This is a genomic window from Dactylosporangium sp. NPDC050588, from assembly GCF_040654975.1.
GTDB classification, from domain to species: Bacteria; Actinomycetota; Actinomycetes; order Mycobacteriales; family Micromonosporaceae; genus Dactylosporangium; species Dactylosporangium maewongense.
Window position 1 is genome coordinate 152,342 of record NZ_JBFAJA010000001.1, and the last position, 56,881, is coordinate 209,222.

Here is a 56,881-nt window from a genome sequence, read left to right on the forward strand (position 1 = left end):
CGACGCCGCAGCGAAGCGGAGGTGGCGGGATGACCGCCCTCGCGAACCATCCCTCGTCGCAGGCGGCGGCACCGGCGACCGGCCTGCTGAAACGGGCGCACCGGCTGCCCGCCTGGCCCGTGACCGGCCTGCTCCTGCTGTACCCGCTGTGGTGGGCGCTGGGCCTCGGCACCCTGATCTTCTTCCTGGTCGCCGTGCCGATGCTGGTGTCGCTGCTGCGGCACCGCGCGTCGGGGCAGCTCGTCAAGCTGCCGCCCGGCTTCCTGCTGTGGCTGCTGTTCCTCGCCGTGGTCGCGCTGGGGCTGTTCAGCCTCGGCGCCGACCCGGCCGGCACCGTGCCGGGCACCGCCGCCAGCCGGCTGGTCTCCTACACGTACCGCCTCGGCGGCTACGCGGCGCTGACCGTGATCCTGGTCTACGCCGGCAACGTCGGCCGCCGGGAGCTGCCGCAGCAGCGGTTCGTCCGGCTGCTCGCGTGGCTCTTCGTCATCACCGTCGCCGGCGGGCTGCTCGGCATGGCCGCGCCCACGTTCGAGTTCACCGCGCCGCTGGAGCTGCTGCTGCCGCACCACCTGCGCGAGAACAGCTTCATCCAGTCGCTGGTCCACCCGACCGCGGCGCAGATCATGAACCTGCTCGGCGGGGAGACCCCGCGCCCCGGCGCGCCCTGGGGGTACACCAACACCTGGGGCAACAACGTCTGCCTCCTCATCGGCTGGATGCTCGTCGCCGGCTGGTCGCTGACCAGGAGCAGGAAGGTCAAGACGGGCACCGCCGTCGTCCTCCTCGCGGCGATGGCGCCGATCGTCTACTCGCTCAACCGCGGGCTGTGGATCGGCCTGGGCGTCATGGCGCTGTACGTGTCGGTGCGCCTGGCGCTGCGCGGCCGCCTCGCCGCCCTCGGCCTGGTCGGCGTCGCCGGCATCGCCGTCGTGGTCGCCGTCGCCACCACGCCGCTGGGCGACGTCGTCAGCGCCCGGCTCGAGGACGGCAAGTCCAACGGGGTCCGCATGTACACCACGGAGAAGGCCGTCGGCGGGGTGGCCGAGTCGCCGCTGATCGGCTTCGGATCCACCCGCAACACCATCGGCGGCCGCAACTCCATCGCCGTCGGGGAGAGCGACGGCTGCGAGCGCTGCGGCAACTTCACCATCGGCGGCAACGGCCAGCTGTGGCAGCTCCTCTTCGCGCACGGGCTGCTCGGCACCGGCACCTACCTGGGGTTCTTCGTGGTCGGGCTGTGGCGCTTCCGGCGCGACGCGACCCCCGCCGGCCTCGCCGCGTCCGCCGCGATCGTGTCCAGCTTCGCCGCGATGTTCTGGTACAACGCGCTCGTCACCCCGCTGGCGCTGACCTTCCTCGCGTATGCCGTCCTGTGGCGCAACCGTTTGGAGAGCCGATGAGCCCAGTGAAGACCGCCCCGGCCGCGCTGCAGGTCGACGACGAGCAGCTGCGCGCGCAGTACATCGAGGAGGTCCTCGCCCTGCTGTACCCGGGGCAGGGATCCGGAGTCGTCGAATACCTGGTCGTGCCGAACGCCCGCAAGCCGCGGCTGCTCGTGCCCGCCGACGACCGCCGCCTCGCCGCCGCCGCCGTGCGCCGCTACGCCGAGCCGCAGTCCCGGATGGCGAAGCTCAAGCGCGACGCGGTCGTCGCCGCCCTGCGCACCGGCGCCTCGTCGGTGCTGCTGCGCGACCGGCTGCGGATCACGCCCGGCGCCGACACCATCGACACGTACCTGCGCCGGGCCCTCGGCACCGACGTGCGGCTCAGCGTCCACATCGGACCGGCGCGGGCCAACCGCAAGCCGGTGCTGCAACTGCTCACCGAGTCCGGCGCCACCATGGCGTTCGCGAAGCTCGGCACGTCGGCGCTGACCCGCACCCTGGTCAAGGCCGAGGGCAACGCCCTGGCCGCCGTGTCGACCGCCGGGCTCAAGGCGCTGCGGGTGCCCGACGCGATCCACATCGGACAGTGGGGCGAGCACGAGGTCCTCGTGCAGTCGGCGCTGCCGGTGTGGCGGCCCAGGGTCCCGCTGACCGCGCCCCGGCTCGCCAAGGCGATGGGCGAGGTCGCCGCCTGCTGCGGCACCCGCCGCGGCCGCCTCGACGACAGCGGGTACTGGACCCGGCTGCGGGCCCGGCTCGACGCGATCAGCGGCCACGCCGAGGGCGGCGCGCTGCGGGCCGCGGCCGAGCGGATCGCCCGCGCCGCCGGCGGCGTCCAGCTCACCTACGGCTCCTGGCACGGCGACTGGTCCCCGTGGAACATGGCCTCCCTCGCCGACACGATTCTGGTCTGGGACTGGGAACGCTTCACCCCCGGCGTCCCGATCGGCTACGACGCGCTGCACCACGCGCTGCAGATCGGCATCGGCCGGGCACCGTCGGCGGCCCAGGCCGTCAACGACCTCATCGACGCCGCGCCCGAGCTGCTGCTGCCGTTCGGCGTGGTGCACCGCCAGGCGGTCGAGGTGACCACCCTGCTCTACCTCATCGACCTGGCCACCCGGTACGTCACCGACCGGCAGGCGGAGGCCGGCGCCCGGCTGGGCGTGCTCGGCAGCTGGCTGCTGCCCGTTCTCGTCGCGCGAGTGGAGGCTCTGTAACCATGCCCGTGCAGGTTCCCGACACGATGAAGCGGATCATCCACTTCGGATCCCGCAACTACGGGCAGCTCACCGCCAACCGGCGGATGCTGCCGCAGTTCCTGATCTGCGGCGGGCAGCGCTGCGGCACCACGTCGCTCTACCGCGCGCTCGCCGCGCACCCGGCCGTCATCAAGGCCGTGCTGCACAAGGGCGTGCACTACTTCGACGTCGGCTACCACCACGGGCTGCGCTGGTACCGCGGGCACTTCCCGCTGCAGCGGCGGTCCGAGCGGATCCGCGACGAGCTCGGCGTGCCGGCGCAGACGTTCGAGTCCAGCCCGTACTACATGTACCACCCGCACGCCCTGGCCCGGATCGCCAAGGACCTGCCGGGCGTGAAGCTCGTCGTGCTGGTCCGCGACCCGGTCGAGCGCGCCTACTCCCAGCACGCGCACGAGGTCGCCCGCGGCTTCGAGCCCGAGGTCGACTTCGGCAAGGCGCTCGCGCTGGAGCCGGCCCGGCTCGCCGGTCAGCGGGAGCTGCTCGTCAGCGACCCGTCCGCCTACAGCTTCGCCCACCAGCACCACGCGTACCGGGCCCGCGGCGAATACATCGAGTACATCGAGCCGATGGCCGCGCTGCTCGGCCGCGACCGGGTGCACGTCGTGGACAGCACCGAGTTCTTCCTGCGCCCGGAGCCCGTGTACGACGCCGTCCTGGACTTCCTCGGCCTGCCGCGGGTCGGCCAGTACCCGGCGTTCGAGCGGCACAACGCCCGCCCCCGTAACCGCCTCGACGACTCGATCGCCCAGGAGCTCGCCGCGCACTACGCGCCCTACGACGAGCGGCTCGCCGCCTGGCTCGGCCGCCGTCCCTCGTGGCTGTCCACGGCGGACAGTCCGGCGTGACGGCGACCCTCGACAAGCCCACCGCCGGAGCCGGTCTGGAGTCGCCCGGCGGCATGCTGCGCGGCGCCGCCCGGGGCGGCCTTGCCAACCTCGCCGGCACCGTCTGCACCGGCGTCGCCGGGCTCGGCGTCACGTGGCTGGCCGCCCGTGCCCTCGACCCGCGCGGCGCGGGCGCGTTCTTCGCCGCGACCGCCGTCTTCGGCCTCGGCGTCACGGTCGCCAAGCTCGGCGTGCAGACGTCGCTGGTGTACTGGCCGGCGCGGATGCGCGCGGTCGGCGACCTGTCGCGGCTGCGGGAGTGCCTGCGCGCGGCGCTGGTCCCGGTCGTCGTGGCGGCGCTGGTCATCGCCGGCGGCCTGTGGTTCGCCGCGGACCTGCTGCCGGGCCGGCCCGACCTGGTCCGCACGCTCGCCGTGTTCCTGCCGCTCGCCACGGTCAGCGACGCGCTGCTCGCGGCGACCCGCGGGCTGCGCTCGATGCGCCCGACCGTGCTGCTCGACCGGGTCATGCGGCCCGGCGCGCAGCTGGTCCTCCTGGCGCTGGTGTGGGCCACAGGCTGGGGCCCGGACGTGTTCGCCGCGCTGTGGGCGCTGCCCTACCTGCCGGCCGCGCTGTTCGCCGGCGTGGCCCTGACCCGGCTCCGCACCCGGATCACGGGCCCTGCGGCGGAAGCGGCAAAGCGCTCCGACTTCACCCCGCGGCGGTTCTGGGCGTTCACCGCGCCCCGCGCCGTCGCCAGCTTCGCGCAGATGGCGCTGCAGCGCGTCGACGTGCTGCTCGTCGCGGCGCTCGCCGGCTTGGCACCCGCCGCCATGTACGCCGTCGCCGGCCGCTTCGTCATCCTCGGGCAGTTCGTCAACCAGGGGGTCACCCAGTCCGTCCAGCCGCGCCTCGCCGAGCGCCTCGCCGTGCGGGACAAGGCCGGCGCGAACCTGCTCTACCGCCAGGCGACCGCCTGGGTGGTGCTCGCCTGCTGGCCGTTGTACCTGCTGATGTTCACCTACGCCCACCTGTACCTCGACCTCTTCGGCGAGCACTACGAGGGCGGCGCGCGCATCGTGCGGCTCCTCGCCGCCACGATGATGGTCGCGACCGCGTGCGGCATGGTCGACGTCGTCCTCGCCATGGCCGGCCGCACGTGGTGGAACCTCGCCAACGTCGGCCTCGCCCTGGTCACGATGCTCGGCGTCGACGCGCTGCTGATCCCCCGGCTCGGCGCGTTCGGCGCCGCCGTCGGCCTGTGCGCCGCGGTGCTCGTCAACAACCTGGTCCCGCTCGTGCAGGTCGTGCGGGGCCTCGGCCTGCACCCGTTCGGGCGTGCCACGCTGCTCGCCTGCGGGTTGGCCACATCGTGTTTCGCCGTGCCGCAGCTGGCCGTGCTGCCGGTCCACGGGCTGATGGTGAAGTTCGCCGCCACGGGGGCGGGTGCGGCCGTGTACTGCTACGCGGCCGTGCGTTTGAGGCACGTTCTGATGCAGGGGGAGCGATGAGAACCGACTACGCGGAGGTCTTCCAGTCGGATGCGGCGGTCGACAAGTACGAGCGGGTGGTCTACGCGCCGGAGACCTACTCGACGGCGGTGAGCGGCCGGCAGCGCGCGTTCCTGCGCCGCCTGGTCCGCCGGGAGTTCACCGCCCGCCGGCCCGTCCAGCACGACTTCGCGTGCGGCACCGGCCGGGCGATCAAGCTGCTGCACGGTGTCGTACGGGCGGCGCACGGCTACGACGTGTCCGCCCAGATGCTCGCCAAGGCCCAGGAGGCGGGCGTCTACGCGAAGCTGCACCAGGTCGCCGGCGACGGGCCCATCCCGGAGCCGGCCACGGTCGACGGCCCGGCGCTGGTGACCGTGTTCCGGCTGCTGCTCAACGCGCCCAAGGACGTCCGGGACCGGGCGATCGCCTTCGCCGCGAAGATCCTGCCGGAGGCGGACTCGGGCCTGCTCGTCGTGGAGAACCACGGCAACCGCTCGTCGCTGCGGCACCTGCGGTACCGCTCCAACCGCACCAACAGCTGGTTCGCGGAGCTGCACCACGCCGAGGTGGAGCAGCTCCTCGCCCGGCACGGCTTCGAGGTCGTCGAGCGGCGCGGTTTCGCGCTGTGCCCGGCCGGGGCGTACCGGCGCGAATGGCTGCGCCCGGTCGCCCGCCGCACCGACGACATCGCCGCGCGCAGCCGCCGCCTCTCGGGGGTGGCCACCGACGTGCTCTACGTGGCACGGCGGATACCCAAGTAGCTCTAGCGGAGGACCTTCTCGCAGTGAAGCGGATCGGGATCGTCGCCGCCGTCGTGGTCGCCGTCGTGGCGGGTGCGACGGCGGTGACCCTCAGCGTGATGTCCACGAAGGACACCCCGGCCCCGCGGCCGTCGCCGACCGGCACCCAGGCACCCCCGGGCGCGCCCGGGGCACCGCCGGCCATCGCCACCTCGACCGGCCCGTTCGCGGCCGGGCCCATCGCGCCGCCGACGCACGGCTCGTACCTCGGCGCGTGGGTCCGGCCGGAGCACCTCACCGAGTCGGGCCGGCTGTCGGCGATGACGGCGTGGGAGAAGACCGTCGGCCGCAAGATGGCGATCGTCAACACGTACCGCCGCTTCGACGAGAACTTCTTCAACGCCTCCGACGAGCAGTTCGCCGCCCGGGGCACGACCCTCATGCTGTCGTGGGCGAGCGGCGACACCAGGCTCATCACCCTGGGTCGTTACGACACGCTCATCCGCGACCGGGCCCGCGAGCTCAAGGCGTTCGGCAAGCCGGTGCTGATGCGCTTCCGGTGGGAGATGGACCGCCCCAACCTGCGGGCCCAGATGTGGTCGGGGGAGGACTACATCGCCGCCTGGCGGCACGTGCGCGCCATCTTCACCGAGGAGGGCGCCACCAACGCGTCCTGGGTCTGGTGCCCGACCGTGGAAGGCTTCCAGGGCGGCTACGCGGCCGAGTTCTACCCCGGCGACGACGCCGTCGACTGGAACTGCGTCGACGTCTACGCCGGCTCCAGGTACGGCACGATCGGCGAGCTGATGCGGCAGTTCCTGGAGTTCTGCGCGGCCCACCCGACGAAGCCGGTGATGATCGGCGAGTTCGGGGTGGCTCGCGCGTGGGGCACCGAGCAGCGCGCCGCATGGCTGCGTGACGCGTCCGCGACGTTCAAGGCCAACCCGCAGATCCGGGCCGTGATGTACTTCGAGTCCGACCCGACGGACAACAAGGGCCCCACGCAGCAGTTCCAGGTGTCGGACGACCCCACGGTCCTCGGCGCCTTCCGCCAGTCCCTTGCCCAGGACCCGCACTACACGCCGATGACCACCGCCGTCGCCGGCAAGACGAGGAAGAAGTGACGATGCCCCGGTTCCGTGTGTTCGCGCTGGTCGCGGCGCTGGCGTGCGCGTCCCTCGCCGGCTGCCGGTCCGACCCGGGGGTCGCCGCCTACCTGGGCGACGGCGCCGTCACCATCGACCAGGTCACCGCCGTCGCCGACGACCTGACCTACGCCCCCGCCCAACGCGGCAACGTCACCGGATACGTCCTCGGCTCCATGATCATCCGGGACGTCGGCGGCCGGCTCGCCGCCTCGCGCGGCCTCGCGCTGCGCCACGACACCGACCCCGGCCTGGTCGCGCAGTACTACGGCGTCGCCCCGGACGCGCCGATCGTGCCGCTGGTCACCGAGGCCCAGGACATCCTGGTCACCCTCGCCGCCGCCGTCACGCCCGTCGAGCCGGATCTCGCGCAGCAGCGGGCCGCCTTCGACGCGCTGTTGTTCGCCAGTGGCCGCCCGGTCTCCGACTTCTACGCGTTCGAGCAGGTCCAGTACCTGCTGACCCGCGACGCGATCGGCCGGATGATCGCGCTGCGCCGGCAGCTCGACGACGCCGTCGCCGGCTCGGGCATCACCGTCAACCCGCGGTTCCAGGGCCTCACGTACGGGCTGCCGGTCACCGTCGACATCGGCCGGGGCGGCGTCGCCCGGGCCAGTATCCTGGTCCATCTGACCTTCGACGGAGGTCTCGCCGAGGAGGTCTGAGGAACTGTGCCGGGCAGCGTGATCCTGCTGGTGACCTCGCCCCGCCTCCCGGCCGGCGTGCTCACCGCCGAGGCGTGGGACGTGGTCCGCGCCCATCCGGTGTACACCGGATCCGACTCCCCGCAGGTCGACGCGCTGCGGGCCGCCGGCGCCACCGTGACCGTCGTGGACCCCGCCGTCGAGGTCCTGCTCGACGCCCTCGCCGAGCACGGCACCATCGTCTGGCTCGCCGCCCCCGACGGCGACGAGGAGCTCGCCCGCTCGCTGGGCCTGCGGCTGGCCCGCGAGCCCGGCCTCGCCGCCCTGGAGCTGCTCTACGGCTCCTGGGACCCGCCCGGCGCCCGCGTCCTGGACGCCGTCACGGTCATGGACCGGCTCATGCACCCCGAGACCGGCGACGCGTGGAAGCGGGCACAGACGCACGAGAGCCTGGCGCCGTTCCTGCTCGAGGAGGCGTACGAGCTCTACGACGCCATCCGCGACGCCGACCCCGAAGCGGTCCGCGAGGAGCTCGGCGACGTCCTGCTCCAGGTCGTGCTGCACGCCCGCCTCGCCGAAGAGGCGGCGGACACCTCCGACAGGTTCACCCTCGACGACGTCGCCGGCGACCTCGTCGCCAAGCTCATCCGCCGCAACCCCCACGTCTTCGCCGACACCCAGGTCGGCGGCATCGACGACATCATCGCCAACTGGGAGCAGATCAAGCAGGCCGAGAAGTCCCGCGGCTCCGCCGTCGACGGGGTCGCCCTCTCCCAGCCCGCGCTCGCCCTGACCGCGAAGCTCTTGCACCGCGTCGCCCGCGCCGGCCTCACCGTCGACTTCACCCCCGCCGACCCGCTCGGCGCCGCCCTCTTCGCCCTGGTGGTCGAGGCCGACCGGACCGGCCGGGACGCCGAGGCCGCCCTGCGCGCCGCCGCCCTGGCCTACATGGACGCCGTCCGCCGCGCCGAATAAGGGTCCCGCAACGCCGCCGGCCGGTAGCCCTCCGCCAGCTCCCGGACCACCCCGGCCGCGACGTAGAACCGCCCCCTGGTCTGCCCGCGCTGCTCCAGCAGCCCGCGCTCCACCAGCATCCGCAGGTCCCGGGTCGCCTGGTCCGTCGTCAGGCCTTCGTCGCGTTGGTACGAGGTGCGCCGTACTCTGCCGCCCTCGGCCGCTTCGTACAGCGCCGATGTGGTGCGGCTCGGCAGCCCCAGCGCCTCGAGCCGCTCCCACAGCGCCACCGCGCGGTCCAGCCGCTGCCGGACCCGCTGCATCTGCATGTGGTGCGCCCGCAGGCAGAACCGCACCCACGGCAGCGCCTCCCCATGCGGTTGCCACCGTCCCCCCTGGACTTCGTGGAGCGCGTCGTAATAGTCGAACGTATTGCGCCCGGTGCCGAGCCACTCCTCGATGGACGAGAACTCCGGCGCGAGCACCGCGTCGCGTGCGAGGACCAGCGTGTGCAGGCACCGCGACATCCGGCCGTTGCCGTCCCGCCAGGGGTGGATGCTGACCAGGTTGAGGTGCGCCATCGCCGCCCGCACGAAGAGCGGGGCGTCCAGGTCGCCGTCCTGGAGCCAGTCCGCGAGCTCCTGCATCAGCCCCTGCACCACGTCGGCGTCGGGCCCGGTGTAGACCACCTCGCCCGTCGAGTGGTCGGTGATCCAGATCCCGCCGGGGCGGAACCTGCCCGGCCACCGGTCAGGATGGTGCTTGAGCAGCATGTAGTGCAGGCCGTTGAGCAGCATGTAGTGGTAGCGGAACTCGGCGGAGTGCGCGAGCTGCTGCACGTACGTCAACGCGTCCCGGTAGCCGGTGATCTCATCCCAAACCGCGGCGTCCGCGTCGAGCGGCTCATCGCCGGAGGCCGCCGCCGCGGCGTCGTCGACGGAGACCTCGTAGCCCTCGATCGAGTTGGATCCCTTGATCCCACGGGCAACCAGTTGTCGCCGGAGCTGCCCGGTCCACCGATGTGGCGTGGCGACCTGGAACCGCAAGGCCTCGCGCATCCGGTCCAGCTCGTCCAGGACCCGACGATCCTCGTCGACCAGGCGAGGGGTCTCGTACAACATGCGGAAATTATATCGGCAAAACCATGAGAACACCGCGGCATTGCGGCCCGCTCACCAGGGGAGGGGGTGGGTGGCGCCCTGGTGGGTGGCGGCCTCGACGACGGCGGGCCAGCGGGACGGGTCGAAGACGTTGCCGCCGATGGCGGACTGGGAGGCGGGGTCAGGCTCGATCAGCGTGCCCGTGGCGGGGGTGTCGCGCTGGAGCATCGGGATGCGCGGCGCGAGGACGACGACGCGGTCGTAGCCGGCGGCCAGGTCGGCGTTGGTGCGGGAGCGGACGCCGCCGTCCATGTACCTCCCGCCGTTGACGGGCATCGGCGGGAACAGGCACGGCACCGCGCAGCTCGCGGCGACGGCCGGCACCAGCGGGACGCCGGACGCCGCGGTCCAGAAGGCCGGCTCGCCGGTGGCGGTGTCGACGGCGGTGACGAGCAGGCGGTCGGGGAAGCGGTCGATCGGCAGGCGGCGGGCGAAGGACGCCAGCCACGGCTCGGGCGGCCCGACCTCGGCTTCGAGGGCGATCGCGCCGATCCGGCGGCGCAGCTCCGCGGGTGGCAGTGATGGGTCCTGCAGCAGCTGGAACGCGACGGCGCCGCGGGTCCAGTCGGCGCGGATGCGCGGGTCGCCGGGGCCGAGCGGGGCCTCCATCGCGGCCGCCGCGGCCGGGTCGTGGCCGGCGGCGACGAGGGCGCCGGTGATCGCGCCGGCGGAGGTGCCGACGATCAGGTCCGCGCGGGTGAGGTCGAGGCCTTGCCGGGCGAGGCCGATGAGGAGACCGAGCTGCCAGGCGACGCCGGTGATGCCGCCGGCGCCGAGGACGAGTGCGGTGCGTTCCATGCATCCTGGTTATCACGGCCGGCGCCGGTGTCCGGGGATCGCGGACCGCCGCGCAGGCCGAGGACCAGGCCGGCGGAGACGGCCGCGACGCCGAGCAGCTGGCGCGGGTCGGGCGTGACCCGGTCCACCACGGCGACCGTGAGCAGGGCGAAGACCGGGACCAGGCCGACGAACACGCCGGCGCGTTCGATGCCGAGGTGGGCGACGCCGCTGTACCAGCAGACGAACGCGACCACGGTCAGCACCAGACCCAGGAAGGCCAGGGCGGCGGCCTCGCCGGCGGACGGCAGGCGTGGCACCTCGCCGGTGAAGGGGAGGGCGACGAGAAGGAGCGGGACGGCGAGGGCGGTGCTCCACGCCGACACCCGCACCGGCCCCAGCCGGGGCAGCAGCGGCGCGGCCAGCAGCGAGAACGCCGCCTCGCAGACGAGGACGCCGGTCGCGGCGGCGAGGCCGGGCCCGTCGATGCGGCCGCCGCCCTGCACGAGGACCGCGCCGAGGACCACGACCGCGGCGGCGAGGAGCAGGCGCGGGGCGGGCCGGCGGCGCTCCTGTAGCGGGCCGAGCAGGGCGAGCAGCAGCGGGCTGGCGCCGACGATCGTGCCGATGGCCGCGGGGTCGGCGTGGCGCAGGGCGTACATGAGCAGCACGTTGAAACCGACCAGCCCGGTCGCCGCGACGCCCACCAGGCGCAGCAGCTCGCGGCCCGTGGGCCGCAGCCAGCTGGTGAGGAGGGCGAGCGCGGCCGCGGCGAGGGTGTACCGCAGCGCCTGGCCGGTCAGGACCGGGAAGTCGGCCAACGATCGGCTGACGGTGAACGAGGAGCCCAGGATCGCGCAGGTCAGCACGCAGTAAAAGGTGTGCAGCCGGTTCATGACAGCGAACTTACGATCGCCAGTGGTCCACGCTACAGTGCCACCGAGCCCCGCGTTTGGAGGTCCACTTTGTCGGTCTGGGAGGCGTTGGTCGAGCTTGACCGCACTCGGCCGCGGGTCGGCGACCAGCTCGTCGGTGCGCTCCGCGAGGCGATCACCGGGGGGCGGCTGGCGCCCGGGACGCGGCTGCCGTCGACCAGGGACCTCGCCGCCGACCTCGGTGTCTCGCGGGGCCTTGTCGTCGGGGCATACGAGCAGCTCACGGCCGAGGGGCGCCTGCTGACGCGGCGGGGGTCCGGGACGGTCGTCGCCGCCGTCTCCGCACCGGTGCAGCGCCGTCGCAGCGACCCGCCGGACCGGCCCGTCGCGGTCGCGCCACTGCGCCCGGGCGTGCCCGACCTGGGGATGTTTCCGCGCACGGCGTGGCGGCGGGCATACGAGACGGCCCTGACCAGCGCCCTGGACGCCGACTTCGACTACGGCGACGCGACCGGCGCGCCCCGGCTGCGCCAGGAGCTGTCGGGCTACCTCGGGCGGGTCAGGGCCGCGCTGGTGCCGCCGGAAGGGCTGATCGTCACCGCCGGCGTCACCCAGGGCCTGGCCCTGCTGGCGAAGGCGCTGCTGGCGCAGGACGTGCGGCGGATCGCGCTGGAGGATCCGGGCCCCTCGGCGCTGCGGGAGCACCTGCAGCGGCTCGGGCTCGACGTGGTGCCGGTGCCGGTCGACGACGACGGCCTCGACGTGCGGGCGCTCGCACGCAGCAGGTGCACGGCGGTCGTCGTCACCCCCGCGCACCAGTTCCCGACCGGCGTGGTGCTCGCCCCGCAGCGGCGCACCGACCTGATCGCCTGGGCCCGCCGGGTCGGCGGGCTGATCGTCGAGGACGACTACGACGCCGAGCACCGCTACGACCGCGAGCCCGTCGCCTGCCTGCAGGGGCTCGCGCCGGACCGGGTCGCGCTCGTCGGCTCGGTGAGCAAGGTCCTCGCGCCGGGGCTGCGGCTGGGCTGGCTCGCGCCGCCGCCGGGGCTCCACCAGACGCTGCGCGCGGCGAAGGCGGACGCCGACAACGGCGGGCCGGCGCTGCAGCAGCTCGCGTTCGCCGAGTTCCTCGCCGCCGGCGGCTACGACCGGCACCTGCGCCGGGCCCGGCGGCTGCACCGGGAGCGCCGCGACGCGGTGGTCGCCGCGCTGCGCCGGCACCTGCCGCGGGCCCGCATCGGCGGGATCGCCGCCGGGCTGCACCTGGTCGTGGAGCTGCCGCCGGGCACCGACGACCGGGCCGTGGCGCAGCGCGCGCTCGCGAGCGGGCTCGGGCCCCTCGCCCTGTCGTCGCTGCGGGTCCGCAAGGGACCGCCGGGGCTCGTCCTCGGGTACGCCGCGCACACCCCGCACGAGCTCGCCAGGGCGGTCAGGACCCTCGCCGGTCTCGTCTAGGTTCGTCGTTCGGTTTCTCGGCCAGGCTCGTCGTTTGGTTTCTCGGCCAGGTTCCTCGTTTTGGTTTCTCGGCTAGGTTCGAAGCCATGCCGCATGACTTCGTGCCACTGGCCGAGCACATCGCCGACGCGCTCCTGGAGTCCGACCCCCGGCTCGCGGCGTCGGCCGGCGACCACCGCTTCGACGACCGGCTGCCGGACCTGTCCGCGGAGGCGGTCGCCGGCGACGTCGACATGCTCCGCGACGCCTCCGCCGCGCTGACCCAGGTCGACCTCGACCTGCTGGACCCGCAGGAGCAGGTCGACCACGCGGTGCTCCTGGCGCGGGTCGAGCGGATGCTGTTCGAGCGGACCGAGATCCGCGAGCACGAGTGGAACCCGCTCGCCCACAACCCGGCGACGCTGCTGAACGCGCTGATCGCCCGGCCGTTCGCACCGGCGGAGGAGCGGCTGGTCTCGATCGCGGCGCGGCTGTCGGCGATCCCCGACGCGCTCGCGACCGCCCGGGACACGCTCACCGACATGCCACGGGTCCACGTGGAGACCGCGGCGGGGCAGTTCCAGGGCACCGCGGCACTGGTACGGGACGAGCTCGGCGACCTGCTGAAGGAGGCGCCCGGGCTGGCCGACGTGGTCCGCCCGTTGCAGGAGCGCGCCGCGGCCGAGCTCGACGGGTTCGCCGCCTGGCTGCGCGAGCGGATCGACACCGCCGACCGGGACCCGCGGCTCGGCCGGCGGCTGTGGGAGGCCCGGCTGTGGCACACCCTGGACACCGAGCTCGGCGCCGCGACGGTCCTGCGGCGCGCCGAGGACAACCTCGCGGAGGTGACCGCCCAGCTGCGGGCGGCGGCCGCCGAGCTGACCGGCGGGCCGGAGTCCGACGAGACGGTCCGCGCCGCGTTCGCGCAGGCCGCCGCCGACGTGCCGGACAACGACACGATCGTGGACCTGGCGAAGGTCGCCCTCGCGGAGGCCACCGCGTTCGTCCGGGAGCACGACCTCGTCACCCTCATCGACGACCCGCTGGTCATCATGGAGATGCCGGAGTTCGCCCGGGGGTTCGCCGTCGCGTACTGCGATCCGCCCGGCCTGCTGGAGTCCGCCGAGCTGCCGACGTTCTACTGCATCTCACCCACCCCGTCGGACTGGAGCGCGGAGCGGGTCGCGTCGTTCTACCGCGAGTACAACAGCCACATGCTGCGCGACCTCACGGTCCACGAGGCGACCCCCGGCCACTTCCTGCAGCTCGCGCACGCCCGACGCTTCCGGGGCCGCACGCGGGCCCGGGTGATCGGCTGGAGCGGGCCGTTCGTCGAGGGTTGGGCGGTGTACGCGGAGCAGCTGCTGGCCGAGCGCGGGTTCGGTGGCCTGCCGGTGCGGCTGCAGCAGCTCAAGATGCAGCTGCGGATGAGCATCAACGCCATCATCGACCAGCGGATCCACTGCGACGGGATGACCGAGCAGGAGGCGATGGAGCTCATGATGGGCCCCGGCTTCCAGGAGGAGGGCGAGGCGGCCGGGAAGTGGCGCCGGGCGCTGCTGTCCTCGACGCAGCTGTCGACGTACTTCGTGGGCTACACCGAGGTCCGCGAGATCGCCGATGAACGACCGGTGAACGTCACGCTGCGCGACTGGCACGACCAGATGCTCGCGCACGGCTCACCCCCGCCCCGTCACCTGCGAACGCTGCTCAACATCTAGGTCCAGGTCGGCAAGATCGGTGCAACCGATAGGCTCAGGGTGCCGCACCGTGGCGGCCGACCAATCTTTGTCTGCAAGGAGTGACAGTGGCCACGATTGAAGCAATCGGCGCGCGGGAGATCCTCGACTCGCGGGGCAACCCGACCGTCGAGGTCGAGGTCGTCCTCGACGACGGCACCCTGGCCCGCGCGGCTGTCCCGTCCGGCGCTTCGACCGGCGCCTTCGAGGCCAACGAGTTGCGCGACGGCGACTCGAAGCGTTACCTCGGCAAGGGCGTCGAGAAGGCCGTCGAGAACGTGAACGAGCGCATCGCCGAGGCCGTCCGCGGCTTCGACGCCACCGAGCAGCGCCTCGTCGACCAGGCCATGCTCGACCTCGACGGCACGCCGGAGAAGTCCAACCTCGGCGCCAACGCGATCCTGGGCGTGTCCCTCGCGGTCGCCAAGGCCGCCGCCGACTCGGCCGGTCTCAGCCTGTTCAAGTACCTCGGCGGCCCCAACGCGCACCTGCTGCCGGTGCCGATGCTCAACATCCTCAACGGTGGCTCCCACGCCGACTCCAACGTCGACGTCCAGGAGTTCATGATCGCCCCGATCGGCGCGCCGACCTTCCGCGAGGCGCTGCGCACCGGTGCCGAGGTCTACCACTCGCTCAAGTCGGTCCTGAAGAAGAAGGGCCTGTCGACCGGCCTCGGCGACGAGGGCGGCTTCGCGCCCAACCTGCCGACCAACGCCGCCGCGCTCGACCTGATCGCCGAGGCCGTGGAGAAGGCCGGCTTCTCGCTGGGCAGCGACATCGTCCTCGCCCTCGACGTGGCCGCCACCGAGTTCTACAAGGAGGGCGCGTACACCTTCGAGGGTGGCGGCAAGTCCTCCGACGAGATGATCGCCTACTACACCCAGCTCGTCGACGCCTACCCGATCGTGTCCATCGAGGACCCGCTGTCGGAGGAGGACTGGGACGGCTGGAAGGCGATGACCGACGCGCTCGGCGGCCGCATCCAGATCGTCGGCGACGACCTCTTCGTCACCAACCCGCAGCGCATCGCCCGCGGCATCGCCACCGACACCGCCAACGCGGTGCTCGTCAAGGTCAACCAGATCGGCTCGCTCACCGAGACGCTCGACGCCGTCGACCTGGCGCACCGCGCCGGCTTCCGCACGATGATGAGCCACCGCTCCGGCGAGACCGAGGACACCACGATCGCCGACCTCGCGGTCGCGGTCGGCAGCGGCCAGATCAAGACCGGCGCCCCGGCCCGGTCCGAGCGGGTCGCCAAGTACAACCAGCTCCTGCGCATCGAGGACGAGCTCGACGACGCGGCGCGCTACGCCGGTCGGGGCGCGTTCCCGCGGTACCGTTAGTCCGGTTTCACGCCCGCGGCTCTCTCCTGGGGAGCCGCGGGCGCTTCTCCGGGGGTGGTGGCACAGCCCCCGGCGGCGAACCTAGGGGGAGGGCATGCAGCAGCGCACCAGGCCGGGCGGGCGCGGCACGCCCACCAGGGCCTCGGGTCCTCGGGGCGCTGCCGGGCGGGCCGGAGCGGGCCGGGCACCGGCCAGGCCGACCGTGGCCCGCAGGTCCGTGTCGTCCGGCGGCGCCGCGATGCGCACCCGGGCGCCGCAGCCCAAGCGCTTCACCAGCCGAGCCGTGGTCCTCGGCCTCCTCCTGAGCGTCCTCCTGCTCGCCTACGCCTACCCGGTCCGGGTCTACCTGGCCCAGCAGGCGGAGATCTCCGCCCTGGAGCAGAGCCAGGAGCGCCAGACCGTCAAGATCGCCGAGATGGCGGAGCGGGCGGCGAAGTGGAATGACAACGAGTATGTGATCAGCCAGGCCCGCCAGCGGCTCAACATGGTGCTGCCGGGCGAGAAGTCGATCGTCGTGATCGACCCGGCGCGCGGCCAGCAGACCGACCCGGCCGCGATCCCCGGCGCGGAGAAGTCTTCCCGGCCCTGGTACGGCAAACTGTGGTCGAGCGTCGAGGCGGCGGACTGAGGATGACAACGGAATTCGAGCCGACGGCCCCCGGGTCGGCGGCCCCTTCGCCTGGGGTGCCTTCGCCTGGGGTGCCTTCGCCTGCGGCGCCTTCGCCTGCGGCGCCTTCCGGTCTTGAGGAGCCGGCCGCCGAGGCGGCTCCCGCTGCCGGCTCGGGTGCTGAGCCGCCTGCCGGGTCGGCTGTCGGGCCGGGTGCTGAGCCAGCTGCCGGGCCGGGTGCCGGGTCGGCTCCCGCTTCCGCTTCCGCGACGGAGTTCGAGCCGGCCACCGAGGAGGATCTCGCGGTGGTGGCCGCCCAGCTCGGCCGCACCCCGCGCGGCACCCGCGCGGTCGCCCACCGCTGCCCCTGCGGCCTGCCCGACGTGGTCGAGACGACCCCGAGGCTGCCCGACGGCACCCCGTTCCCGACCCTGTTCTACCTGACCTGCCCGCGCGCCGTGCACGAGTGCAGCCGCCTGGAGTCGTCCGGCCTGATGCGCGAGATGGGCGCCCGCCTCGCCGAGGACCCTGAGCTGCGCAAGGCGTACGAAGCCGCCCACGAGGACTACCTCCGCCGCCGCGAACAGGTCGGCCACGTCGACGAGATCGCCGGCGTCTCCGCCGGCGGCATGCCGACCCGCGTGAAGTGCCTGCACGTCCACCTGGGCCACGCCCTCGCGGTCGGCCCGGGCGTCAACCCGTTCGGCGACGAGACCCTCGCCCTCGCCGCGGAGTGGTGGGCCGCCGGCCCCTGCGTCCCCCCACCCGCCTGACCCCGCCGCGCCCCCGGGACGCCCGTCCACCGTCGGTGAACCGCCCGAAGATCCAAGTCGCGAAACGGCCGCCCGAACAGCCACCACGCGACTTCGATCACTACGCCGGCCACGTCGGCCACCCGGCCACGTCGGCCACCCGGCCACGTCGGCCACCCGGACTCGCGGCACCCGGGCTCACGGCGGACGCTGACCCCGGCCACGACGGCGGCCGGCCACCGGATGCGGCGCGCACGCGCCGCTTGCCCTGCCACGCGCCTCAGCGCGGGCAGTGCGCCGCGGAGCGGCGCATTGGGGTGCGGGTGAGAATCCCCGCCGGGCCCCGCCGCGACAGCGGTGGGGGGAATTACAGCTCAGATGCGGGTGACGACGGAGCGGAGGATCTCCCAGCCTTCGAGGTCGTCGGCGGTGCCGGTGTGGGGGCGGCGGAAGCGGCGCACCTCGACGGCGATGTCGGTCAGGGCCCAGCGCAGCTGGTACAGCATGATGGTCGAGGGGCGGGGCAGGACGCCGGTGGCCGCCGCGTAGGCCGAGAAGATCGAGCCGTCGCCGGGCTCGATGAGCCACAGGTCGCGCTCGGGCGGGGAGATCAGGACGGTGTCCCAGTCGATGAGGCGCCAGCCGGTCGGGGTGAGCATGGTGTTGCCCGAGTGGGGCTCGCCGTGGGTGAGGACCGCGCGGACCGGCTCGCCGTGGCTGTCCAGGACCAGCTCGTCGTAGCGGGCGAGCAGGCCGGCCAGGGCCTCCCGGTGGCCGGCGAGGAGCTCCGCGGCCAGGCGGGCGTAGGGGCCGCAGTCGGGGCCCGGGGCCTTCAGCGCCGCCTCGATCTCGGCGCGGCCGGGGACGGCGAAGTCGTCGACGCGGGCGTGGCGGTGGACGATCGCGGGCGCGGTGTGCAGCTGGATGATCATGTCGAGGGTGGCTTGGCGGTGCTCGGGGCCGCGGAAGGCGTTCCAGTCGAAGCTCTGCCCGTCGACGAACGGAAACAGCGCGACGGCGAAGCGCCCCAGCAGGAACAGCGGCTCGCCGCGGCGGGTCGGCACGGGGGCGACGGCGAAGGTGCGGCCGGTGGCGTGCAGGTCGACGGCGACGCTCAGCGACGCGGTGAGGCGGGCCACGTCGGCGTCCTGATCGACGGTGACGAACCAGCGGTTGCCGCCGTCGTCGGCGACCTCCCAGTGGTGGCTGCCGAAGCCGACCGCCCGGTAGCCCAGCGACGCGACGGAAAGGCCCCACTCGCGGAGAAGGGCCTCCTTGAGCGCGTCTTCGGGAAGACCAGCGGGCGGCGTCAGCACGGTTCTGCACGTTACGGCAGCCCCGGCGCCTTCGCCGCCCGACGACTACAGAGTAGGACAGGAACGGTTACTTACCAGCGACCGGCGGCGCGGTGCCCTCGACGATCTGGGCGCCCTTCGGGGCGAGGAACGCCTGCGCGTCGACCTTGTCGCTGTACTTGCTGAGCTCGACGCCGATGGCCTTGTCGTCGGTGCCCACGCCCTTGAACCGGGTGAGCAGGCCGCTCTCGGCGACGCAGACGTGAAACTCCTTGGCCGTGACGTCGTTCGGGCCCGCGTTGGCGTCCTGCGGGATGCCGGTGACGTCGAGGCAGTCGCTCTTCTGGCCGGCGATGGTCGCGGTGTTCTCGGCGATCTTGACACCCGGTACAAGAGCCGCCGCCGTCATCAGGCCGAGCGCCATCTCCGTGTTGATGAAGCCACCGCCCGCGACGGCGGAGAGGTAGGCGGCCTGGTCGGCGGAGGACAGCTGGCCCGTCTGCACGGCGCTCTTCTGGCAGACGACCTTCTGGCCGCTCTTGCCGGTGCAGACCAGCAGTGCGTCCTCGGTGAGGATGAAGCGGCCGTCCTTGCCGATGTACGCGGCCTTCGGCGGCTGCTGCACCACGGTCGTCGGGGTGCCGTCGTCGGTCTTGTACTCGGCGGTGAAGGTCAGGCTCCCGGACTTGCCCATCCGGTCGGCGAGGTCGGTGATCGCGGAGACGTTGTCGACGGTCTGCTTGACCTGGTTGATGAGACCGCAGCCGAGCGCGCCGGCGCCGAGCGCGGTCGCGAGCACGACGGTCAGGATTCGGGTACCGGCACGATGCATGCCGCCCAATGTGGGGCCGGTCACCGGGTCTTTCAACGAACTGTCAGCAGGGCGACCCGTTGACGGTGCAGCTGACCGGGTCGGCCGCGGCGCCCTTCGCCTCGAACCCCATCCGGATCGACCCGCCCGGCTCCAGGTACGTGTTCCACGACTGGGAGCGCAGCGTCAGCCGGTCGGCCTTGTGCTCGGCCGCGGCGCCCCAGGTGGACGTCGTCTCCACGTGCGGCGGCAGCTGCAGCTGCACGACCCAGCCCTGCAGCGGCTGGCTGCCGATGTTGGTGACCGTCACCTCGGCGTTGAAGCCGTCCTTCCACTTGCTGCGCACGGCGTAGCCGGCCTTCACGCCGCCCTTCGCGACAGGTTTGCCGGCCGAGGCGCTCGGCGTCACGAGCTGGGTCCGCTCCACGGTCACCACCTTCGCGGCGGGTTCCTGCGTCAGGTACAAGACGGTCATGGTGCCCGCGGCCACGGTCGCCACCGCGGCGGTGACGACAAGCACGCGCTCACGTGTCATATGCCACATCCGCGCGCCACTACCCTGACCGTCATGGAGGTAACCGTCCGGCGGGCCCGGACCGCAGACGTGCGGGGCATCCGGCGGCTGGTCGCCATGTACGTGGCGGACCGGCGGCTGCTGTCGAAGCCGATGGTGGCGCTGTACGAGGCCGTGCAGGAGTTCTGGGTCGCCGAGCGCGACGGGGTGATCGTCGGCTGCGGCGCGCTGCACGTCATGTGGGAGGACCTGGCCGAGGTGCGCACCGTCGCGGTCGATCCGACCACGCGCGGGCACAAGATCGGGCACAGGATCGTGTCGGAGCTGCTCACCGCGGCCCGCGAGATCGGCGTCCGGCGGGTGTTCGTGCTCACGTTCGAGACCCGGTTCTTCGGCTCGTTCGGCTTCGTGCCGATCGACGGCACGCCGGTCACCCATCAGGTCTACGAGGAGCTGCTGCGTTCGTACGACGAGGGCGTCGCGGAGTTCCTCGACCTGGAGCGGGTCAAGCCCAACACCCTCGGCAACCACCGGATGCTGCTGCATCTGTAGCTTGATCGTATGACTCGCGTCGCGGCCATCGACTGTGGAACGAACTCCGTCCGCCTGCTGATCGCCGATGCCCAGCCCGACGGGTCGCTCGTCGACGTCACCCGGCAGATGCGCATCGTGCGGCTGGGCGAGGGCGTCGACCGGACGGGGCGGCTGGCGGAGGCGGCGATCGAGCGCACCCGCGTCGCCCTGGTCCACTACGCGGCCGAGATCGCCGCGGCCGGGGTGGACCGCGCCCGGATGGTCGCCACCAGCGCGAGCCGGGACGCGTCCAACGCCGACGACTTCCGGGCCATGGTCACCGCCACCCTCGGCTTCGCCCCGGAGGTCGTCAGCGGCGACGAGGAGGCCCGCCTCACGTTCGCCGGCGCGGTCCAGGGGCTGGGGGCCGAGCCGCCGTTCCTGGTCTTCGACATCGGCGGCGGCTCGACCGAGTTCGTGGTGGGCTCCGCCGGCGGCGTCGACGCCGCGATCAGCGTCGACATCGGCTGCGTCCGGCTCACCGAGCGCCACCTGCACGACCACCCGCCGACGGCGGCGCAGGTCGCGGCGGCCGAGAAGGACATCACCGGCGCGGTCGACCGGGCCCTCGCGGCGGTCGACGCCGGCCGGGCCCGCACGTTCGTGGGGCTGGCCGGGTCGGTGACCACCGTCACCGCCCTGGCGCTGGGGCTGACCGAATACGTGCCGGAGCACATCCACCGGGCCCGGGTCTCCACCGCCGACGTGGCGAAGGTGACCGCGGACCTGCTCGCCGCCACGCCGGAGCAGCGGCTCGCCAACGCCGTCATGCACCCGGGGCGCGCCGACGTGATCGGTGCCGGCGCGCTGATCCTGCGGATCATCCTGGAGCGCTCCGGTGCGGACGCCGTCATCGCCTCCGAATCCGACATCCTGGACGGCGTCGCGATGTCGTGTTTACGTCAGAGGTGACCGGCCCGGCTCAGCCGGTGCGGCGCACCTCGGCGCGGGACTGCTCGCGCGGGTCGGCGTCGTCGCGGGACCACCACCAGCCGTAGGTCAGGACGCCCTCGGCCGGCATCGTCATGATGATCTTCGCGGGCATAGGCCCCTCGTACGCGTTGAACACCCCGGGCTCGTGCTCCACAAACCGGGTCACACCGGGCAGTTCCAGGCACGTGACGTGGAGTTCGAGCCGCCCGGCCTCACTCGCCGTGAGGATGGTGTGCTCAACGTGTTGCAGGCCCTTGCTGTCACTGACCGCCTCGTAGTCGAGGGTGATCGCGTTGCCGCGCACCACCGACGTCACCTTGATGCGGGCGACGAACGGCCCGGACTCCAGCCCGTCGCCGCGCCCGCGGTAGACACCGGGCGCTGAGGCGAGGCGTTTCAACAGATCGGTCACGGCGCACACCGTAATACGTGCGCGCACCTGACTGTATGCATCTCGCACCTGCGGTTATCGTGGGCCGTCACCCCCCGGGCTCAAGGAGCACGTTAGGGTGATATTTGCGGCATATCCGGAAGGAAGCACATGTCTGATCAGTACCCGCCGCCCGGCGGCTATCCGCCGCCCCCCGGTGGCGGTGATCCATACGGGCAGCAGCCACCACAGTACGGCCAGCAGCCGCAGTACGGGCAACAGCCGCAGTACGGGCAGCAGCCCCAGTTCGGCGCCCCGCAGTACGGGGAGCAGCCGCAGTACGGTGGCGCCCCGCAGTACGGCGACCAGCCTCCCTTCGGCGCGCCGCCCGGCCCGCCCTTCGGCGCCCCGCCGCCTCCGCCCCGCCGGGGCAAGGCCGGCAAGGTCATCCTGATCATCGTCGCGGTCCTCGCCGTGCTGTGCGTCGGGTGTGGCGGCGCGATCTGGTACTTCGCCAAGGACAGCTCGACCAACGCCAAGGTCGGCGACTGCCTCGCGGGTGACGAGATCACCGGCTCGAGCACCAAAGAGGTCGACCTCAACATCGTCAAGTGCACCGACGCCAAGGCGAAGTACAAGGTCATCGGCATCGTCGACAAGGTGGCGCGGGCAGACGCGCTGAAGCAGAAGACCACCGTCTGTGACGCGTACATCGAGCAGGGCGCGGAGTCCGTGCTCTGGCAGGGCACCGACCCGGCCAAGGGGCAGGCGCTCTGCCTGGGTCCCGCCAAGTAGTTCCCCCGAACCACGTCCTGACGGGCGGTCCGCGACACGCGGGCCGCCCGTCGGCGCTTGTGCACTTGATAGTACTGCGCATTGCGTACTACTCTGCTTCCCGTGGACACCACCCAGCTGCTCAAAGGGGTCCTCGACCTGGCCGTGCTCGCCGTCCTGCGGGACGAGGACGGGTATGGCTACGACATCCTGCGCCGCCTGCGGTCGGCCGGGCTCGACGAGGTCGGCGACGCCTCCGTGTATGGCACCCTGCGCCGGCTCTTCCAGGCCGGGATGCTCACCACCTACGTGGTCCCCAGCGAGTCGGGGCCGCACCGCAAGTACTACGCGCTGAACGCCGCCGGCCGGACCCAGCTCGGCGCCTCGGGCAAGGTGTGGCGGGGCTTCGCCACGACCATGGACCAGTTGATCGGGGAGACGTCGTGACCGAGGCAGCCACGATCGAGATCGACTACTACTACGAGCGGGTGGCCGCGGCCCTCGCCGACCTGCCCGCGGAGACCCGCGACGAGCTGCTCGAGGACCTGCCGGCGCACTTCGCCGAGGTGCTCGAGGAGCAGGGCGGCCCGCTCGTCGACCGGCTCGGCCCGCCGGCGACCTACGCCGCCGAGTTGCGCGCCGCCGCCGGTCTCGAGGCCGCCGCGGGAGCGGAGGCCGGCCGGGCGCCGGTCGTCGTCTACTACGAGCGGTTCGTCGCCGCCCTGCCGGACCTCGACCGGCGCGCCGGCCGGGTCATCGGCTACCCGCGGGCGACAGAGTTCCTGCGGCTGCTGCGCCCGGCCTGGTGGATCGCCCGCGCGGTCGGGATCGTGGTGCTGATCTTCGCCATGGACGTGGTGCCCGCCGACCGCTTCGACGACCCGATCGGCTGGCTGCTGCTGGCGGTCGCGATCGTCGTGTCGATCCGCGTCGGCGCGACGGGCGTGCCCCGGGCGCCCCGCTGGATCCGGTTCGCCGGGACCGCCGTCGCCGTCGTCGGCGTGCTGTTCGTGATCGCGAACGCGCCGAGCCTGCTGCGGGGGTATGGCAGCAGCCAGGACTACTACCCGACCAGCGGCGGCCGCTTCGACAGCGTGACCAACGTCTTCCCGGTCGACGAGCAGGGCCGCTCGTTGCAGCACATCACCCTGTACGACCAGAACGGCCAGCCGATCCAGGTCGGCGACTACTGGCGCTGCACCACCGGCGACGAGTCCAAGCCGGTGAGCTACCCGCTGTGCCTCGGCACGCCCCGCCCCGGCGAGTCCGAGACGCCGTCGCCGTCCGTGTCACCGTCGCCTTCCGCACCTTCCTCCGCATCCCCCGCCGCGTCCGGATCGGCGTCGGCGTCCGCGTCCCCATCGGCGTCGCTCAGCCCGAGCCCGTCCCGCTAGTTTTGAGGCGTGCCCGACGACCTCGACCTCCTCGACGCCGAGATCTGCGACTGCCGGCTGTGCCCCCGGCTGGTCGAGTGGCGGGAGCAGGTCGCGGCGACGAAACGGGCCGCGTTCCGGGACCAGGAGTACTGGGGCCGTCCCGTCCCCGGCTTCGGCGCCCACGACGCCACGCTCGCCATCCTCGGCCTGGCACCCGCCGCACACGGGGGGAACCGGACCGGTCGCATCTTCACCGGCGACCGGTCCGGTGACGTGCTGTTCGCCGCCATGCACCGGGCCGGCCTCGCCAACCAGCCCACCAGCGTCAGCAGTGACGACGGCCTGTCACTGGAGCGCACAAGGATCTTCGCCGCGGTGCGGTGCGCCCCGCCGGACAACAAGCCGACCCCCGCGGAGCGCGACACCTGCGCGCCCTACCTGCACCGCGAGCTCGCCCTCATCCGCCCGACCCTGCGGGTCGTGGTCGCGCTCGGCGGATTCGCCTGGGCCGCCTTCTGGCCCGCGCTGCGCGCCGTCTACGGTGTAGCACCGGCACGAAAGGTACCGTTCGGCCACGGCACCCTGTGGCAGGCCGACGGCGCCCCCGCGTTGCTCGGTTGTTACCACGTGAGCCAGCAGAACACCTTTACCGGCAGGCTCACGCCAGGAATGCTGGACGAGGTTTTCACCCGTGCGAAGGCACTCGCCGGGATCGGATGACGCTGACCGACGGGATGTCATGGACCGCACCTTCAACCGCTGGTTGCCGGTGCTCGCCGTCGTCGCCGTGCTCGGCATCGCCGCCGCGGCCGCGTCCACCTCGTCGCCCGAGATCAGCAAGGTGCCCGTGCCGGAGCTGCTCGCGACGCCGCCCGCGGTGTCCTCGACGCCGGACGTCATGAACTCGGGCGGGCCGCTGGCCTCGGCCGCGCCGGAGGAAGCCCCGTTCACGCTGCCCGACTGGGTGACGTACACCGCCGGCATCCTGTGCCTGCTCGTCGTCGCGGTGCTCGTCGGCTGGCTCGCCTGGTCGCTGCTGCGCAACGCTGGCCCGAAGCGCAAGGCCCGGCTCTTCGTCGAGCCGAAGCAGCCGACCCCGATGACCGACGGCGGCGCCGAGGTGATCGCCGCGGTCGACGCCGGCATCGTCGAGCTCTCCGACACCGACACCGACCCGCGCCGCGCGGTCATCGCCTGCTGGGTCCGCCTGGAGCGGGCCGCCGCGGCCGCCGGCACCCCCCGCGAGACCGGCGACAGCCCCACCGACCTGGTCACCCGGCTCCTCGCCGGCCACCAGGTCAGCCGGCCGACCCTCGAAGGGCTCGCCTTCGTCTACCGCGAGGCGCGCTACGCGACCCGCCCCGTCGACGAGCGGTCCCGCCAGGGCGCGATCGAGGCGCTGCGGCAGCTGCGCTCGGAGCTGTCGCTGCAGGGAGGTGCCGCCCGTGGCGCGTAACCCCGACGAGATGGTCAGCCTCGAGGAGCTCTTCGACGCCGGCCGCACCGCCGTCGCCGCCGACCCGCGGCCGGTGCGCCGCCCGTCCCGGCCCTACGACACCCGCTGGTGGATCCGGCGGCTGTTCATCGCGTTCGCGCTCACCACCGTCGGCTGGGGGCTGCTGTACGTGGTGGGCCTGACCGTGTCGTACCCACTCGTCTTCCTCGGCATCCTGGCGGTCGGCATCATCCAGGAGGCGTTGCGGCAGGTCCACGCCGACGAGCTGCCGGTCACCGTCACCGGCCGCGGCCTCACCCCGGTCCGCCCGCCGACCCTGGCCAAGAAGAAGGCCCTGGCCAGGACGCGGCGCACCGGCGAGGTCCTCGACGGCGTCCCCGTCCTCGACGGCCTGCGCCTGGCCGTCGGCCGGTGGGAGGACCGCCTCGTCTGGGGCGAGCGCGACGCGAAACGCTTCGCCGCGCTCGTCGTGCCCCGCATCTCCGACCTGGTCGACACCAGGCTGCGGCAGAAGCACGGGATCACCCTGGCGGGGTCGCCGAGACAGGCAAGGGCACTGCTGGGGGAGGAGCTGTGGACGCTGCTGCACCAGCCGCCGTCGCGCGTGCCGAGCCCAGGAGACGTAGCATCGATCGTCGCGAAGGTGGAGGGGCTATGAAGACGCTCGCACCGGCCGAGGTTGGCCGGATCGCCAAGGTGGTCCTCGACCAGGTCGGCACGGTGGTCGTCGGCAAGCGCGACTCCCTGGAGCTGGTGCTGGCCGGGATCCTCGCCGGCGGGCACGTGCTGCTGGAGGACCTGCCGGGCCTCGCGAAGACGCTGACCGCGCGCTCGTTCGCGCAGGCGCTCGGCATCAGCTTCCGGCGGCTGCAGTTCACCCCCGACCTGCTGCCCGCCGACGTCACCGGCTCGTTCCTCTACGACCAGCGCTCGCACGAGTTCACCTTCCGCGCCGGCCCGGTCTTCACGAACCTGCTGCTCGCCGACGAGATCAACCGCACCCCGCCGAAGACGCAGTCGGCGCTGCTGGAGGCGATGCAGGAGCGGCAGGTGTCGGTCGAGGGCGCCACGTACCGGCTGGACCCGCCGTTCCACGTCCTCGCCACCGCCAACCCGATCGAGTACGAGGGCACCTACCCGCTCCCCGAGGCGCAGCTGGACCGGTTCCTGCTGCGGGTGTCGTTCGGCTACCCGGAGGCCGACGAGGAGTGGGAGGTCCTGCGCCGCAGGATGTCCCGCCGGCAGGAGGACGCGATCCTCGAGCCGGTCGTCGACTCCGAGACCCTCCTCGCCATGCAGGGCGCGCTGGAGGACGTCAGCGTCGAGGACTCGATCGGGCGGTACATCGTCGCCCTCGCCGCGGCGACCCGCTCCCACCCGCAGGTCCTCGTCGGCGCCTCGCCCCGCGGCTCGCTCGCGCTGCTGCTGCTCGCCCGGGCCGCCGCCGCGCTCAGCGGCCGCGACTACGTCATCCCCGAGGACGTCAAGGCCGTCGCCGTGCCCGCCCTCGCCCACCGCATCACGCTCCTGCCGGAGATGTGGCTCAAGCGCATCGACCCCCGGGCCGTCGTGGGCGAGGTGCTCGCGCAGACCCCGGCACCCGCCAGCGGCGCGCTGCCCACGTACGGCGGAAGGCGTGGCTGAGCGGCGCCCCTCGCCGGGCGTGCGGTCCCATGCGCGGGCCTTCGAACCGACCCGCGCGCTCGGCCGGGCGGTCTTCGTCGCCGGCGTGCTCGTCTTCGTCGCCGTCCTCATCGGCCGCTTCGACCTGGTCCTGCTCGCCACGCCGTTCGCCCTCGGCACCGCCCTGTCGCTGCTGCGCCGGCCCGGCCGCGCGCCGACCCTCGAAGTCACCGCCGCCGAGCCGTTCGTCGTCGAGGGCGCCGACCTCGACGTGAGCGTGGGCGTCGGCAACCCCAACCCGGGCGGCTTCGACCTCGTCGTGGTCCGCATCGCCGTGCCCCGCTGGATCCGCCTGGAGCACAGCGACCGCCCCTACGCCGTCGGCGTCGACCCCGGCACGATCGCCTCCGTCGACCTGCACGGCCGGGTCCTGCGCTGGGGCCGCCACCCGCTCGGCCCCATCGACGCGCACGGCTTCGCCGCCGACGGCCTGCTCATCAGCCGCGCCGTGCAGGCCCCCGCGCTGCCGATCAAGGCGTACCCGGCGATCGAGCACTTCGACGCCGCCGAGGCCATGCCCCGCGCCGCCGGCCACGTCGGCGGCCACCGCTCCCGCCGCCCCGGCGAAGGCGGCGAGCTCGCCGGCGTCCGCCGCTTCGGCTCCGGCGACCGGCTGCGCCGCATCGACTGGCGCGTCTCCCTGCGTACGCGGGAGCTGCACGTCGTCAGTACCCTCTCCGACCGCGACGCCGAGGTCGTCGTCCTGCTCGACGCCCTGCACGAGGCCGGCCGCTCCGGCGGCATCGACGGCCGCGCGTCCGTCCTGGACACCACCGTCCGCGCCGCCGCCGGCATCGCCGAGCACTACCTGCGCCGCGGCGACCGGGTGGCGCTGCTGCAGTACGGCGGCCAGATCCGCCAGCTGCGCCCCGCCAGCGGCCGCAGGCACTACATGACGACCCTCGAGTGGCTGCTCGACATCTCCCCCGCACAGGTCGCCGACGAGCCGCCACCCTCGGTCTTCGGCCCGCACATGGTGCAGCACAACGCGCTGGTCATGGTCCTCACCCCGCTCCTGGACCCCCGCTCCGCATCGATGCTCGCCAACCTGGCCCGCGCCGGCCGCTTCGTCGTCGCCGTCGACACCCTCACCGAGCCCTCCGCCGCCCTGCGCGGCACCGGCCCGTGGGGCGCGGTCGCCCACCGCCTCTGGCTCCTCGAACGCGACAGCGTCATCGGCCAGCTCCGCGAGCACGGCGTCCCCGTCGTCCCCTGGGGCGGCGCCGGCAGCCTCGACGAGGTCCTGCGCGGCGTGGCCCGCGTCGCCCTCTCCCGGACGGTCACCAAATGATCGAGGAGCTGCAGGACGCCCTGCTCACCCGCCTGGGCCGCCTCAAGGACATGCTCGAGCGCGCCGCCGCCGGCCCCCTGCTCGTCCGCTTCGCGGTCTTCCTGCTCACCCTGGTCGCGGCCCTGGTCGCCTTCCCGGCCGAGGTGATCCTCCGCCCTCTCGCCTTGCTGATGGCCGCTGTACTGGCCGCGCTGCCCGCCCTCTTCCCCCGCACCCGTCTGGTCGGACTGGCCATCCTGCTGTGCGCCTTCGGCTGGCTCCTGAACACGTACACCTACGGCCAGAGGATCACCATCCCGCGCCTGATCGCCCTGGCGACCCTCCTCTACCTCACCCACTCCCTGTCCGCCCTGGCCGCCGCCCTGCCCTACGACGCCATCGTCTCCCCGGGCATCATCGTCGCCTGGCTCCTGCGCGCCACCGCCATCGTGAGCGCCAGCGCCATCGTCAGCGTCATGCTCCTGGCCGTGGTGAAGGCCGTCATCGGCCCGGTCTTCCTGCTCGCCTCATTGGTAGGTGTCCTGGCCGCCGCCGCTCTGGCCTGGTTGATCACCCGCAAAGCGCCGTAACGCTGCAGCTTCCCCGCTCATCAATGTCCAGGCGATGGTGTCATGTCGTCGGCCGGCATGGCGGCTTGTGATTGTTGTTCCATTGATGTTGTGCGATCAACCCCAAAATGGTCTCTGAATTGCCGGCAGATCGCGCAACGTCTACGGACAAAATCACTGATCTGGAATTGATTTAACGTCCGTTGGTGTCGTGGGCGAACCGTGGCTGCCCGTGCGGCCAGATCCGCCCTGGATCACGGGCGGCGGACGCAGCGCCAGCACCCAGACCGGGCGACGGTCCCGTCGCCGGACTCGACCGCATGATCCAAGGACAAACCCTGGCCGCGCCCATACGGCCAGATCCGTCCTTGGATCAAGCCGGGGCACTCGCGACGGCGGCCGCGGGATGCGGCGCGTATGCGCCGCTTGTTCTGCCTCGCGCCTCGGCGCGGGCAGTGCGTCGCGGAGCGGCGCATTGGGGTGCGGGTGAGAATCCCCGCCGGGCCCCGCCGCGGCAGCGGTGGGGGGATTTACAGTGACTGCGGTTACAGCTTGCGTAATGGTCGTTACATGTCTGTGGCCTGACTGAAGATGAGGGGTGTTCGCGGCTAGCGTTGCTGGTGTGGCTGCTAAGCGAATCCTTATCGTCGGTGCGGGGCACGTCGGGCTCTACGCCGCTCTTCGTCTGTCCAAGAAGCTGGGCCGGCACGAGGCCGAGGTGACGGTTGTCGATCCGCAGCCGCACATGACCTACCAGCCGTTCCTGCCGGAGTCGGCGGCCGGCAACATCTCACCGCGGCACTCGGTCGTGCCGCTGCGGCGCGAGCTGAAGCGCTGCCACGTGCTCGCCGGTGAGGTCACCCGGATCGAGCACGCCCGGAAGGTGGCCATCGTCCAGCCGATCGTGGGGCCGCCTCGTGAGGTGCCGTATGACCACATCGTCGTCGCGCCGGGGTCGGTGTCGCGGACGCTGCCGATCCCGGGGCTGCGCGAGCACGCGGTCGGCTTCAAGACGATCGGTGAGGCCATCTTCCTGCGCAACAGCGTGCTGGACCGGCTCGACGTCGCCGCGACCACGAGCGACCAGGCGACCCGGCGCCGGGCGCTGACGTTCGTGTTCGTCGGCGGCGGGTATGCGGGCATCGAGGCCCTCGCCGAGATGGAGGACATGGTCCGGGGCGCGCTGCGGTACTACCCGGAGATCCCCCAGGAAGACGTGCGGTTCGTGCTCGTCGAGGCGGCCCAGCGGATCCTGCCCGAGGTCGGGCCGGAGATGGGCGCCTACACGGTGGTGCAGCTCACCCGGCGCGCGATCGACATCCGGCTCGGCACGCGGCTCGAGTCGTGCGTCGACGGGATCGTGAAGCTGTCCGACGGCGACGAGTTCCCGGCGGACACGATCGTGTGGACGGCGGGCGTCAAGCCGCACCCGATGCTGGAGGACACGGACCTGCCGCGGACCCAGCGCGGGGCGATCACCTGCCTGCCGACGCTGCAGGTCGTGGACGCCGACCAGAACGTCGTCGACGGGGCGTGGAGCGCCGGTGACTGCGCCGCGGTGCCGGACCTCACGTCGGCGGTGCCCGGGGCGCTGTGCTCGCCGAGCGCGCAGCACGCGGTCCGCCAGGCGGCCCGGCTCGCCGACAACATCGCCGCCGTGGTGCGTGGGCGCCGCCCGGTGGAGTACAAGCACAAGCACGTCGGCTCGGTCGCCGGGCTCGGCCTGTACAAGGGCGTCGCGCACGTCTACGGGGTCAAGGTCCGCGGGCTGCCGGCGTGGTTCATGCACCGGACGTACCACCTGAGCAGGATCCCCACGCTCAACCGCAAGATCCGGGTCCTGGTCGACTGGACGCTGCAGCTCGTGCTGCGCCGCGAGGTCGTCGCGCTCGGGTCGCTGCACGAGCCGCGCGAGCCGTTCCTGACCGTGGCCCCGCCGATCCCGCTGCACCCGACTGCCAAGTCGGACCAGAAGGCGAAAGCCGCCTAAGGCGCCCGCCACACCCAAACGTCCTCGACCCGCTCGCCGGGGCCGAGCAGGCCGTCCATGGTCTGCTTGAGCGCCCCGGCGTTCGGGTGCCGGGGGTCGAGCACGAAGGACGCCGCCCGCCAGTACGCGACGTCGCGGGCGAGCGCGGCCCGGTCCTGGTCGGTCGGAGAGGCGGCGGACCCGGACTTCGCGACCCGCTGCAGCAGCTGCGACGTCGGCCGCGGGTAGACGCCGACGGCCGCCGCGCCGCCCTTGCCGTACGGCCCGATGAACCAGCCCTGCGGGGTGGCGATCCGCACGTCGGTCGCCGCCGCCCACCGCATCGCGTCGGGGTTCCGCGGATCCGGTAGCGGCACTGGCACGACCACGCCGTCCTCGGGCGCGTACATCCGCCAGTACCCCTCCGTGAAGAACCGCGGCGCGGGGGCACGGTCGGTCACCGCCAGCGGCACCGGGGCGAGCGGCACGAGCGCGGCCGTCACCGCGACCGGCACCAGCAGCCGCAGGGTCTCCGTCTGCGTGATCGCCGCGTGTACGACCCGCGCCACGATCACGGCGAGCAACGGGATCGCGCCGAGGGCGAACCGCGTCGGCAGCGCCGACTCGATCACCGGCAGGCCGGACAGCAGCGCGAACGGCCCACGCTGCTCGGTGGGCGAGTCGTCGACGACGATCCACGGACCGAGCGCGAAGAGCGACAGCACGACCGCGGTCACGGCCGACGCGAGGACCGCCGGCTGCCGCCACATCCAGACCGTCGCCCCGAGCGCGACCAGCAGCAGTGGCGCGCCGAAGAAGGTGGTGTACTCCGCGGGCCCGCTGACCAGCCGCGCGGCGCTGTCGTCGCCGGCGAGCGACTGCGGCGAGATGGCGGTGAAACTGGCGAGGTCGGCGGAGAAGAAGGAGGGATGGAACACCCCGCCCGAGGCGCTCTGCGGCCCCTGGAACTGCAGCCACAGCGGATACGCCAGCAGCGCCGCGGCAAGTCCGGCGCCGATGCCCAGGCCGAGGACGAACGGCGGCACCACCCGCCGTGACGGCCGGGCCGCCGCCGCGAACACCAGCGTGAACACCGCGAGGGTCACGGCCGCGAGGAAGAGCACCTCCTCGCCGACGAAGAACTGCGCGGTGACGAGCACGCCGAGCAGCACTCCGGTCCGCGCGGTCCGCCACGTCACGTCCGTCTGGTGGGCGAGGCGGACCACGCACCAGACGATCGGCGGCACCAGCCACGCCGCGGTCATGTGCAGGTGCGCGTTGGACTGCGCCACCATGCCGGGCGCGAACGCGGCGAACGCGCCCCCGAGCAGCGCGCCGGCCCGGTGCGTCCCGAGGGTGCGAGCGAACAGCAGGTACCAGCCGATCCCCGTCGCGGCGAGGTTACCGGCGACCAGCAGGCTGAACGTGACGGGCGCGCCGAACGCGAGGGTCACCGGGGCCATCAGCAGCCCCATGCCGATGAGCGAGGCGTTCGCGAGGAGGTTGACGCCCTCGGGCGCGTTGAGCATGCCGGTCACGAGGGTGAAGTCGCCGCGGTACGCTCGGGTGGCGTAGGCGAGGAACCACTCGTCGAGTGCCTGGTCACTGGGGTTGTGCGCGAGCACACGCCCGGCCGGACCGGGCCACAGCCGGTGCGTCAGCAGCGCGGCGGCGAGGATGAAGAGCAGCCCGGCGCCCACGTCGACCGGCCAGCGTCGCGGCGCCTGCAACGGTGGACCCTCGTTTGTCAAGGGCTCCGGCGGCGCCATCTCAACCTCGTCGGTCAGTGGGGGGCTGCTCACCCGGATGACAGTAACGGCGGTCCCCTTGTCGGTGTTGACGGTTCGTCGGACGGGCTACCGTGAGACGCGTTTCTACGCCCGGGTGGTGGAACGGCAGACACGGCCGCCTTAAAAGCGGCTGCCGCGAGGCGTGCGGGTTCGAACCCCGCCCCGGGCACTCCTTCCTGCTGTCCCACCGTGCGCGGTGGGCGCCGCGCGAGGGCGGGCGACGCACTCGCACCGAGCGTTTCGCCGTGTGTTCATGTGCTGGTCGTCCTCGTGGTCGAGGCTCGCGGAAAACACATTTCCCGCGAAGGACCGGCGACATTGCGCACCCCATTCCGTGTGATTCTTGCCCTTTTACCCGCATTATCGGGTGTCGCCATTGCGACCACCTCGGCGGTCGCGGCGGACACCCCTGCCATCCACATCAACGAGGTCGAGTCCAACGGCGGCACGCCCGGCGACTGGATTGAGCTGGTCAACACCGGTGCCACGGCCGTCGACGTGTCGGGCTGGCTGGTGAAGGACAACGACGACACCCACGTGTTCACCATCGCGGCGAACACCACGGTGGCGCCCGGCGGCTACCTGGTCGTCGACGTCGACCCGGTGTTCGGGCTCGGCGCCGCCGACTCGGCCCGGCTGTTCGCGGCCGACGGGACGACGCTGGTCGACTCGTACACGTGGACGGCCCACGCGGCGACGACCTACGGCCGCTGCCCGGACGGCACCGGCACCTTCGTCACCACCTCGTCCTCGACGCGCGGTGCGGCCAACGACTGCACCTCGCCGGCGGCCAAGGTGAAGATCAACGAGGTCGAGTCCAACGGCGGCACCCCGGGCGACTGGGTCGAGCTGGTCAACACCGGCGTCACCGCGGTCGACCTGTCCGGCTGGCTGGTGAGGGACAACGACGACACGCACGTGTTCACGATCGCGGCCAACACCACCCTCGCCCCCGGTGCCTACCTGGTCCTGGACGTGGATCCCGTGTTCGGCCTCGGTGCCGCCGACTCCGCCCGGCTTTTCGCGGCCGACGGGGTGACGCTGGTCGACTCGTACACCTGGACCGCCCACGCGGCGATCACCTACGGCCGCTGCCCGGACGGCACCGGACCGTTCGCCGCCACGACCGCCTCGACGCGGGGTGCGGCCAACGCCTGCGCCGGCCAGACACCCGCCACGGCCTGGCCGGGCGGCGCCGACGTCACCACCGCCGACCAGTCCGGCGTGTTCGGCGGGAACATGAGCGGCCTGTCGTTCCAGGGCCGCGACGTCCTCTGGGCGGTCAAGAACGGACCGGGCACCCTCTACCGCCTGACCTGGGACGGGTCGGCCTGGACGCCGTCGTCGGCCACCGTGCTGCACTACGCGGACGGCACCGGCGACGTCGACGCCGAGGGCGTGGTGTGGCGGCCGGACGGGATCTACGTGTCGACCGAGCGGAACAACGCCGTCAGCGGCGTGAGCCGGCCCACGATCGAGCGCTACGACGGTGTCAGCGGCACCGCGAACGCCGAGTGGAACCTCACCGCCGACCTGCCGGCCGTCGCCGCGAACAGCGGCCTGGAGGCGATCACCTGGGTGCCGGACGCGTACCTCACCGCGCACGGGTTCGCCGACCAGCGCACCGGTGCCGCGTACGACCCGGCCGTGTACCCGGGCCACGGCGACGGGCTCTTCCTCGTCGGGCTCGAGGCCAACGGCAGCGTCTACGCGTACGCGCTCACGCCGGGCGGCTTCACCCGGGTCGCGACGTTCGCCAGCGGGTTCCCGTCGGTGATGGACCTGGAGTTCGAGCCGGAGACGGGCCACCTGTGGGCCGTCTGCGACGACACGTGCAACGGCCGGGTCGCCACCCTCGACGTGACCGCGGGCGCGTTCGCCGTCAGCGGCCTGTACGAGCGCCCCGCCGGCATGCCGAACCTCAACAACGAGGGCTTCGCGATCGCGCCGCAGCAGGCGTGCGTCGCCGGCCGCAAGCCGGTGGTCTGGTCCGACGACAGCGGCACCGACGGGCACGCGCTGCGCGCCGGCACGATCACCTGCGTCGACCTGGACGCCGACGACGACGGCATCCTCGACGCCGTCGACCCGGCGCCCGCGGACCCGGCCAACGCGACGTTCGCCACGGCGGCAGTCTCCGGCCGGATCGCCGGCACGGGTGGGCGCACCGTCGCGGTGTCCGCCGGGCCGTCGTCGTCGGTCCGGTTCGACGTCGGCGCCGGTACCGCTCCCGCCGAGGTCCAGCTGTCCGGCAGCGACGCGGCGATCCGGTTCGGGGAGGGCTCCTACCTGCTCACCGGCCTGGTCGGCGTGTCGACCCTCGCCGGTGACGCCGCGACCGTGGCGGTGACCGCGCGCTCGGTGCCGGTCACGTTCAGCGTCCCGGCCGGCGGCTCGCTCGAGCTCACCGACGCGCTCACCGGCATCCGGCACACCGGCGCCGTCACGGTGCAGGCGGCCGGGCTGACCTGCGGTTCGGTCGACGCGGTCGTGGTCGGCACCACCGGCAACGACCGCCTCACCGGCACCGCCGGCAGCGACCTCATCGTCGGCCGCGGTGGTAACGACACCGTCACCGGTGGTGGCGGGTCCGACTGTGTCGTGACCGGCCCCGGCAACGACGTCATCACGACCGCGGGCGGCGACGACCTGATCGACGCGGGCGGCGGCAACAACGTCGTCGACGCGGGCGCCGGTGCCAACACCGTGATCGCCGCCTCGGGCAACGACGTCATCACGACCGGCGCCGGCGACGACCGGATCGAGGCCGGCGGCGGCAACAACGTCATCCGTGCCGGCGACGGCAACAACGTGGTCGTCACCGCCTCGGGCAACGACAGCATCACCACCGGTGCCGGCGACGACCGCGTCGACGCCGGGAACGGCAACAACACCGTCTCGACGGGCGCGGGTGCCGACGTGATCGGCACCGGCAGCGGCAACGACGTGGTGGACTGCGGCGCCGGCACGGACAGCGCCGCCGCAGGTCGCGGCAACAACACCAACGCCGGCGGTCGCTGCGAGTCGTTCGGCGTCTGACACCGTGTGTGCCGGCGAAACTGAGATCCACTCAGCGCCGGCACACGCGGTACGCTGGTCGTACACATGAATGCGACGCCTCTGGAGGCTGATCGTGCAGAGTTCGAACCCGGTGCTCAACCGCCTGGGTCAGGCGGCGAGGCAGGAGCGCTCGCAGCTGACGCCCCCGGGCTTCGGGTATCCCCAGTCCGGCTATGGGGTGCCGCAGCCCCCGGCCGCCACGCGGGCGATGACCATGGACGACGTCGTCGTCCGCACCGTCGCCCTGCTGGCGATCACCGGCATCTTCGGTGCGGTGTCGTGGGTGCTGCTGCCGGCCGGCGGCGCCATCACCGCGATCGCGACCATCGGCTCGCTCATCGCGGGCCTGGTCCTCGGCCTGGTCATCTCGTTCGCGCGGGTGACCAACCCGGCCGTCATCATGGCCTACGCGGCGCTGCAGGGCGTGCTGCTCGGCCTGGTCAGCCGCTGGTATGAGGGTGCCTACAGCGGCATCGTCATCCAGGCGGTCATCGGCACGTTCGGCATCTTCGCGATCATGGCGGTGCTCTACAAGCTGCAGATCGTGCGGGCCACGCCCCGCTTCACGAAGATGGTCATCGGCGCGCTCATCGGCGTCGTGGTGCTGAGCCTGGCCAACTACCTGTTCTACCTCTTCGACATCAACCTGGGCCTGCGCGAGTACAGCCTGGACGGCAAGGTCGGCTGGCTGCCGATCGTCTTCAGCCTCGTGATCATCGTCGTCGGCGCGCTCACGTTCGTCCTCGACTTCGACGCTGTCGAGCAGGGCGTCCGGTATGGACTGCCGGAGAAGTACGCGTGGTACTGCTCGTTCGGCATCCTGGTCGGCCTGATCTTCCTGTACTGGGAGATCCTGCGCATGCTCAGCTACCTGCGACGCTGATGAGTGCCGACGACCCGCTCACCGCGACGGTGGGCAGGCTGGTCGGCCAGGTCGGACACTGGACGCCGCCCCGGTGGGCGGCGTCCAGCGTGTCCGGGGTCCCGCGCGGCGACGCGGTGCACGAGCTGATCCAGTGGCTCGCCGACCGCTGCGCCGACGCCGAGGGCCGGCCGCGCCTGCCGGTGCCGCGGCTCGACAACGATCTCGCGCTGCCCGACCAGCTGCGGGTGGTGGCGGCGGACCTGGCCCGCTTCGGCGGCCCCGCCCTGGTGGACGAGGCCGCTGAGATGGTGAAGGCCGTGCGCGGCCAGCTCTGACGGCGCCGCGCGTTCGGCGGCGGTCCGCTCTCTGGTGGGCGACCTCGGCGAAGGTCAGGCGGGTGCGTGGACGGTTCTGACGGCCCGCGCCGTGCGGGGTTCGGCGCTCCGGCCGCGATGGTCAAGGCCTGCGCGTGGGCGGTTCTGACGGCCCGCGCTGTGCGGGGTTCGGCGCTCCGGCCGCGATGGTCAAGGCCTGCGCGTGGGCGGTTCTGACGGCCCGCGCTGTGCGGGGTTCGGCGCTCCGGTCGCGATGGTCAAGGCCTGCGCGTGGGCGGTTCTGACGGCCTGCGTCTCGGCGGCCCCGCCCTTGGTGGGACGAGGCCGCCGACGAGGTGAAGGCCGTGCGCGGACAGCTCTGACGCCTGCCGTCTCAGTGAGGCTGTGATGTCCGCGCCCGGCTGACGCGACCCTACCTACGACAGGCGCTCGATGACCATGGCCATGCCCTGGCCGCCGCCGACGCACATCGTCTCCAGGCCGATGGACTTGTCGTGCCAGTTCAGCGAGTTGATCAGCGTGCCGGTGATGCGGGCGCCGGTCATGCCGAACGGGTGGCCGACGGCGATGGCGCCGCCGTTGACGTTGAGCTTCTCGATCGGGATGCCCAGCTGGCGGTACGACGGGATCACCTGCGCGGCGAAGGCCTCGTTGATCTCGACGAGGTCGACGTCGTCGATGGTCATCCCGGCCCGCTTCAGGGCGCTGCGGGAGGCCTCGACCGGGCCGATGCCCATGATCTCCGGCGACATGGCGGTCACGCCGGTCGACAGGATGCGCGCGAGGGGCGTGATGCCCAGCTCGCGGGCCTTGACGTCGCTCATGATGACGACCGCGGCGGCGCCGTCGTTGAGCGGGCAGCAGTTGCCGGCGGTGACCCGGCCGTCGGGGCGGAACACGGGCTTCAGACCGGCCACGCCCTCCAGGGTCACCCCGGCGCGGGGGCCGTCATCGGTCGAGACGACCGTGCCGTCGGGGGCGGTCACCGGGGTGATCTCGCGGGCCCAGAAGCCGTTCTTGATCGCTTCCTCGGCCAGGTTCTGCGACCGGACGCCGAACTCGTCCATGTCGGCCCTGGTGACGCCTTCGAGCTCGGCGAGGTTCTCGGCGGTCTGGCCCATCGCGACGTAGATGTCGGGCAGGGCGCCGTCCTCGCGCGGGTCGTGCCACGGCTCGCCGCCGCCCTCGGCGCGCTTGGTGGTGCGCGCGTACGCGTCGGCGAAGGCCGGATTCTGCCAGGGGCCGCCGACCGCAGCCTGCGCCTCGGTGGGCAGGCCGTCGGAGTTGCCGCGGGCGAAGCGCGACACGCACTCCACGCCGGCGGAGATGAACACGTCGCCCTCGCCGGCCTTGATCGCGTGGAACGCCATCCGGGTCGTCTGCAGCGACGACGCGCAGTAGCGGGTGGTGGTGGCGCCCGGCAGGTGGTCGAACCCGAGCAGCGTGCTGACCACGCGGGCCATGTTGAAGCCCTGCTCGCCGCCGGGCAGGCCGCAGCCGAGGTACAGGTCTTCGATGTCCCGCGGGTCGAGCTCGGGCACCTTGGCGAGCGCGGCGCGCACGATGGTCGCGGCGAGGTCGTCGGGGCGGAATTCGCGCAGCGATCCCTTGGCGGCACGGCCGATCGGGGACCGGGCGGTGGCGACGATGACAGCTTCCGGCATACCACCGACGCTACTGCAGGGTAATCAACCCCTGCGAGCACCTGTGAGAAATCTGCAGACTTAGTGCATCTTCAGTGCAGGAAACCGCGGACCGCGGCGGCCTCCTCGACGGCGGGGAGGAGGGCGTGGGCCCAGACGCGGTAGCCGTCGGCGGACGGGTGGAAGCCGTCGTGGCACAGCGTGCCCGCGTCGGCACGGAAGACGGCGCCGGTGCGGGCGGCCAGGTCGACCACCACCGCGCCGGCCGCGCTCGCGGCCTCGGCCTGCTGCTTCGCCACCCTGCGGCTGCGCCAGCCGAGCAGCTGCCGCAGCGGGGGCGCGAAGGCGCGCAGCGCGCCGAAGTCGGGGCAGGTGCCGACGACGACCGGGATGCCGGCGTCGCGCAGGCGGCGGCAGGCCGAGCCGAGGTGCTCGGCGGCGTCGGAGCCGCGGCCGAGGTGGGTGACGTCGTTGGTGCCGACGAGGATGACCGTCACGTCGGGGGCGGGGCCGACCAGCGCCCGCGCCACCTGCGTGGCCAGGTCGGAGGAGCGGGAGCCGGCCACGGCGACGCTGGACAGCTCCACCCGCCGGCCGACGGCGCCCTCGCTGGTGCCCTCCGACAGCAGCGCCGCGAGCTGGCCGCCGACGGTGTCGGCGACGCGGTCGACGCCGACGCCGAGCGCGGTCGCGTCGCCGAGCAGGACCAGCCGCATCGGCGGCTTGCCGGCGGCGCCGACGGAGGAGCGCATCGCCAGGCGCATGTCGGGCTTCGCGTAGGACCGGGCGCGGGCGGCCATCGCCTGCGCGGCGAGGACCGCGGCGCCGCCGACCGTGCCGGCGATCACGGTGACCGTGGCCATCCGCGCCAGTCGCTTGATCGTGATCATGCCGACTCCATCGTGGTCATGTGGACTCCTGCGGGGAGCGGTCCGGCACCGCCGAGGCGGTCTCGGGTGCCTGTGCGGGCTCGCGCGCCGCCTGCTGCGGCAGCCTGTGCCAGACCCGGCGGCGCAGCTGCGCCCAGCGGCCCGCCGGGCCGCGCTCCTTGCCGGCCACCTGGGCCGCGCTGACCTCGGTGCCGGGGCGCTGGGCGGCCTCGGCCGCGGCGCGCGGCAGGGACCGCACGCCCTCGCCCGCCCGCAGCGACGCGGTCAGCGGCGCCGCCACCTCGGGCTCGGTCAGCGCCGCGACCACGGTCGGCAGGACCGCCTGCGCCGCCGCGAGGTAACCGGCGCCGGAGGGGTGGAAGCGGTCGAAGCTGAACATCCGGTCCGGCTCCGCGTAGAACAGCTCGCCGAGCAGGTCACCCAGCGACACGGTCCGCCCGCCGGCCTCGACTACCGCGATCGTCTGCGCCGTCGCCATCTGCCGGCTCCAGTGCCGCGCCAGCCAGCGCAGCGGCGGCTGGATCGGCCGGATCGTGCCCAGGTCGGGGCAGGTGCCGACGACGACCTGGATGCCCGCGGCCCGCAGCCGGCGGACCGCGTCGACCAGGTGCCGCACCGCGAGGGACACGCTGACCCGGTGGGTGACGTCGTTGCCGCCGATGCAGATCACGGCCACGTCGGGGCGGTGCCGCAGCGCCACGTCCACCTGCGGCGGCAGCCCCCGCGACTCGCAGCCGACGACGGCGAGGCAGCGCATCCACACGGGCCGCCGCTGCTGCTCCGCCAGCCCGGCCGCGACCGCCGCGGCGAAGGTCTCGCTGGGCACCTCCGCGCCATACCCCGCGGCGGAGGAGTCACCGAGCACGACCAGGCGGATCGGCTCGCCGCCGAAGTGGGCGCCGTAGGTGCCGTCGGCGCGCGGGGGAGGGCTCACGACCTGGGGGATGACCCGCCGGGCCAGCAGCGCCTGTCCGACGACCACGCCGTAGAACAGCGCGCCGGCGCCGGCGATGCCGCCGCTGCCGAGCGCCGCCGCCGTGGCGATCCGCCGCACCTGCTGTGACCGTAGCCTCAACGCCCCCATCGCCTTCCCGCCTCCCGCCACTCAACGCCCTGGCGAGGCTAACCCCCGGTCCACAAGTATCCGCTCTCTCAAGTAAAGATCCCGATCGTCCTCATCCCGACCGATCACGACGTGGGCCGCTGCCGTGCGTGATCATCCCTGCCCAGGTGGTCCCCTCCGATTGCCCGGGGGGAACGGCCGGCCAAGCGTCCGCGCCCGCGCGGGGACGGTCGAGATCCATCCGTCATTCTTACCGCGCGCCGTCCGTGACAGACACCGTTACATTCATAGCCAGAGGAGAGAGGGCGGCGATCATGGCGGACAGCGCGCTGCGACGGCGGTTGGCGTGGACGGCCCTGCTGAGGGTCTTCAAGCCCGGCACGCCCGGGCTCGGCAAGCGGCTCAGCGCCATCCCGCGGATGGTGAAGGCGACGGTCAAGGGCGAATACGACGGCGGCACCCGCCTGGCGCTGCTCGCCGCCTCGGCCGTCTACATCGTGTCTCCGATCGACGCCGTGCCGGAGCTGTTCCTGCTGGTGCTCGGCGTCGTCGACGACCTGGCGATGGCGACCTACTTCGCCGGTGCGCTGCTGGACGAGCTGGAGCGCTTCCTGGAGTGGGAGAAGCAGCGCGACACCGTGATTCCGGGGCACGTCGTCAAGTAGCCGATTCCGGCGCTATACGCTGGCCGTGTGCGCTATTACGACAACGTCGTCGAATTGGTGGGCAACACGCCCCTTGTCCGGCTCCGCAACGTGACGGACGGGATCTCCGCCACCGTCCTGGCCAAGGTCGAATACCTCAACCCCGGCGGCAGCGTGAAGGACCGCATCGCGCTGCGCATGGTCGAGGAGGCCGAGAAGGCCGGCCTGCTCAAGGCCGGCGGCACCATCGTCGAGCCGACCAGCGGCAACACCGGGGTCGGGCTCGCCCTGGTCGCGCAGCTGCGCGGGTACCGGTGCGTCTTCGTCTGCCCCGACAAGGTCAGCGAGGACAAGCAGAACGTCCTGCGGGCCTACGGCGCTGAGGTCGTCGTGTGCCCGACCGCCGTCGCGCCCGAGGACCCCCGCTCCTACTACAACGTCTCCGACCGGCTGGCCCGGGAGATCCCCGGCGCGTGGAAGCCCGACCAGTACGCCAACCCGGCCAACCCCCGCTCCCACTACGAGACCACCGGCCCCGAGGTCTGGGAGCAGACAGCCGGCAAGGTGACACACTTCGTCGCCGGCGTCGGCACCGGCGGCACGATCTCCGGCGTCGGCCGCTACCTCAAGGAGGTCTCCGGCGGCACGGTCCGCATCGTCGGCGCCGACCCCGAGGGCTCCGTCTACTCCGGTGGCACCGGGCGGCCGTACCTCGTGGAGGGCGTGGGCGAGGACTTCTGGCCCACGACGTACGACCGCGACGTCTGCGACGAGATCGTCGAGGTGTCCGACAAGGACTCCTTCGACCTGACCCGCCGCCTGGCCCGCGAGGAAGGCCTGCTCGTCGGCGGCTCCTGCGGCATGGCCGTCGCCGCGGCGCTGAAGGTCGCCCGCGAGGCCGGCCCGGACGACGTCGTGGTCGTCCTGCTGCCCGACGGCGGCCGCGGCTACCTCAGCAAGATCTTCAACGACGACTGGATGGCCCGCTACGGCTTCCTCCGTACCGCCGCCGAACTGCCGACCGTCGCCGACGTCCTGGTCGGCAAGGACGGGCACCTGCCGCAGATGGTCCACGTGCACCCCAACGAGACCGTCCGCGACGCCATCGACTACATGCGTGAGTACGCCGTCTCCCAGCTCCCCGTCCTCAAGGCCGAGCCCCCGGTCGTGACCGGCGAGGTCGCCGGCTCGATCGCGGAGCGTGACCTGCTGGACGCGCTCTTCACCGGCCAGGCCCACCTCCACGACATCGTGGAGAAGCACATGGGCGACCCGCTGCCGATGATCGGCGGCGGCCAGCCCGTCAGCGAGGCCGTGGCACTGCTGGAGAAGGCCGACGCCGCGGTCGTCCTGATCGACGGCAAGCCCGCCGGCGTCATCACCAGGCAGGACCTCCTAGCCCACCTGCGCTGACCCCACCCACCCCGCCCCACCTGCTGGGCAGCGCTCAGGCGTTGGTCAATGCCCAGATATACGGCTTTTCGCTCGTAGGCGTTGCGCGACCCGCCCGGTTCAAGTCCCCGAACCGAGGATAGTTCGCGCAACGTCTATGGGCGGTTGGACTGGAAGCTGTCGCGGTTGGTGAGCGTAGGGTCCGCTTCCGCGGGTCTGCGTGGGTGGGCTTGCTTGCGCGGACCTGCGTGGGTGGGTCTGCGTAGGCGGGTCTTCTGCGTAGGTGGATCTGATTTGCGCCGTTCTAGCAGGCGGCGGGGCCCGGGTTGCCTGCTGGCAGCGCGCAGACGTTGGTCAATGCCCCGATGTGCGGCTTTCGTCCCATAGAAGGTGCGCGATCCACCCGCAGATTGATCTCTGAATCGGGGGTAGGTCGCGCAACGTCTATGAACGGGTGGGGCCGGAAACCGCTGCGGTCGGTGAGCGCGGGTCCGCCTGCGCCGGTTTGCCAAGCGGCGGGACCTCGGGTTGCCCGCCGGTGGCGCAGACGTTGGTCAATGCCCGGATGTGCGGCTTTCGTCCCATGGGCGGTGCGCGATCCACCCCAGCTCAAGTCGCCCGGTGGATCGAGGCTTGATCGTGCGACGGCTGTGGATGGGGTGGGCCGGCACCTGTCGCGAGGGATGCCGGGCGGAGTGGTGGAGGCGCGGGGTCAGCGCAGCGGCTCGGGGACGGCCACCACGTCGACCAGGGCGGCCTTGCGCAAGACGGTGATCTGCAGGCGCTGGCCGATGGCGGGACCCAGCATGAGGCGCTGCACGTCCTGGACGCCGACGATCGGGCGGCCGCCCGCGGAGAGGACCACGTCGCCCACGTAGAGGCCGGCCAGGCCCGCCGGGCTGCCCGGCACGACCTCGACGAGCCGGAGGCCCTTGCGCTGCCCGACCCGGTCGGCGAGCGGCTGGGGGAGCGCGACGGGCGTGCCGGCCACGCCGAGCCAGGCACGGCGCACCTTCCCCGTGGCCATGAGCTCGGACATGATCAGGCGGGTCGTGCCGTTGACCGGCACGGCCAGGCCGAGCCCGATCCCGGCGACGGCCGTGTTGATGCCGACGACCTTGCCGGAGGCGTCGGCCAGGGCGCCGCCGGAGTTGCCCGGGTTGAGCGCGGCGTCGGTCTGCACGACGTCGTCGATGAGGCGGACGTGCCGGCCGTCGCGGACGGGCAGCGAGCGGCCGAGCGCGCTGACGACGCCGGCGGTGACGGAGCCGGCCAGGCCGAGCGGGTTGCCGACGGCGACGACGAGCTGGCCGATGCGCAGGTCGTCGGCGTTGCCGAGGGTCGCCGGTGGCACGCCCGTCTCGTGGATGCGCAGCACGGCCAGGTCGGCGAGCGGGTCGGCGCCGACGACGTCGAACCTGCTGCTGACCCCGTTGGTGAACTCGGCGAGCCCGCCGTCGGCGCCCGCCACGACGTGGGCGCTGGTCAGCACGAAGCCGTCGGGGGTGTAGACGACCGCCGAGCCGGAATGGCCGCGGACGCTGAGGCTGGCGACGCTCGGCAGGAGGGCCGCCGCCACACCGGAGACGACCCTGCTGTACGTGTCGAGCGCGTCGGATTCGGGGTCCATGCCGCACGCAACGCCGCGCGGCACACATCCATGCCCGGTTAGGCCGACAGCGAAATGCCCCGTCAGGTCGACAGCGAGATCGCGGGCAGCTCGAACCAGCGGAGTGCCTCGAAGTTGGCGGAGACGACGCCGTCGGGCTGCTCGACCTGTGAGACCTGCGCGGCCTCGGCGACGATGAGCGCCGCCTCGTCCAGGTAGCCGGCCAGCGCCGACTCGGGCGCGCGCTCGTGCCTGGAGGGCCAGCGCAACTCGCCGTCGGCGTCGTAGTGCAGCTCCGAGAGGCGCAGCGGCGGCTCGACCAGGCCGTCCCTGTGCTTCCAGAGTCCGGTGTACGGGTCGAAGCGGTACTGCGGCAGCAGCGCCCAGCCGTTGGTGGCGACGAAGTGGACGGCGTCGACGATGTAGCGCAGCACAGCGTCGGAGATGAAGTAGTTGAAGGACACCCGGACCCAGCCGGGTTTGATGCCCTCGCAGCCGGCGATGATCTCCTGCTCGAAGCGCTGCGAGCGCTCGATGTCGATGCCGAGGAGGCGGTGGCCGTACGGGCCGGCGCAGGAGCAACCGCCCCGCGACTGGATCCCGAAGAGGTCGTTGAGCAGCGACACCACGAAGTTGTGGTGCAGGTAGCGACCGCCGGGCCGCTTCACCACGAACGACACGATCGACAGCCGCGACGCGTCCAGGTTGCCGAGGATCTCGATGTTGGGGTTGGTCTTCCACGACGTGATCGCCTCGCGCAGGAAGCGTTCCTCGAGGTCGCGGATGGTGTCGGTGCCGACGGCCTGCTTGAGCTGGAAGACCAGGCCGGCCCGGATGGACTCGACGATCGCCGGGGTGCCGCCCTCCTCGCGGTGCGCGGCGTCGGCGATGTAGTGGTGGTCGGTCGGGTTGACGTAGTCGACGGTGCCGCCGCCGGGCACGGTGGGCACGCGGTTGCGCAGCACCTCGCGCCGCACGACGAGGACGCCGGGCGTCCCGGGCCCGCCGGCGAACTTGTGCGGCGAGATGAAGGCCGCGTCCTTGTACTGGCCGGGGCCGGGACCGTACATGGCGACGTCCACGTAGGGCGCGGCGGCGGCGAAGTCCCAGAAGGAGAGCGCGCCGTGCTCGTGCAGCAGCGCCGAGATCGCGTGGGTGTCGCTGACGATCCCGGTGACGTTGGACGCCGCGGAGAAGGAGCCGATCTTCAGCGGCCGGTCGGCGTGCCGCTCGAGCTCGGCCCGCAGGCGCGACAGGTCGATGTGCCCGTTGTGATCCTCGGGGATGACGACGACGTCCGCGATGGACTCCCGCCACGGCAGCTCGTTGGAGTGGTGCTCGAACGGGCCGATGAACACCACGGGCCGGTCGGCGGGCGGGATGTGCGCCGTCAGGTCGTAGCGGTCGTCGAGCCCGGCCGGCACCCGCAGCCCCAGGATGTGCACCATCTTGTCGATCGCGGCGGTCGAGCCGGACCCGGTGAAGATGACCACGGTCTCGGCGTCGCCGCCGACGGCGTCGTTGACGATCTGGCGGGCGTCCTCCCGCAGGCGGGTCGTCTGCAGGCCGGTGCCGGAGGACTCGGTGTGGGTGTTCGCGTACCGCGGCAGCACCTCGTCACGGATGAACCGCTCGATGAAGTCCAGCGCCCGTCCTGACGCGGTGTAGTCGGCGTAGGTCACGCGGCGTGCGCCATACGGCCCCCACATCACCTGGTCGTCACCGATCACGGCGTCGCGGATGCGCTGCAGCAGGGGGCTCTCCATGGCCGCCATTATCCGCTCCGCCACGCCGTCCCCTTTCGAGTGGTCGCACGGGAATCGCACAGGCTGTCCGCCCACGCGTGCAGCCCGATTGTTTAACGTTTCGTCCGGAGGTTCTCAGGGAGCCTCAAGAGTTTGGGGGTAGGGAAGTTGGTCAGTGTTGACCAGTCCGAGCCAACAGACGTCGTCGACCGTCTGCTGTGGCGCGACGCCACGCAGATCCTGAGCCGGCACAACGGGTCGGACGGTGACGGACAGTGCATCTGGTGCGGGCGGGAGTGGCCGTGCGCGCCTCGCCGGCTCGCCGAGAACGCCGAGGCCGCCTCGCGGCGGCCGTGGAACGAGGCCTGGACCGCCCGGCACGACCTCTACAGCCTGAGGACGATGCCCGACTGGCGGATCGACCTCGGCGCCCCGCAGCGTTCCAGGGGCGGCTGGCACCGCGCCGGCGGCAACCGGGGAACCTTTCTCTAGCACGATCGTTGATCTGAGCGGTGACTTCGGCGCTCCCGCCATGGCCGTGGTCACCGCGACACAAAGACCCGCTCGGACACGGTTGCCGGCATGCCTCCGCCGGCTCCGAACGCCTCCGGCCAGGCGTCCTCCCCAGGGATCGGGCGGGTCTACCCGGCAGGCGAGGGCACACCTTTCGTGGTTCCCCCGCATATATCGCGATGGTGTGCCCTCGCCTGCCAAAACCCCAGCAAACCGGAACGGCCCGGTCTCCACGATGTGGAGGCCGGGCCGTTGCCGTGGGTCACTCGGCGACGAACGAGAACACCGAGTTGGCGGTGTGGATGTTCGAGCCGGCGGGAGCGACGACCTTCACCGGGCACACGCCGGAGAAGTTGCCGGTCCCGAGGCCGGCCGGGTCGTCGGCGAGGCCGCTGGTCGGCGTCTTGACGGTGATCGAGGTGCCGGCCGTGTTCAGCACGAAGTTGGTGCCGGCGACGCCGCAGAAGTTGACGCCGGTGGCGCCGGTGAAGGTGCCGGTCAGCGTCACGCTGGTGGCAGTGTTGATCTTGCCGATGTTCGGCGTCATGGCGGTCAGCACCGGCACCGTGACGACGCTGGTGCCGAGGTCGGTGGCGCTCCACGTCTTGGTGACGCCGTTGTGGGTGATCGACAGGTTGCCGTTGGTCATGCCGGCGGCGGTCTTGCCGGTGAACCAGTTGCCGTTCTCGGTCGTGCCGGACGGGGCCGTGGTCATCTGCGTGCCGTCGGTCTTCTTCCAGACCTTGACCTCGGACAGCGGCTTGCCGCCGAGCGAGGCGCTCAGGACGCCGCTGGCCCCGCTGAACGTGAAGTCGTTGTCTGCCTTGACGCGGATGGTCTGGCCGCCGGTCGAGAGGAACTGCTGGATCTGGTCCGCGGACTGCAGCGCGCTGCTCAGGTCGGTGATGACCGGGGTGGTGGTGTCGAGCTTCGGGGGCGCGATGAAGACCAGGCCGGACAGCGCCTTGGTGAGGGTGCCGCCGCTGTTGGCGAAGTTGATCGCGATCGTCTCGGAGGCGACGCCGGACGTCGGCGCGCAGCCGCCGGTGGGCGTCTTGGTCGCGATCTGGGTCGTCCCGGTCACTATGTAGAAGTCGAGGCCCTGGCAGTCGGCGTCGGCGCCGAGGTCGACGCTCTCCACCGAGTTCTCGTCGAGGGTCGCGCCGGTCAGGCCGACCACGTTGATGATGACCACCTGCTTGTCGGTGTCCGCGGCGACCTTGCCGCCGGCGGGCGAGGCGATGGTGATCGAGGTGGCGGCGGGGGCGGCGTAGGCCGTCATCGGCGTGGCGATCAGCGCCGCCGCGCTGAGCAGCGTTGCCGCGGCCGTGCCCGCACCGGCCGCTCTGGCGAAGCGGGATTGCACGAATGACATTGAGCAGGGTCCTCTCAAGCTGAACGGCTGACTGGGATGCTCACTCAACGTAACAGCATGAATGCCGTCAGTAGTGAGAATCCTTCAGGAATGCGACGGCGGCCCGGAGTCGGGAGTGCACTCCGGGCCGCCCTGATCGCGTGGTGGGTCAGTTCATCGCCATGAGGTAATCGGCGACGGTGAAGGTGGAACCGCTGGAGATGATCGTCTGCGTGTAGCCGGCGGTGAGCTGCGCGCCCACGGCGCCGTTGCTGACGACCGTCACGGTGTAGGTGCCGTTCGGGAGCGGGATGCCGGAGTGCAGCGTCAGGGTCGGCGTCAGTGCCGTCGCGGTGGCCGCGTTCGACAGCGTCGGCACGCCGGCGCTGACGCTCACGATCCTGGTGCCGTTCGGGATGCCCGCGCCGCTGATCGACCGGCCGACGTCACCGGCGTTGAAGGCGGAGAGCGTCGAGGTGCTGAGCGTGTTCGAGCCACTGGTGGTCGCGGCGTCGGTGATGACCCGGTTCGTGTTCAGGGTCATCGCGGTCACCGCGCCCGTGGTGTTCTTCGACAGCGTCACGTGCGTCGGGTCGGTGTACGACAGGATGCTGGTGCCGGTCGGGATGCCCGTGCCGGTCACCGCCATGCCGACGTCCGAGGACGAGAAGATGCACGCGGTGGTGGTGGCCGAGCCGACCACGGCCGCCGAGCCCGAGGCGACGGTGCAGCCGCTGAGCGCCCGGGTGGAGTTCGCCCCGGCGAAGCCGGTGCCGGCCGTGTACAGCGTGCAGATGAGCTCGGTGTCGTCCACGACCGTGACGTCGAGGCACTCCGCGACCTGCGGGTTGGTCTTGACCGTGGGCGTCGTGCCGGCGGCCGGGTTGTAGACGCCGCGGACCAGGTAGACGTGCGACTTGGCGTTGTCCGGCGTCAGGCCGCCGGAGGAGTTGCCGCTGAAGTCGAGCGCGGAGAAGCCGACGCCGGTGATGTCGAGGTCGGTGCCGCCCGTCTTCGTGTTCGGCGAGTTCTTCGGCATGACCGTGATGCCGTTGGTGTAGGTGAACACGCTCGGCTTGGTGACCGTGCCACCCGTGGTGGTCAGCGACAGCGCGAACGGGCCGCCGGCGGAGTGCGCCGGGACGATCGCGGTGAAGGACAGGTTGTCGCCGGCGACCACGATGCCGGTCAGCGGCAGGCCGCCGAGCGTCGCGGTCATGCCGACGCCGCCGGTCGGGATGTTCGTGCCCGTCACGGTGATCGTCGTGCCGCCCTCGGCGGGGCCGGTGATCGGCGTCACGGTCGAGATCGTGGGGACGGGTCCGACGGTGTACACGACACCGGTGCCGGCGAGCAGCGGGCTGCTGCCCGTGTTGCCGCTGTAGGCGCAGATGTACCAGTCGGCCGTCGTGAAGCCGCCGGCGTTGACCACGCCCGTCGGGACGGTGATCGACAGCTTCTTGCTCAGCGTCCCGCCGGTCGACAGGACCTTCACGTTGGCCGCGGGCGCCGCCACGACGGTGGCGCTGGTGTTCGCGTAGGTCGTCGTGCAGCCGCTGTTCTTCTGGAACTCGACGTACACCGAGCCGGCCGTGAAGAGCGGGGCGATCGACGTCGCGGTGATGGTGTTGCCACCGCCGGTCGGGCCGGAGGTCGCGCTCGGGACGAGGTTGCCGTTGAGGGTGTACGTCACGGTGGCCGTGGCGTTCAGCAGCGAGTCGTCGGATCCCTTGTAGGCGCAGACGTAGTAGTCGGCCGAGATCTGCGAGGGGGTGGCCAGCAGCGTGAGGGTCGTCGGGACCTTGACCTTCAGCGAGGTGGCGGAGGTGACCGTGATGTCGGCCGGCAGCACCTGGACGACGCCGCCGGTCTGGGTGGTGGCGTTCGACGCGGTGATCGGGCCGACGGCCCGCGCGGGATCGTCACAGCCCGTGTTCGAGCCGGTGCCCTTGTACTGGAACTGCACGTAGGTCGTGTTGTCGAACGTGGCGGCGGCGTCGGTCACCGTGATCTCGGTCCCGACCGGGCCGGCGGTCGGCGCGATCGTCGTTGCCGCGTAGCTCGGCGTCCCGGTGGCCACCAGGCCGGCCGCGACAAGCGCCAGGACGGCACCTATGCGCGCCGTGAAGGCCCCACGCTTCTTGATCTTGACTTGCACTGTGTCGTCTCCTCCGTCAGACCGCGGGATGGGAGCAATCGATGAGCACGGATCACCTAGGCCAGGGACACTCATGCCGAATCGTCACTCAAAGTATCAGGAGGGTTGCTGAAGGTAGTCGCAAACTCGAAGGTTGCTCACACTTCGCGCACAAGGAAACGGGCGCCCCGAAGCCGGGGCGCCCGTTGTCGCGGAAAGGTCAGAGCGTTGGCAGCGAGCCCACGCCGATCGGGCACGTCATGCCGTTCGGCCCGTGGTTGCAGTAGCCGTACGGGTTCTTCACGTCCGACAGGTACTGCTGGTGGTAGTCCTCGGCGTAGTAGAACGGGCCGGCCGGGCCGATCTCGGTGGTGATCTCGTCCTTGCCGGCGGCCCGGACCACCGGGGCGAACGCCTCCCGCGAGGCGGCCGCGGCCGTGGCCTGCGCCGGCGTGGTCGTGTAGATCGCCGAGCGGTACTGGGTGCCGACGTCGTTGCCCTGGCGCATGCCCTGGGTCGGGTCGTGGTTCTCCCAGAACGCCTTCAGCAGCGTCTCATAGGAGACCTTCAGCGGGTCGTACACGACCTGGACGGCCTCGGTGTGACCGGTCCGGCCGGAGCACGTCTCCTCGTAGGTCGGGTTGGCGGTGAACCCGCCCTGGTAGCCGACGGCGGTGGAGTGGACGCCGGGGATGCGCCAGAAGATGCGCTCCACACCCCAGAAACAGCCCATGCCGAAGTACGCGACCTCCAGGCCCAGCGGCCAGGGCCCGCGCAGCGGGGTGCCGAGCACGGTGTGGGTCGCCGCGACCGGCATCTCGGTGTCGCGGCCGGCGAGCGCGGTGTCGGCGGTGGGCAGGTCGAGCGGCTTACGGATCCACGGGAACACGATCAGCTCCTTACAAAGCTCGTGGGCTCAAGTTTGCCTCGCGACAGGCCCGTCCGCCTTATCAGGTCATTACGGCTGCGACCCGGCGAGCGGATTGTGCCGACCCGTGACTCGGCTCACCCCGTCCCGCACTATGGTCGGTCCATGACGCACGGCTTCGAGACCCTCGCCATCCACGCCGGCCAGGAGCCGGACCCCGCCACAGGAGCGGTGGTCCCGCCGATCTTCCAGACCAGCACGTACGCGCAGGACGCGGTGGGCCACCCCCGACGCGGCTACGAGTACAGCAGGACCCAGAACCCGACCCGCGACGCGCTGCAGGAGTGCCTCGCCGCGATCGAGGGCGGCCGCCGGGCCCTCGCCTTCGCCTCCGGCCTCGCCGCCGAGGACACGCTGCTGCGCACGGTGTGCGTGCCCGGCGACCACGTGGTCATCCCCGACGACGCCTATGGCGGCACCTACCGGCTCTTCTCGAAGGTCGCGCAGCGGTGGGGCCTGGACTACACGCCGGCGTCGATCCACAGCGTCGACGCGGTCCGCGACGCGATCACCGACCGCACGAAGATCGTCTGGCTGGAGACCCCGACCAACCCGCTGCTCGGCATCGCCGACATCGCCGCGCTCGCCCAGGTCGCCCACGACCGCGGCGCGCTGCTGGTGGTGGACAACACGTTCGCCTCGCCGTACCTGCAGCAGCCGCTGCACCTGGGCGCCGACATCGTCGTGCACTCCACCACGAAGTACATCGGCGGGCACTCCGACGTCGTCGGCGGCGCCCTCGTCGGCAGCGACGACGAGCTGCTGGACCGCCTCGCCTTCCACCAGAACGCGATGGGCGCCGTCTGCGGCCCGTTCGACGCGTGGCTGACCATGCGCGGCATCAAGACCCTCGGCGTGCGCATGGACCGGCACTGCGACAACGCGGAGAAGGTCGTCGAGTTCCTGTCCAGGAACAAGGCGGTGCGCCAGGTCCTGTACCCGGGGCTGCCCGACCACCACGGCCACGAGGTCGCGGCCAAGCAGATGCGGCGCTTCGGCGGCATGGTGAGCTTCCGGGCCGCCGGCGGCGAGGAGGCCGCCGTGGAGATCTGCAACCGGGCGAAGCTGTTCGTGCTGGGCGAGTCGCTCGGCGGCGTCGAGTCGCTGATCGAGCACCCCGGCCGCATGACCCACGCCAGCGCGGCCGGCTCGCCGCTGGAGGTCCCCGGCGACCTCGTCCGGCTGTCCGTCGGCATCGAGACGATCGACGATCTTCTCGCGGACCTGGAGCAAGCCCTCGCTCGTTGAGACACTGAACGCCCATCGGCCGGAAGGTGTCTCACCATGCTGCACCGCTCCACCACCTGGGTCGGCATCACCGCGCGGGAGATCGCCCGCGCGGTGCGCCGCGGTGACACGTCAGCGACGGAGGTCGTCGCCGACCACCTCGACTCGATCCGCGCCTACGACCGGATCGTCGGCGCGTTCCGGCAGGTCCGGGCCGGCGAGGCGATCGCCGAGGCGGAGATCGTCGACGACCAGCCGGAGCTGCGCAACCTGCCCCTGGCCGGTGTGCCGATCGCGGTGAAGGAGAACATCGCGGTCACCGGCCTGCCCACGTGGAACGGCTCGGCGGCCGCCCGTGGGCCCGTCGCCGAGCACGACCACGAGGTCGTCCGGCGGCTGCGCGGCGCGGGCGCCGTCGTCGTCGGCGTGACGAAGATGCCGGAGCTCGGCATCTGGGGGATCACCGACGACGCGGACGGCGTCACCCGCAACCCGTGGCGCACCGACCGGACCCCCGGCGGCTCGTCGGGCGGGTCGGCCGCCGCGGTCGCCGCCGGCCTGGTGCCGATCGCGCACGGCAACGACGGGCTCGGCTCGATCCGGATCCCGGCCGCCTGCTGCGGGCTCGTCGGCCTCAAGCCCGGCCGGGGCGTCGTCCCCGCCGGCATCGGCGCCAACGACTGGCACGGGCTCGCCGAGAACGGCATCCTCGCGACCACCGTCGGCGACGCGTCGCTGGGCTTCTCGGTCATCGCCGGCCGTACCCCCGAAGCGCTGCGGACGCCGGGGAAGCTGCGGATCGCCGTGTCGTCGCGCAGCCCCGCCACCGGCGTGTTCCCCGACGCGGGCGCCCGCAAGGGGCTCAGCGACGCCGTCCGCCTGCTGCTCGGCCTCGGCCATGACGCGGTGCGCGCCGACCCCACCTATCCGCCGGCGCTCGCCGCGAAGGTCCTCGCCACCTGGTTCGCCGGCGCGGCCGGCGACGCCGCAGAGCTGGACGTGTCGCGGCTGCAGCCGCGCACCCGCCGGCACGTGGCGCTCGGCGAGCGGGCGCTGCGCCGCGGCCTGGTCAAGCCCGCCGACCGGGACGAGTGGCGGGAGCGCTGCCGCAACTGGTTCCTGGCCGGCGGCCACGACGTGCTCGTCACCCCGGCCCTCGCGACCGCCCCGCCGCGCGCCGTGCGCTGGTCGGAGCGTTCCTGGTCGGCGAACATGCTGGTCAACACCCGCTACGCGCCCTACAGCGCGCCGTGGAACTTCGCCGGCTTCCCCGCGATCGTGATCCCGGTCGGTGTCCGGGCCGACGGGCTGCCGGCCGCGGTCCAGTTCGTCGGGCCGCCCGGCTCCGAGCTGCTGCTGCTCGCCCTCGCCGGCCAGGTCGAGCAGGCCGCGCCGTGGCGGCGGCACGCGCCGGGCTGGCCCCGCGTCGCGGCGCGGCGTTAGGGCGGGCGATGCGGCGGATCAGGGCGATCTCCGGCTGGGCGACCGCGGCGATGCTCGCGGTCGCCGGGGCGGCCCTCACCCACCTGTGCGTGGCGTTCCTGCCCCTCGTCGACATCTGGGCCGCGCACCGCCCCGGCACCGACGCCGCGGCGGTGCGCCTCGGCGGCTGGGCCGCCCTCGCCGTCGCGGTGCTGACCGCCTGGATCGCGTTCGCCGGCTGGGCCGGCCGGGCCCGGTCGAACCTCGCGGCGTTCGGCATCCGTGCCACGTCCGCGGTGCCGCTCATGGACGTCGCCGTCGGCAGCGTGGGCCGGTCACCGCTGCTGCGCCGCAGGATGACGGTGCTCACCTGGTTGTGGTGGCTCGGCCTGCTGCTCACGGTGACCGCCGTCGGCGTCGCCGTCCTGGCCGGCCTCGACAACCTGCGGGAGATCGACGACGTCCGGGAGCGGGTCGCCGCCGGCGGGACCGTCGACCGGGCGCTCGTGTCGCACCTGTTCGGCCGGCAGCTGCTGCTGCGCCTGCCCGGCGCGGCGCTCGGCATCGCCGCCGCGGTCGTCGCGCTGATCCTCATCGCCCGCGTGACCAGCGCGCAGTACGGCCGCGTCGCCCGCCTCCGCGGATCCCTCGTGCCACCGGCGACCCTGCGGGCGCTGCGCTCCACGAACGAGGACTGGACGGTGGTGCTGCCGGTCGCGGTCGGTGGCACGATCAGGGAATGACGGAACCTTCCTCGGGACTCGTGACGCTCGCCGACATCGAGGCGGCACGCGACCTGTTGTCCGGCGTGATCCGCCGGACCCCGGTCGAGCCCAGCCGGCCGCTCACCGCGAAGCTCGGCGGCCCTGCCTGGCTCAAGTGCGAGAACCTGCAACGGGCCGGATCGTTCAAGGTCCGCGGCGCGTACGTGCGGATCGCCCGGCTCAGTGCGGACGAACGCCGCCGCGGGGTGGTCGCCGCCAGCGCCGGCAACCACGCCCAGGGGGTCGCCCTCGCGGCCGGCCTGCTCGGCACCACCAGCACCGTCTTCATGCCCATCGGCGCGCCGCTGCCGAAGATCGCCGCCACCAAGAACTACGGCGCCGCGGTCCAGTTCGCCGGCGGCACCGTCGACGAGGCGCTCGTCGCCGCGCAGGAGTTCGCGGACCGCACCGGCGCGGTGCTGATTCACCCCTTCGACCACCCCGACATCATCGCCGGGCAGGGCACCCTCGGCCTGGAGCTGCTCGAGCAGCTGCCCGACGTGCGGACCATCGTCACCGGCATCGGCGGCGGCGGCCTCATCTCCGGCCTCGCCGTCGCGGTCAAGGCGCTGCGCCCCGACGTGCGCATCATCGGCGTGCAGGCGGCGGGCGCGGCGGCCTTCCCCGAGTCGCTGCGCGCCGGCCGCCCGGTCCGCCTGGCCGCGCTCGGCACGATCGCCGACGGCATCGCGGTCGGCCGCCCCGGTGATCTCACGTTCGCCCACGTCAGCAAGCTCGTCGACGAGGTCGTCACAGTCACCGACGAGGACATCTCCCGGGCGCTGCTCATGCTCCTGGAACGCGGCAAGACCGTCGTCGAGCCCGCCGGCAGCGTCGGCGTCGCGGCCCTGCTCGCCGGCGCCGTCGAGGTCGAGACCCCCACCGCCGCGGTCCTCTCCGGCGGCAACATCGACCCGATGCTCATGCTCCGGGTGATCGAGCACGGCCTCGCCGCCGCCGGCCGCTACCTGGCCTTCACCGTCCGCTGCGGCGACCGCCCCGGCCACCTGGCGAAGATCCTCTCCCAGATCGCCGAGCACGGCGCCAACGTCGTCGACGTCGCCCACCGCCGCCAGGACCCGCGCCTGCAGCTCGGCGAGGTCGAGATCCACCTGTCGGTCGAGACCCGCGGCTCAGAACACTCCGACCGGCTGGTCAATGCTCTCCGTTCGGCCGGATACACGGTGACCTTCGGCGCGTAGAAGATCCTTTGTGACCTTCGGCAAGCGGCTCGCGCACCGCCACACCTTCGCCACCTTCGACGCCTTCAGCCGTGGGGCCGACCGCAGCACGACGGTCGGCTCCGGTGTGCTCCTGGTGTCGTCGCTGCTGCTGTACGGGGTGGTCCTGGGCCTGCTCGCCACCGGGATCTGGCTGTGCACCGTCTCGACCCCCGGCATCCTCGTAGGGCTGGTGGTGATCGCCCTCGCGGTCCTCCTGCGCCCCCGCATGGGCCGGGTGCCGAAGTACGCGACCGAGGTCACCGCGGCGGAGGCGCCGCAGCTGCACGCGCTGGTCCGCGAGGCGGCCGCCGCGGTCGGTGCGCCGGTCCCGCGGGTCTACGTCGAGGTCGACCTGTTCGACGCGGCGGCCTACACGGTCGGCCTGCGGCGCCACCCGACCCTGGTGCTGGGCCTGCCGCTGTGGAACGCGCTGCCGCGGCAGTCCCGGATGGCGTTGCTGGGCCACGAGCTCGGCCACTTCGTCAACGGCGACCCGCGGCGCGGGCTGCTGGTCCAGCCGTCGTGGACGACCCTGGCCGAGCTCGACACGCTGCTCCAGCCGGAGTCCAGGCGGGAGGGTGACGTCTGGACGAGCGAGGGGTTCCTGGTCGTCTGGGTCGTCAGGCCGCTGCTGAACCTGGTCAAGCTGGTCGTGCGCGGCCTGCTGTGGGTGCCCAGGACCGCTCTCGCCGTCCAGGTGCTGCGGGAGGGGCAGCGGGCCGAATACCGCGCCGACCGGGTCGCGGCCCGGCTGGCCGGCCGCGCGGCCACCGTCGACCTGCTCGACACCCTGGTCGTGCTCGAGAGCCTCGGAATGCTGATCATGCGGGACGCCCGGGCCGGGCGGCCGGTCGCCGAGTGGCCGCAGACCACCCGGCAGCTGCTCGACGAGCTGCGGCCGCAGCTGGCGTCGCGGCGCGACGCGGAGACGGAGCGCGAGATCTCGCTCTTCGCCACCCACCCACCGTCGGGGCTGCGGGCCCGGCTGATCGAGGCGACCGCGCCGGAGTCGGCGGCGGTCGTGCTCGACAGTGCGCGCAACGAACGGATCGACGCCGAGCTGGCACGACACAGCGCCAGCTCGGCGCGGACCCTCAAAGCGTTGTGATGCTCAGCCGGCGAACGGCTCGAACGAGATGACCTTCACGGCGATCTGCGCGCCGCTCGGGGCGGTGTACTTCACCTGGTCACCCTTGGCGGCGCCAAGGATCGCCTTGCCCAGCGCGGACTCGGGGCTGTAGACGGTCAGGTCCGTCGTCGCCGCGATCTCCCGGGAGCCCAGCAGGAACGTCTCGGTGTCGTCCTCGTCGTCGTCGAACTGGATCGTGACGACGGTGCCGGGCGCGACCTTGTTGCTGGTCGGCGCCTCGCCGACGACCGCCTTGCGCAGGAACTCCTTCAAGTACAGGATGCGGCCCTCGGCCTTGCCCTGCTCCTCGCGGGCGGCGTGATAGCCGCCGTTCTCGCGCAGGTCACCCTCTTCGCGGCGAGCGTTGATCTCCGCGGCGAGCGCCGGCCGGTTGGCGATGTGCTCGTCC

Annotated in this window: 52 protein-coding genes, 1 tRNA gene and 1 pseudogene (1 of these 54 only partly in view); 37 read left to right on the forward strand and 17 right to left on the reverse strand. The window is 72.5% G+C overall.

Translation table 11 applies throughout. From position 1 onward, the window contains the following. Positions 1-29 precede the first annotated feature (29 nt). Genes AB0I21_RS00720 through AB0I21_RS00755 form a run of 8 tightly spaced genes read left to right on the forward strand, consistent with a single transcriptional unit; the run spans position 30 to position 8,474 of the window. Positions 30-1,403, forward strand: coding sequence for a hypothetical protein (locus AB0I21_RS00720; RefSeq protein ID WP_360557990.1), 1,374 nt, complete (start codon positions 30-32; stop codon positions 1,401-1,403). Next, a complete protein-coding gene (locus AB0I21_RS00725) occupies positions 1,400-2,608 on the forward strand; it encodes a hypothetical protein (protein WP_360557992.1) in 1,209 nt (402 codons plus the stop codon). Before AB0I21_RS00720 ends, AB0I21_RS00725 begins: the two co-directional genes overlap by 4 nt. Before the next feature lie 2 nt (positions 2,609-2,610). Beyond that, positions 2,611-3,498 (forward strand): sulfotransferase domain-containing protein, encoded by an 888-nt coding sequence (locus AB0I21_RS00730; RefSeq protein WP_360557993.1) that lies wholly within the window; start codon positions 2,611-2,613, stop codon positions 3,496-3,498. Beyond that, positions 3,495-4,988: a lipopolysaccharide biosynthesis protein gene (locus AB0I21_RS00735; protein ID WP_360557995.1), complete on the forward strand. Its 1,494-nt coding sequence runs from the start codon at positions 3,495-3,497 to the stop codon at positions 4,986-4,988. The genes AB0I21_RS00730 and AB0I21_RS00735 overlap by 4 nt, the downstream gene beginning before the upstream one ends. Continuing rightward, a complete protein-coding gene (locus AB0I21_RS00740) occupies positions 4,985-5,731 on the forward strand; it encodes a methyltransferase domain-containing protein (RefSeq protein WP_344501750.1) in 747 nt (248 codons plus the stop codon). The genes AB0I21_RS00735 and AB0I21_RS00740 overlap by 4 nt, the downstream gene beginning before the upstream one ends. Positions 5,732-5,754: 23 nt before the next feature. Next, complete coding sequence (locus tag AB0I21_RS00745) at positions 5,755-6,834, forward strand: endoglucanase (protein WP_360557997.1); 1,080 nt, start codon at positions 5,755-5,757, stop codon at positions 6,832-6,834. A 2-nt stretch (positions 6,835-6,836) separates the two neighbouring features. Continuing rightward, positions 6,837-7,520, forward strand: a complete 684-nt coding sequence (locus tag AB0I21_RS00750; protein ID WP_360557998.1) for a hypothetical protein — start codon at positions 6,837-6,839, stop codon at positions 7,518-7,520. Between the two features lie 6 nt (positions 7,521-7,526). Then, positions 7,527-8,474, forward strand: a complete 948-nt coding sequence (locus AB0I21_RS00755; RefSeq protein ID WP_360557999.1) for a MazG family protein — start codon at positions 7,527-7,529, stop codon at positions 8,472-8,474. On the opposite strand, the gene AB0I21_RS00760 is transcribed toward AB0I21_RS00755, so the two are convergent. The 3 genes from AB0I21_RS00760 to AB0I21_RS00770 are packed head-to-tail and all read right to left on the reverse strand — an operon-like array spanning position 8,444 to position 11,286. Then, entirely contained in the window at positions 8,444-9,574 is a 1,131-nt protein-coding gene (locus tag AB0I21_RS00760) for a Fic family protein (RefSeq protein WP_360558000.1), read from the reverse strand. The genes AB0I21_RS00755 and AB0I21_RS00760 overlap by 31 nt on opposite strands. A 51-nt stretch (positions 9,575-9,625) precedes the next feature. Continuing rightward, positions 9,626-10,411, reverse strand: a complete 786-nt coding sequence (locus AB0I21_RS00765) for a patatin-like phospholipase family protein (protein WP_360558001.1) — start codon at positions 10,409-10,411, stop codon at positions 9,626-9,628. Beyond that, entirely contained in the window at positions 10,297-11,286 is a 990-nt protein-coding gene (locus AB0I21_RS00770) for a DMT family transporter (RefSeq protein WP_360558003.1), read from the reverse strand. Before AB0I21_RS00770 ends, AB0I21_RS00765 begins: the two co-directional genes overlap by 115 nt. A 69-nt stretch (positions 11,287-11,355) precedes the next feature. Here AB0I21_RS00770 and AB0I21_RS00775 point away from each other — a divergent pair, with 69 nt between their 5' ends. The 5 genes and pseudogenes from AB0I21_RS00775 to AB0I21_RS00795 all read left to right on the forward strand — a co-directional run bounded on the left by AB0I21_RS00775 (position 11,356) and on the right by AB0I21_RS00795 (position 17,167). Continuing rightward, positions 11,356-12,723, forward strand: a complete 1,368-nt coding sequence (locus AB0I21_RS00775; protein WP_354890859.1) for a PLP-dependent aminotransferase family protein — start codon at positions 11,356-11,358, stop codon at positions 12,721-12,723. Positions 12,724-12,809: 86 nt separating this feature from the next. Beyond that, positions 12,810-14,423, forward strand: a complete 1,614-nt coding sequence (locus AB0I21_RS00780) for a DUF885 domain-containing protein (protein ID WP_344501743.1) — start codon at positions 12,810-12,812, stop codon at positions 14,421-14,423. Positions 14,424-14,509: 86 nt separating this feature from the next. Beyond that, the gene (gene eno / locus AB0I21_RS00785; RefSeq protein WP_360558006.1) at positions 14,510-15,787 is read left to right on the forward strand and encodes a phosphopyruvate hydratase; all 1,278 of its coding nucleotides are present in this window, start codon (positions 14,510-14,512) and stop codon (positions 15,785-15,787) included. A gap of 202 nt (positions 15,788-15,989) precedes the next feature. After that, positions 15,990-16,415, forward strand: a complete 426-nt coding sequence (locus AB0I21_RS00790) for a septum formation initiator family protein (protein WP_360558008.1) — start codon at positions 15,990-15,992, stop codon at positions 16,413-16,415. 204 nt (positions 16,416-16,619) lie between these two features. Then, positions 16,620-17,167: pseudogene (locus AB0I21_RS00795) on the forward strand (DUF501 domain-containing protein). A 353-nt stretch (positions 17,168-17,520) separates the two neighbouring features. Here the strand turns inward: AB0I21_RS00795 and AB0I21_RS00800 are convergent. The 3 genes from AB0I21_RS00800 to AB0I21_RS00810 form a co-directional block, all read right to left on the reverse strand. Next, positions 17,521-18,462 carry a phosphotransferase gene (locus AB0I21_RS00800; RefSeq protein ID WP_360558010.1) on the reverse strand — a complete coding sequence of 314 codons (942 nt, stop codon included), beginning with the start codon at positions 18,460-18,462 and terminating at the stop codon, positions 17,521-17,523. 67 nt (positions 18,463-18,529) lie between these two features. Further along, positions 18,530-19,273 carry a hypothetical protein gene (locus AB0I21_RS00805; RefSeq protein WP_360558012.1) on the reverse strand — a complete coding sequence of 248 codons (744 nt, stop codon included), beginning with the start codon at positions 19,271-19,273 and terminating at the stop codon, positions 18,530-18,532. Between the two features lie 43 nt (positions 19,274-19,316). Next, positions 19,317-19,787, reverse strand: a complete 471-nt coding sequence (locus AB0I21_RS00810; protein ID WP_360558014.1) for a cellulose binding domain-containing protein — start codon at positions 19,785-19,787, stop codon at positions 19,317-19,319. Positions 19,788-19,820: 33 nt separating this feature from the next. Between AB0I21_RS00810 and AB0I21_RS00815 the strand changes: the two genes are divergently transcribed. Together AB0I21_RS00815 and AB0I21_RS00820 are read left to right on the forward strand one after the other, a co-directional pair. Further along, positions 19,821-20,318: an amino-acid N-acetyltransferase gene (locus AB0I21_RS00815; protein WP_344501736.1), complete on the forward strand. Its 498-nt coding sequence runs from the start codon at positions 19,821-19,823 to the stop codon at positions 20,316-20,318. 9 nt (positions 20,319-20,327) lie between these two features. Further along, positions 20,328-21,251, forward strand: coding sequence for a Ppx/GppA phosphatase family protein (locus AB0I21_RS00820; protein ID WP_360558016.1), 924 nt, complete (start codon positions 20,328-20,330; stop codon positions 21,249-21,251). A 10-nt stretch (positions 21,252-21,261) separates the two neighbouring features. Here AB0I21_RS00820 and AB0I21_RS00825 read toward each other — a convergent pair whose 3' ends face one another. Then, positions 21,262-21,684, reverse strand: a complete 423-nt coding sequence (locus AB0I21_RS00825; protein ID WP_344501734.1) for a hypothetical protein — start codon at positions 21,682-21,684, stop codon at positions 21,262-21,264. A gap of 129 nt (positions 21,685-21,813) precedes the next feature. On the opposite strand from AB0I21_RS00825, the gene AB0I21_RS00830 reads away from it, so the two are divergent. The 10 genes from AB0I21_RS00830 (at position 21,814) to AB0I21_RS00875 (ending at position 30,760) form a co-directional block, all read left to right on the forward strand. Further along, positions 21,814-22,437, forward strand: coding sequence for a hypothetical protein (locus AB0I21_RS00830; protein WP_354890861.1), 624 nt, complete (start codon positions 21,814-21,816; stop codon positions 22,435-22,437). 102 nt (positions 22,438-22,539) lie between these two features. Beyond that, on the forward strand, positions 22,540-22,863 hold the full coding sequence (locus AB0I21_RS00835) for a PadR family transcriptional regulator (RefSeq protein ID WP_203845204.1): 324 nt from the start codon (positions 22,540-22,542) through the stop codon (positions 22,861-22,863). Beyond that, the gene (locus tag AB0I21_RS00840; protein WP_360558019.1) at positions 22,860-23,810 is read left to right on the forward strand and encodes a hypothetical protein; all 951 of its coding nucleotides are present in this window, start codon (positions 22,860-22,862) and stop codon (positions 23,808-23,810) included. The genes AB0I21_RS00835 and AB0I21_RS00840 overlap by 4 nt, the downstream gene beginning before the upstream one ends. Positions 23,811-23,819: 9 nt before the next feature. Next, positions 23,820-24,512, forward strand: coding sequence for a uracil-DNA glycosylase (locus AB0I21_RS00845; RefSeq protein WP_360558020.1), 693 nt, complete (start codon positions 23,820-23,822; stop codon positions 24,510-24,512). Between the two features lie 19 nt (positions 24,513-24,531). Beyond that, positions 24,532-25,248, forward strand: a complete 717-nt coding sequence (locus AB0I21_RS00850) for a DUF4129 domain-containing protein (protein ID WP_360558021.1) — start codon at positions 24,532-24,534, stop codon at positions 25,246-25,248. Further along, entirely contained in the window at positions 25,238-25,906 is a 669-nt protein-coding gene (locus AB0I21_RS00855; RefSeq protein ID WP_344501729.1) for a hypothetical protein, read from the forward strand. Before AB0I21_RS00850 ends, AB0I21_RS00855 begins: the two co-directional genes overlap by 11 nt. Beyond that, on the forward strand, positions 25,903-26,892 hold the full coding sequence (locus AB0I21_RS00860; RefSeq protein WP_360558023.1) for a MoxR family ATPase: 990 nt from the start codon (positions 25,903-25,905) through the stop codon (positions 26,890-26,892). The genes AB0I21_RS00855 and AB0I21_RS00860 overlap by 4 nt, the downstream gene beginning before the upstream one ends. Then, positions 26,885-28,222 (forward strand): DUF58 domain-containing protein, encoded by a 1,338-nt coding sequence (locus AB0I21_RS00865; RefSeq protein WP_360558025.1) that lies wholly within the window; start codon positions 26,885-26,887, stop codon positions 28,220-28,222. The genes AB0I21_RS00860 and AB0I21_RS00865 overlap by 8 nt, the downstream gene beginning before the upstream one ends. Continuing rightward, complete coding sequence (locus tag AB0I21_RS00870; protein ID WP_360558026.1) at positions 28,219-28,791, forward strand: hypothetical protein; 573 nt, start codon at positions 28,219-28,221, stop codon at positions 28,789-28,791. The genes AB0I21_RS00865 and AB0I21_RS00870 overlap by 4 nt, the downstream gene beginning before the upstream one ends. Positions 28,792-29,392: 601 nt before the next feature. After that, positions 29,393-30,760, forward strand: a complete 1,368-nt coding sequence (locus AB0I21_RS00875; RefSeq protein ID WP_360558028.1) for an NAD(P)/FAD-dependent oxidoreductase — start codon at positions 29,393-29,395, stop codon at positions 30,758-30,760. Here the strand turns inward: AB0I21_RS00875 and AB0I21_RS00880 are convergent. Then, positions 30,757-32,541, reverse strand: coding sequence for a hypothetical protein (locus AB0I21_RS00880; RefSeq protein ID WP_360558029.1), 1,785 nt, complete (start codon positions 32,539-32,541; stop codon positions 30,757-30,759). The genes AB0I21_RS00875 and AB0I21_RS00880 overlap by 4 nt on opposite strands. Positions 32,542-32,617: 76 nt before the next feature. Here AB0I21_RS00880 and AB0I21_RS00885 point away from each other — a divergent pair. The 4 genes from AB0I21_RS00885 to AB0I21_RS00900 all read left to right on the forward strand — a co-directional run bounded on the left by AB0I21_RS00885 (position 32,618) and on the right by AB0I21_RS00900 (position 36,789). Beyond that, positions 32,618-32,698 (forward strand) — tRNA-Leu (locus AB0I21_RS00885). Positions 32,699-32,865: 167 nt separating this feature from the next. After that, complete coding sequence (locus tag AB0I21_RS00890) at positions 32,866-35,568, forward strand: lamin tail domain-containing protein (RefSeq protein ID WP_360558031.1); 2,703 nt, start codon at positions 32,866-32,868, stop codon at positions 35,566-35,568. Positions 35,569-35,662: 94 nt separating this feature from the next. Then, entirely contained in the window at positions 35,663-36,472 is an 810-nt protein-coding gene (locus AB0I21_RS00895; protein WP_360558032.1) for a Bax inhibitor-1/YccA family protein, read from the forward strand. After that, positions 36,472-36,789, forward strand: a complete 318-nt coding sequence (locus AB0I21_RS00900; RefSeq protein ID WP_360558034.1) for a hypothetical protein — start codon at positions 36,472-36,474, stop codon at positions 36,787-36,789. The genes AB0I21_RS00895 and AB0I21_RS00900 overlap by 1 nt, the downstream gene beginning before the upstream one ends. Before the next feature lie 416 nt (positions 36,790-37,205). Here the strand turns inward: AB0I21_RS00900 and AB0I21_RS00905 are convergent, their stop codons facing one another. The 3 genes from AB0I21_RS00905 to AB0I21_RS00915 all read right to left on the reverse strand — a co-directional run bounded on the left by AB0I21_RS00905 (position 37,206) and on the right by AB0I21_RS00915 (position 40,406). After that, the gene (locus AB0I21_RS00905; RefSeq protein WP_344501720.1) at positions 37,206-38,453 is read right to left on the reverse strand and encodes an acetyl-CoA C-acetyltransferase; all 1,248 of its coding nucleotides are present in this window, start codon (positions 38,451-38,453) and stop codon (positions 37,206-37,208) included. Positions 38,454-38,524: 71 nt separating this feature from the next. Then, complete coding sequence (locus tag AB0I21_RS00910; RefSeq protein WP_360558035.1) at positions 38,525-39,322, reverse strand: SGNH/GDSL hydrolase family protein; 798 nt, start codon at positions 39,320-39,322, stop codon at positions 38,525-38,527. Positions 39,323-39,338: 16 nt separating this feature from the next. Next, positions 39,339-40,406 carry a GDSL-type esterase/lipase family protein gene (locus AB0I21_RS00915; RefSeq protein WP_360558036.1) on the reverse strand — a complete coding sequence of 356 codons (1,068 nt, stop codon included), beginning with the start codon at positions 40,404-40,406 and terminating at the stop codon, positions 39,339-39,341. Between the two features lie 293 nt (positions 40,407-40,699). Here AB0I21_RS00915 and AB0I21_RS00920 point away from each other — a divergent pair, with 293 nt between their 5' ends. Further along, positions 40,700-41,050, forward strand: coding sequence for a DUF1232 domain-containing protein (locus tag AB0I21_RS00920; RefSeq protein ID WP_360558038.1), 351 nt, complete (start codon positions 40,700-40,702; stop codon positions 41,048-41,050). 27 nt (positions 41,051-41,077) lie between these two features. Next, positions 41,078-42,442: a cystathionine beta-synthase gene (locus tag AB0I21_RS00925; RefSeq protein ID WP_360558040.1), complete on the forward strand. Its 1,365-nt coding sequence runs from the start codon at positions 41,078-41,080 to the stop codon at positions 42,440-42,442. Positions 42,443-43,133: 691 nt separating this feature from the next. Here the strand turns inward: AB0I21_RS00925 and AB0I21_RS00930 are convergent. Both AB0I21_RS00930 and AB0I21_RS00935 read right to left on the reverse strand, forming a co-directional pair. Further along, positions 43,134-44,051, reverse strand: coding sequence for a trypsin-like peptidase domain-containing protein (locus tag AB0I21_RS00930; RefSeq protein WP_360558042.1), 918 nt, complete (start codon positions 44,049-44,051; stop codon positions 43,134-43,136). Positions 44,052-44,113: 62 nt separating this feature from the next. After that, positions 44,114-45,796 carry an aminotransferase class V-fold PLP-dependent enzyme gene (locus AB0I21_RS00935; protein ID WP_360558043.1) on the reverse strand — a complete coding sequence of 561 codons (1,683 nt, stop codon included), beginning with the start codon at positions 45,794-45,796 and terminating at the stop codon, positions 44,114-44,116. 147 nt (positions 45,797-45,943) lie between these two features. Between AB0I21_RS00935 and AB0I21_RS00940 the strand changes: the two genes are divergently transcribed. Beyond that, positions 45,944-46,267 carry a hypothetical protein gene (locus tag AB0I21_RS00940; RefSeq protein ID WP_344501713.1) on the forward strand — a complete coding sequence of 108 codons (324 nt, stop codon included), beginning with the start codon at positions 45,944-45,946 and terminating at the stop codon, positions 46,265-46,267. Positions 46,268-46,550: 283 nt separating this feature from the next. Here AB0I21_RS00940 and AB0I21_RS00945 read toward each other — a convergent pair whose 3' ends face one another. From AB0I21_RS00945 to msrA, 3 genes are all read right to left on the reverse strand, one after another. Beyond that, positions 46,551-47,663: a hypothetical protein gene (locus AB0I21_RS00945; protein ID WP_360558045.1), complete on the reverse strand. Its 1,113-nt coding sequence runs from the start codon at positions 47,661-47,663 to the stop codon at positions 46,551-46,553. Positions 47,664-47,811: 148 nt separating this feature from the next. Further along, complete coding sequence (locus AB0I21_RS00950; RefSeq protein ID WP_360558047.1) at positions 47,812-49,800, reverse strand: IPT/TIG domain-containing protein; 1,989 nt, start codon at positions 49,798-49,800, stop codon at positions 47,812-47,814. 199 nt (positions 49,801-49,999) lie between these two features. Then, complete coding sequence (gene msrA, locus AB0I21_RS00955; RefSeq protein ID WP_360558122.1) at positions 50,000-50,596, reverse strand: peptide-methionine (S)-S-oxide reductase MsrA; 597 nt, start codon at positions 50,594-50,596, stop codon at positions 50,000-50,002. Positions 50,597-50,812: 216 nt separating this feature from the next. On the opposite strand from msrA, the gene AB0I21_RS00960 reads away from it, so the two are divergent. From AB0I21_RS00960 to AB0I21_RS00980, 5 genes are read left to right on the forward strand one after another with little or no spacing between them, the layout of a single operon-like run. Then, entirely contained in the window at positions 50,813-51,955 is a 1,143-nt protein-coding gene (locus AB0I21_RS00960; RefSeq protein ID WP_344501710.1) for a cystathionine gamma-synthase, read from the forward strand. Positions 51,956-51,991: 36 nt separating this feature from the next. Beyond that, positions 51,992-53,377: an amidase family protein gene (locus AB0I21_RS00965; protein WP_360558048.1), complete on the forward strand. Its 1,386-nt coding sequence runs from the start codon at positions 51,992-51,994 to the stop codon at positions 53,375-53,377. Between the two features lie 8 nt (positions 53,378-53,385). After that, positions 53,386-54,099 (forward strand): hypothetical protein, encoded by a 714-nt coding sequence (locus AB0I21_RS00970; protein WP_360558049.1) that lies wholly within the window; start codon positions 53,386-53,388, stop codon positions 54,097-54,099. Then, a complete protein-coding gene (ilvA, locus tag AB0I21_RS00975; protein ID WP_360558050.1) occupies positions 54,096-55,322 on the forward strand; it encodes a threonine ammonia-lyase in 1,227 nt (408 codons plus the stop codon). The genes AB0I21_RS00970 and ilvA overlap by 4 nt, the downstream gene beginning before the upstream one ends. A 10-nt stretch (positions 55,323-55,332) precedes the next feature. Next, the gene (locus AB0I21_RS00980; protein ID WP_360558051.1) at positions 55,333-56,451 is read left to right on the forward strand and encodes a M48 family metallopeptidase; all 1,119 of its coding nucleotides are present in this window, start codon (positions 55,333-55,335) and stop codon (positions 56,449-56,451) included. Positions 56,452-56,454: 3 nt separating this feature from the next. On the opposite strand, the gene greA is transcribed toward AB0I21_RS00980, so the two are convergent. Then, on the reverse strand, positions 56,455-56,881 hold the 3' portion of the coding sequence (greA, locus tag AB0I21_RS00985; RefSeq protein WP_360558052.1) for a transcription elongation factor GreA. The gene runs 74 nt beyond the window's last position; 427 of the gene's 501 nt are visible here — the last part of the coding sequence; its start codon lies beyond the right edge, outside the window; its stop codon occupies positions 56,455-56,457.

Coding starts and splice junctions, on each gene's coding strand:
- AB0I21_RS00915 (WP_360558036.1), bottom strand. CDS start 40,406: ATGGGGGCGTTGAGGCTACGGTCACAGCAGGTGCGGCGGATCGCCACG.
- AB0I21_RS00725 (WP_360557992.1), top strand. CDS start 1,400: ATGAGCCCAGTGAAGACCGCCCCGGCCGCGCTGCAGGTCGACGACGAG.
- AB0I21_RS00810 (WP_360558014.1), bottom strand. CDS start 19,787: ATGACACGTGAGCGCGTGCTTGTCGTCACCGCCGCGGTGGCGACCGTG.
- AB0I21_RS00730 (WP_360557993.1), top strand. CDS start 2,611: ATGCCCGTGCAGGTTCCCGACACGATGAAGCGGATCATCCACTTCGGA.
- AB0I21_RS00905 (WP_344501720.1), bottom strand. CDS start 38,453: ATGCCGGAAGCTGTCATCGTCGCCACCGCCCGGTCCCCGATCGGCCGT.
- AB0I21_RS00805 (WP_360558012.1), bottom strand. CDS start 19,273: ATGCATCGTGCCGGTACCCGAATCCTGACCGTCGTGCTCGCGACCGCG.
- AB0I21_RS00945 (WP_360558045.1), bottom strand. CDS start 47,663: ATGTCATTCGTGCAATCCCGCTTCGCCAGAGCGGCCGGTGCGGGCACG.
- AB0I21_RS00930 (WP_360558042.1), bottom strand. CDS start 44,051: ATGGACCCCGAATCCGACGCGCTCGACACGTACAGCAGGGTCGTCTCC.
- AB0I21_RS00820 (WP_360558016.1), top strand. CDS start 20,328: ATGACTCGCGTCGCGGCCATCGACTGTGGAACGAACTCCGTCCGCCTG.
- AB0I21_RS00830 (WP_354890861.1), top strand. CDS start 21,814: ATGTCTGATCAGTACCCGCCGCCCGGCGGCTATCCGCCGCCCCCCGGT.
- AB0I21_RS00870 (WP_360558026.1), top strand. CDS start 28,219: ATGATCGAGGAGCTGCAGGACGCCCTGCTCACCCGCCTGGGCCGCCTC.
- AB0I21_RS00740 (WP_344501750.1), top strand. CDS start 4,985: ATGAGAACCGACTACGCGGAGGTCTTCCAGTCGGATGCGGCGGTCGAC.
- AB0I21_RS00770 (WP_360558003.1), bottom strand. CDS start 11,286: ATGAACCGGCTGCACACCTTTTACTGCGTGCTGACCTGCGCGATCCTG.
- AB0I21_RS00765 (WP_360558001.1), bottom strand. CDS start 10,411: ATGGAACGCACCGCACTCGTCCTCGGCGCCGGCGGCATCACCGGCGTC.
- AB0I21_RS00970 (WP_360558049.1), top strand. CDS start 53,386: ATGCGGCGGATCAGGGCGATCTCCGGCTGGGCGACCGCGGCGATGCTC.
- msrA (WP_360558122.1), bottom strand. CDS start 50,596: ATGCCGGTCGCGGCGACCCACACCGTGCTCGGCACCCCGCTGCGCGGG.
- AB0I21_RS00910 (WP_360558035.1), bottom strand. CDS start 39,322: ATGATCACGATCAAGCGACTGGCGCGGATGGCCACGGTCACCGTGATC.
- AB0I21_RS00850 (WP_360558021.1), top strand. CDS start 24,532: ATGGACCGCACCTTCAACCGCTGGTTGCCGGTGCTCGCCGTCGTCGCC.
- AB0I21_RS00760 (WP_360558000.1), bottom strand. CDS start 9,574: ATGTTGTACGAGACCCCTCGCCTGGTCGACGAGGATCGTCGGGTCCTG.
- AB0I21_RS00960 (WP_344501710.1), top strand. CDS start 50,813: ATGACGCACGGCTTCGAGACCCTCGCCATCCACGCCGGCCAGGAGCCG.
- AB0I21_RS00780 (WP_344501743.1), top strand. CDS start 12,810: ATGCCGCATGACTTCGTGCCACTGGCCGAGCACATCGCCGACGCGCTC.
- AB0I21_RS00815 (WP_344501736.1), top strand. CDS start 19,821: ATGGAGGTAACCGTCCGGCGGGCCCGGACCGCAGACGTGCGGGGCATC.
- AB0I21_RS00900 (WP_360558034.1), top strand. CDS start 36,472: ATGAGTGCCGACGACCCGCTCACCGCGACGGTGGGCAGGCTGGTCGGC.
- AB0I21_RS00920 (WP_360558038.1), top strand. CDS start 40,700: ATGGCGGACAGCGCGCTGCGACGGCGGTTGGCGTGGACGGCCCTGCTG.
- AB0I21_RS00965 (WP_360558048.1), top strand. CDS start 51,992: ATGCTGCACCGCTCCACCACCTGGGTCGGCATCACCGCGCGGGAGATC.
- ilvA (WP_360558050.1), top strand. CDS start 54,096: ATGACGGAACCTTCCTCGGGACTCGTGACGCTCGCCGACATCGAGGCG.
- AB0I21_RS00935 (WP_360558043.1), bottom strand. CDS start 45,796: ATGGAGAGCCCCCTGCTGCAGCGCATCCGCGACGCCGTGATCGGTGAC.
- AB0I21_RS00720 (WP_360557990.1), top strand. CDS start 30: ATGACCGCCCTCGCGAACCATCCCTCGTCGCAGGCGGCGGCACCGGCG.
- AB0I21_RS00860 (WP_360558023.1), top strand. CDS start 25,903: ATGAAGACGCTCGCACCGGCCGAGGTTGGCCGGATCGCCAAGGTGGTC.
- AB0I21_RS00750 (WP_360557998.1), top strand. CDS start 6,837: ATGCCCCGGTTCCGTGTGTTCGCGCTGGTCGCGGCGCTGGCGTGCGCG.